This is a genomic window from Dactylosporangium thailandense (genome assembly GCF_059739745.1).
This window is the reverse complement of record NZ_AP029195.1, coordinates 402068-459738: the sequence shown is the minus strand read 5'-3', so window position 1 is coordinate 459738 and position 57671 is coordinate 402068. Positions and strand designations below refer to the sequence as shown.

The window sequence follows — 57671 nt, the reverse complement described above, 5'->3', positions numbered from 1 at the left end:
ATCTGGCGGGGCGGCCCGCGGTGCTCGCGGCCGGTGTCGCCGAGCAGGTCCGCCTCGCCCACCCGGCCGACGTAGTGCTGCCAGGTCAGGGCGCCGCCGAGCGCGACCGAGAGCACGACGGCGGCCGTGACGAGCCACGCCTTCACCACGGTCACATCGGCCGCGGCCGGGAGCGCTTTAGCTGTCCTTGTACCCGTACCGATGGCGCAGCGGCACGGTGACGGCGCCGGTGAGGTACCGGTGCCGCGTCGCCATGCCCGTGGTCCACTCGTCGTCGAGGCGCAGCGCCACCGGCCCGGAGCGCATGCGCATCGGGTTGCCGGAGACCTGGTGGGTGCGCGGGACCACCACCTCGCCCCGCTCGCCGACCGGCAGCGCGGCCGCCGGCACCCCGCTGAGCTCGGTGATCGCGCGCAGGGTGGCCTCGGGCTGGGCGATGAGGTCCTCGTACCGGAAGCGCAGGTAGGACAGGCCCGAGCGGCGCGCGATGCGCTCGGTCGCGAGGTTCCAGGCGGACCAGTACAGCGCCGTGAACCCGGGGTGCATGCGCGGCATCTGCGCGCCGTTCGGGGCGTCGGGGTCGTGGCGGTGCCGCTGCCACGAGTAGGCGACGGCGCGCGGGTCCCGCACGATGTGGGCCACGCGCACGTCCAGCGCGGGCGACTGCAGCAGCGCGGTGAGGTACGACGGGAACTTCGAGGAGTCGACGACCACCCGGGCCCCGCTGACGGCCACGATCGCGCGGTAGAGGCGCTCGAGGGTCTCGTAGTACCACAGCAGGCGGTCGGCGTCCGGCGGGCTGGCCGGCTTCAGCAGCAGGCCGGGCAGGTGGCGGGTGCGGAACCGGCGCGACGCGGCGTCGAGGGCCTGGGCGGTCGCGTCGTCGGGCATCCCGCCGAACGTCTCGCCGAGCACGTCGACCCAGAACTCGCAGGAGCGCAGGGGCGTGCCGCAGGAGCACCGCCGGTTCTGCAGCAGCCCGCGCTCCCAGAGGAACTTGAGCTCGCCGACGCCGACCAGTCCGGGGACCTGGTCGAGCAGGCTCTCGGCGAGCGTACTGCCGCTGCGCCCCCATCCGGCCAGGTAGAGCACGCGGGTCGTCGGGCTCGGGTCGCTGCGCACCTTGACCCAACGGCCGACTTGTCCGCTTAGTTACGCATATCGCCAGGTACGACCGGGTGACGCGACCGAGGACACATGTGTTCTGTCGCGTCCGGCGTAGAAGTCGGCCATCGGCGGGCGGATGATCGGAACTCCCGTCGATGTGAGGAGCGGCCCATGCCGGACGACACGCTCACCCGGTCGGTCGTCTTCGCCGTCGTGCTCGTGGCGCTCCTGGTCGGTCATGCGGTCGGCGATCACGTCGCCCAGACCGACCATCAGGCCGGGCGCAAGGCGGAGCGCAGCGCGGCCGGCTGGCGTGCCCTGGCCGGCCATCTGCTCAACTACCACCTCGTGGTCACCGCGGTGCTGCTGCTGACGGCGTTCGCGCTGCGGCTGCCGCTGTCCCCCCTCGGGATGGCCGCCGGCCTGACCTTCTCGGTGCTCACCCACGGCTGGCTGGACCGGCGCTGGCCGGTCCGCGCGCTGCTGCGGTCCACCCGCTCGGCCGGGTTCGCGGAGGCGACGACGCCGGTGTGCGGGATGTACGTCGCCGACCAGGCCCTGCATCAGCTCGCCCTGCTGGTGACGGCGCTGATGATCGCGGCGCTGTGACGCGAAGAGCCGGGCGCTTCGCGCCGCGACTCTTCGGATTTTTCGCCCGTCAGGTCATATGCCGGTTCTTCACCGATTCCCGAACGCCTGCAGCGATCCGGTGCGCCCGCGCGTGACATGGACATGCCCGAGCCGCCCTTCAGCGAGTTCTACGGCGCGCACTTCCAGCGCATCGCCGTGCAGCTCTACGCCTATCTCGGCGATCACGCCGAGGCCCAGGACCTCACCCAGGAGGCGTTCTGCCGGGCGCTGGAGCAGTGGCCGCGGATTCAGCGGTACGCCGACCCGGCCGGCTGGGTGCGCCGCGTGGCCTGGAACCTGGCCACGAGCCGGCTGCGACGGCTGCGCACCGCGATCGGGTTCCTCGCCCGCCAGCGCGAGCAGCACGTCGACGGCCCGACCCCGGACCGCGTCGCGCTCGTCGCGGCCCTGCGCGAGGTGCCCGCGGCCCAGCGGCGCGCGCTCGTGCTGCACCACCTCGGCGGGCTCGGCGTGGCCGAGATCGCCGAGCAGGAGGGTGTCGCCGAGGGCACCGTGCGCTCCTGGCTCACCCGCGGCCGGGCCCGGCTCGCCGCCCAGCTGACCCCGGAGGCCCGGCATGCCTGACACCCTGGTCGAGGACGAGTTCGCACGGTTCGCCGAGGCGTTCACCGGGACGTTCCGGCCGGTGCCGGCCGAGGCGATGCCCCGGTGGCGGCGCACCCGGCGGCGCGGGGCGCTGTGGCTGGCCGGCCTCGGCGCGGCCCTGGTCGCGGCCCTGTCGCTCAACGCACTGCAGCCCGCGGCCCGGCCCGCCCCGGCACTGTTCACCGATCGGGTGGTCCGGCTGGAGGGCGCCCGGGGCGAGATGGCGGCCGGGTTCGCCGACCGCTCCAACGGCTGGGTCACGTTCAACGACTGCCGGGCCGGCGGCGACTGCGAGCACTTCCTGGGCCGCACCACCGACGGCGGCCTGACCTGGCGCCGGGTCGCGCTGCCGGAGCTGCCGGCGCAGGGCCGGCTGGTCGCGCGCCCCGGACCGGCCTCCGCGCTCATCGGGGTCACCGGGTCGCCCACCACCGTATGGGAGACGAACGACGGCGGCCTGACGTGGCGGAGCATCGTCACCGACGGCACGTCGGCGATCGTCGTGCCGCCCTCCCGCGAGATCAGCGGCTCATGGAAGGTCACCCACGACGGGCTCGAGTCGCACGCGTTCCACTCCCCCGACCGCGGCTCGACCTGGCGCGGGCTCGAGCCCGCGGTCGGCGCCGAGGCCGAGGTGCGGGTGTCGGCGGACGATCGGGACGCCTGGGCGATCGCCGCGCGGCCGACACGGGCCTGGCGGCTGACACCGGAGGGCACCGAGGCCGAGCCGGAGCTCCCGGCCGGGGCCGACCCGTCCATGATCAGCGCGGTCGGCGGGGGCGGGCTGCTGATGCTCGTGCCGGGGCGGGGCGTGGGCGTCTGGCGCGGCGGCGCCTTCACCCCGCTGCCCGCACCGCTGCACGAGGCCGCGCTGCCGATGGTCCTGAGCGACGGAGTGATCACGCTCTCCATGCCCGACGGCACCCTGATCGTCGGCGGGGAGCACGAGCAGTGGGTGCGCTACACCCATCCGTGACGGGAAGCACAGTTGAACACGTTCAGGAGGGGGTCTACCGTCTAGTTGAACACGTTCAGATAGACGGAGGTCAGGAATGGAATACCTGAAGCTCGTCACCTACCTGCTGTACCTCGCGGTCAGCATCGTGCTCACGGTGTGGGTCGCCCGCACGCTGCTCAAGAACGGCCAGGTGTTCCTCGACGACGCGTTCGCCGACGAGCGCCTGGCCACATCGGTCAACCACCTGCTCGTGGTCGGCTTCTACCTGCTCAACCTCGGCTACGTGGCGGTCGCACTGAAGATCAGCGAGCCGATCACGGACGAGAGCGGGGCGGTGGAGGCCCTCGCGATGAAGCTGGGCACGGTCCTGCTGGTGCTCGGCGCGGTGCACTTCTTCAACCTGTTCGTGCTCAGCCGCTTCCGCCGGCGCCGGCTGCTGGAGCAGTCCGCGCCGCCGGTCGAGCCGACCCGCACCATCGCGCCGCCCGCCTCGCCGATGCACATGCAGATGCCGCTCGTGCCGCCCTTCCCGCCGCCGCCGGGCCCCCGCCCGGACCCCGGCGAGATGCCGCCGCCGCGATGATCACCCGGCTCACCGTCCTCTACGACGAGGGCTGCCGGCTCTGCCGCACGGCGAGGACCTGGCTCGGCGGCCGGGCCCAGATCGTCCCGCTCGAGTTCGTCGCGGCGGGATCGCAGGAGGCGCGCCGCCGGTATCCGGCGCTCGATCCGGACGAGACCCTCGCCGACATCACCGTGGTCGCCGACGACGGCGGCGTGTACGTCGGGGATGCGGCCTGGCTCGTCTGCCTCTGGGCGCTGGACGGCTATCGGGGGCTGGCGGCGCGCCTCTCCCAGCCCCACCTGCGGCCGATCGCGCGCCGGGTGGCGCAGTCGGCCGGGAACCTGCGCGGATATCGTCAGGACTGTGGTGAAACCTGCGACACCTGACACGCCGGAGACGGGCCGCGGCGAACAGACCAAGCGGCTCATCGTGGACACGGCGGTACGGCTGTTCCGCGACCAGGGGTACGACAAGACCACCATGCGGGGCATCGCGCAGGCCGCCGGCGTCTCGGTCGGCAACGCCTACTACTACTTCCCCTCCAAGGATCACCTGGTGCAGCAGTTCTACGCCACGGTCCAGGAGGACACCGCGGCCGCCGTCGCCGAGGCCCTGGCCGAGCCGGGCCCCTTCGACGAGCGGCTGCGGGTGGCGCTGACCGGCATGCTGGAGACGATGACGCCGTACCACGCGTTCGCCGGCAAGTTCATCAAGACCGCCGTCGAGCCCGGCTCGCCGCTGAGCCCGTTCAGCGCCGAGTCGCAGCCGGCCCGGGAGCGCTCGATCGCGGTGCTGCGCCAGGTCGTCGAGGGCGCCACCACGAAGATCGACGCGGAGCTGAAGCCGGACCTGCCCGAGCTACTGTGGCTCGGGCAGATGGGCATCACCCTCTACTGGGTCCACGACACGTCACCCGATCAGGCGAAGACCCGCCTGCTCATCGAGCGCGCGGTGCCGCTCATCGACCGGCTCGTCACGCTGGCCCGGATGCCCGGCCTGAAGTCGGTGACCAGGGAGGCGCTGAGGATGTACCGGCTGTTGAAGTAGCGCTGCACGTAGTCGTACGGTAACCAGTTGTTCAACGGCGGCGTTCGCCGATCCCCGAATCCCGGGGTAGCGTCGGCTCCCATGGCGACCTTGCAGGGCACCCGCACGGCCGCCGACCACGACGCGGTTATCGCCGAGATCGAGCAGGCCGAGGGCTACATCGCATCGATCTGCTTCAAGACCGGGCCACCCGCGGCGGTCGGTGTCGAACTCGAGTTCACCGTTCACCAACGCGAGGATCCGGCCGCCGCGCTGGACCCCGCCCGGCTCTGCCAGGCCCTCGGCGATCACGCACCGCCGACCCTGCGGGCCGACTCCCCGGCGCTCCCGCTGCGCAGCGGCGGCAGCGTCACCCTCGAGCCCGGCGGCCAGGTGGAGATCTCCAGCCTGCCGCACGCCTCCCTGATCGAGCTCCACACGGCCGTCAGCGCCGATATCGAGCAGCTCACCGCCCTGCTGGACCGGGTCGGCCTGGTCCTGGGCGACACCGGCGCCGATCCGCACCGCCCGCCGCGGCGGATCGTCTCCACCCCCCGGTACGACGCGATGGAGGCGGCCTTCGACCGTCGCGGCATGTCCGGAAAAATCATGATGTGCTCGACGGCGGGCCTGCAGGTCTGCCTCGACCCGGGCCCCGCGCACGAGCTGCCCGACCGCTGGGCCGCGGTCCACGCGCTCGGCCCCCCGCTCCTGGCCCTGTTCGCGAACTCGGCGCGCTTCGCGGGCACGGAGACCGGCTGGGCCTCGGCGCGGCAGCGGGCCTGGCGGGGCATCGACCCGTCCCGGACCCGGGCCGTGGCCACCGACGGGCAGCCGTCGGCCGGCTGGGCCCGATACGCGCTGGCCGCGAAGCTGCTGTGCGTCCGGCGGCCCGGCGGGGCCTGGGACACCCCGGCCGGGGTGACGTTCGCGGACTGGATCCGCGGCGCACTGGATACGAGGCCGACGTACGCCGACCTCGACTACCACCTCAGCACCCTCTTCCCGCCGGTGCGCCCGCGCGGGTACCTGGAGATCCGCTACCTCGACACCCAGCCCGGGCGCGCCTGGTTCGCGCCCGCGGCGCTGCTGCACGCCCTGCTCGCCGACCCGGCCACCGTCTCGCGGGTCCTGGAGCTGTGCGCGCCGGCCGCCGGGCGCTGGGTGGAGGCGGCCCGCGACGGGATGGCCGACCCGGTGCTCGCCCGGGCCGCCCGAGCCGTGCGCGAGCTCGCCCTGGCACGGCTGGACCTGCCGCCGCACCTGACCGAAGACGTGCTCGAAGGGAGTACACGCAATGGCTGACCTGCGCGATCGCGTCGCCCGGGAGCTCGAGCGGACCCGGGCCCGTTCCGCCGGGCTGACCGAGGCGGTCGACGACGGCGACCTGGTGCGCCAGCACTCGCCGCTCATGTCGCCGCTGGTCTGGGACCTGGCGCACATCGGCAACCAGGAGGAGCTGTGGCTGGTGCGCGACGTCGGCGGCCGGGAGCCGGTGCGGGCCGACATCGACCACCTCTACGACGCCTTCAGGCACGCCCGCAAGGACCGGCCCGCGCTGCCGCTGCTGGGGCCGAAGGAGGCGCGGGCCTACGTGGCGACCGTGCGCGACAAGGCGCTCGACGTGCTTGAGCGCGTACACCTGGAAGGAAGACGGCTGACCGAGGACGCCTTCGCCTTCGGGATGATCGTGCAGCACGAGCAGCAGCACGACGAGACCATGCTCGCCACCCACCAGCTGCGCGCCGGCGACCCCGTGCTGTCCGCGCCGCCCCCGCCGGAGTCCACTGTGGACGTGCGCGGCGAGGTGCTGGTGCCGGGCGGGCCGTTCACCATGGGCACCTCGACCGAGGCGTGGGCGCTGGACAACGAGCGGCCCGCGCACACCGTCGACGTGCCCGCGTTCTGGATCGACCGGGCGCCGGTGACGAACGGGCAGTACGCCGCCTTCCTGGACGAGACCGCGGCGAATCCCCCGCTGCACTGGAGCCGCGACCCGGGCGGCTGGCTGGCGACCGGCTTCGGGCGGACCGCGCCGATCGTCCCCGGCGCGCCGGTCGTGCACGTGTCCTTCCCCGAGGCGCGGGCCTACGCGGCGTGGGCGGGCCGGCGGCTGCCGACCGAGGCCGAGTGGGAGAAGGCGGCGCGGTGGGACCCGGCGACCGGGCGTTCGCGGCGGTACCCCTGGGGCGACGAGGATCCCGGCCCGCAGCACGCGAACCTGGGCCAGCGGCACCTCGCCCCGGCGCCGGTGGGCGCCTATCCCGCGGGCGCCTCGCCGCTGGGCGTGCACCAGCTCATCGGCGACGTGTGGGAGTGGGTCGACAGCGACTTCGCCGCCTACCCGGGCTTCACCGCGTTCCCCTACCGCGAGTACTCGGAGGTGTTCTTCGGCCCCGAGTACAAGGTGCTGCGCGGCGGCTCGTTCGGCACCGACGCCGCCGCGTGCCGGGGCACGTTCCGCAACTGGGACTACCCGATCCGCCGGCAGATCTTCAGCGGCTTCCGTACGGCCCGCGACGCCACGCCCTCGGAGCTCGCCTAGTGTGCCGGCACCTGGCCTACCTCGGGCCGCCGATCCCGCTGGCGGATCTGCTGTTCGCCCCGCCGCACTCCCTGGCCCGCCAGTCGTGGGCGCCCCTGGACATGCGCGGCGGCGGCACCATCAACGCCGACGGGTTCGGCGTCGGCTGGTGGCAGGGCTCCGCCTTCGTGCGGTACCGCCGCGACACTCCACTGTGGAGCGATGTCGGGCTGCCCGCGCTGGCCGCCGCGACCAGCTCCACGGCGGTGCTCGCGGCGGTCCGCTCGGCGACGGTCGGCATGCCGGTCATCGAGACGGCCGCCGCGCCGTTCGCCGAGGGCCGCTGGCTGTTCTCGCACAACGGCCGGGTGGCCGGCTGGCCGGACAGCGTGACGGCCCTCGCCGCCGGGTTGCCGGTCCGCGACCTGATCACCCTGGACGCCCCGACCGACAGCGCCCTGGTGTGGGCCCTGGTCCGGGCCCGCCTGCGGGACGGCGCCGCCCTGGACACGGCCCTGGCCGGGGTCGTCGCCGAGGTGTCGGCGGCCGCCCCCGGCTCCCGCCTCAACCTCCTGCTCACCGACGGCGAGACCATCGCCGCCACGACCGCCGGGCACTCCCTGTCGTATCTGTCCACCGCGGAGGGGGCCGTGCTCGTCGCCTCCGAACCCCTCTCCCCCGACCCCGCCTGGACTGCCGTCCCCGACCTGTCCCTGCTCGTCGCGGCCCCGCCGGCCGTGACGATCATCGCGCTGGAAGGTGCTCTCACGTGACGCTGCCGGACGCTGACCTCGAAGTCCACCTGACCGACGCCGACCTCGCCGCGGGCCTGCGGGAGGATGCCCGCCGCGGGCTCACCGCGAACCCGAAGTGGCTGCCCCCGAAGTACTTCTACGACGCCCGCGGCAGCGAGCTGTTCGAGGAGATCACGCGGCTGCCGGAGTACTACCCGACGCGCGCCGAACGCGAGATCCTGACCGCCCGCGCGGGGACGATCGCCCGGCTCACCGGGGCCAAGACGCTCATCGAGCTCGGCTCCGGCTCGTCGGAGAAGACCCGCCTGCTGCTCGACGCCCTGCGCGAGCACGGCACGCTCGGCTCGTTCACCCCGCTGGACGTCTCCGGCGCGGCGCTGCGCCACGCGCTGGGCGACCTGCGCCGCGAGTACCCGGACCTGCACCTGCACGGGATCGTCGCCGACTTCGTGCACCACCTGGAGGTCCTGCCCGAGGCCGGCACCCGGCTGGTCGCGTTCCTGGGCGGCACGATCGGCAACTTCACGCCGGCCGAGCGGGCCCCGTTCCTGGCCGCCCTGCGCGGGCGCCTGGCCGCGGGCGAGTTCCTGCTGCTCGGCGCCGACCTGGTGAAGGAGCCGGCGGTGCTGGTCCCGGCCTACGACGACGCCGCGGGCGTGACGGCCGAGTTCAACCGCAACGTCCTGCACGTGCTCAACCGCGAGCTGGGCGCGGACTTCGAGCCGGACGCGTTCGCCCACGTCGCCGCGTGGGACGAGCAGCGGGAGTGGATCGAGATGCGCCTGCGGGCGCTCGCGCCCATGCGCGTGCGGCTCGACGCCCTCGACCTGGAGATCGCCTTCGCGGCCGGCGAGGAGCTGCGCACCGAGGTGTCGGCCAAGTTCCGCCGCGAGGGCCTGACCGGGGAGCTGGCGGCCGCGGGGTTCACGGTCCGCGACTGGTGGACGGACCGGGCGGGCCGCTTCGCCCTGACCCTCGCCGCGGCCGTCTAGCCGGGGCGACCGACCCGGCATGTCCTACCGGCATGTCCTATCTGCCGGAGTCACTGACGGCGACCGGATGCCGCGGTTTCAGCGCCGCGTCAGGGGTCTGGGCCAGGGTATGCAGCGGCGGATCCCGCCCCTCCACCGCCGGCACCGTCCGGCATTCGAGAACCGAGAGGATGAACACAATGCGCAACCAATGGGCCGGCCCGACCCGTTGACGGGGACCCTGTGCACAGCCGGCTCCGCGCGGGTCAGCGGGCCTCAGCCGCCCGCAGCCGGAGCCGCTTCGCGGCCGCCGCGGCGTTGCGGCGCTGGCGCTCGGCATCGGCCGCCAGCGCCGCGGCGCCGCTCTCGGTCAGCCGGTAGTAGCGCCGGTGCCGCCCGTCGACGACCTCCGAGCCCTCCGGGGCGACGAGGCCCTCGGCGGTGAGGCGGTCGAGGGCGGCGTAGAGCGTGCCGGCCGGAAGCACCACCCGGCCTCCGGAGAGCTCGGTGACCTCCTGGATCACGGCGTAGCCGTGCATGGGCCGCACCGCGAGGGCGGTCAGGATCAGGAAGGTCGGCTCCCGCATCGGGGTCATGCCGATCTTTATACGGCCTTTTGCCCCGATCAGGTCGCCCGGTGCCGGGCCCTCGCGACGGTCGGGCCCGGCAGCTCACGAATGCGCGGGCCGGGCTGGCGCGGAATGTGACCGGTCGGCTCCGCCGCGTGCGCGCCCCGCCGGTCGTCCGCCGCGTGGGCGCCCCGCCGGTCGTCCGCCGCGTGGGCGCCCCGCCGCTCGTCCACCGGCGCGTACGCGGGCTCGGTGCCGAAGACCGCGCGGGCGTAGACCGGCTCGGCCGACGGGTAGCTCGCGTGCACCGTGGCGTACGCGGCCGGCGGGTGCATCTGGTAGGAGCCGGTGCCGCCGAGCTGGCGGGTCGCCGGGTGCGGCCGCATCCCCGGGCGGGGACCCGGACGGGTGACGGCGAAGCGGACGGTGCCGATCGCGCCCCGCACCAGCAGCACGACCGGGGCCAGCAGGACGAACGCGTTGATGTAGACGAACCCGCCGAACATCATCACCTCGGCCGCCCACGCCGCCATCGCGGTGCCGAGGATGAGGCAGACCACGCGGTACAGCGCCGTGTTGCCCGGCAGGAAGGCCGCCCCGAACACGGCGAGACCGCCGATGAGGTACGCCAGGAGCATCAGCTCCCCGCGGGTGCCGCCGAACTGCAACAGGGTCTCGCCCACCGAAGCTCCTCCATGACCATCTCGCAACCGACCTGCAACCACGGTAGGCGAGCACCCGTGCGCGCACTGTCATGTGATCGGCCGGGGCGCCTGCCGGATGAGGGGACGGCCGGGTTGCGGCCCGTCGGAAATCTGTCCGGCGACACACACCGGCGAGGGGTGTGCGTCGCGGGGAGATCCTTCGGGTACACAATGGTGCATGACCGCCGCGCCCCCCGTCGTCGCCAACCGTTACCGCATTCTCGAGCCGCTGGGTGTCGGTGGCATGGGGCGGGTGTGGCGAGCCCGGGACGAGACCCTCCATCGCGACGTCGCGGTCAAACAGATCGTCCTGCCTCCCGAACTGCTCGACAGCGCCCGGGACGTGGCCATGGAGCGCACGCTGCGCGAGGCGCGGGCGGCGGCGCGGCTGAGCCATCCCAACGTGGTGCGGGTCTACGACGTGCTGGCGGCCGAGGGGCAGCCGTGGCTCGTCATGGAATACGTGCGGTCGCGCTCGCTCGACCAGGTCATGCGCGAGGACGGGCCGCTGCCGGTGCGCCGGGTCGCCGAGATCGGCCTCGCCGTGCTCGACGCGCTGCGCGCCGCCCACCGGGCCGGGGTCGACCACCGCGACATCAAGCCCGGCAACGTGCTGCTGGCCGAGGACGGCCGCGTGGTGCTCACCGACTTCGGCATCGCCCGCGTCGAGGGCGAGGGCCACGTGACGCGCACCGGCCTCGTGCTCGGCTCGCCCGAGTTCATCGCGCCCGAGCGCGCCCGCGAGGGCATCGCCGGCCCGGCGAGCGACCTGTGGTCGCTGGGCGCCACCCTGTACGCCGCCGTCGAGGGCCGCTCCCCGTTCGGCCGCGGCTCCGCGATGGAGACGCTGACCGCGCTCGCGTCCGAGGAGGCCGACCCGCCCCAGCGTGCGGGCGCCCTCGCCCCGGTGCTGCGCGCCCTGCTGCGCAAGGACCCGAAGGCCCGCGCGGACTTCGCCCAGACCGACGAGCTGCTGCGGCGGGCGCTGCTGCGGCCCGAGGAGGCGAAGAAGAAGCGCTCGTGGCTCAGCGGCTGGGGCCGCACCGAGGCCCAGGCGCCCGCGGTGCCCGCCCAGCGCACGCCGCCGAGCCGCCCCGAGCGCCTCGTCCGCCCGATCCCCTCGTCCGCCTCCGCCGCGGCGGCCGCGGCGGCCGCCGCCTCTGCCGCCGCCCCCGCCGCACCGCCGACCACGCCCGTGGCGCGCGGGAACGCGGCCGTGCCGGCGCCGGTGGAAGAGGCACCCTCCGGCAAGTCCGGCGTGATCGAGGGCCCGGTCTTCGGCGCGGCCACCGCGGACGAGCTCGACCCGGACCTCGAGGCCCCGGCCGCCGAGCCGGACATCCAGCCGGACACCCAGCCGGACGTCGAGCCCGAGGCCAAGACCTGGGTGCCGGTGCAGCGCGAGACCGAAGCCGAGCCCGAGCCGGAGCCGGAGCCCGAACCCGAGCCGGAGCCCGAGCCGGTCGCGGAGGCCGAGCCGGTCGCGGAGGCCGAGCCGGTCGCGGAGGCCGAGCCGGAACCGGAGCCCGAACCCGAGCCGGAGCCGGAGACCAAGGCGGAGGAGCGGCGGATTCCCATCGGGGCGTTCGCGTCCTCGGCGCCCACGGTGCGCCAGCAGTCCGAGCAGCCGACGCGCGTCGAGCCGGCCGCGCCCCGGGCCGCCGGGGCGGCCGCCGTCGTGCCGCCGCCGCCCGGCTCCGGATCGCCGACGCGGCGCACCGGCCTGCTCGTCGGCGGCGTCGCCGCGGCGCTCGTGGTGGCGCTGCTGGTCTGGCTGGCCGTGAAGACCGACGACAGCGCCCCGGACACCCAGGGCACCGGGGCCACCCAGACCACCGGGGCGGCGGCCGCGCCCGTCCCCAGCGCGCCGGGCCCCTCGGCGGGCGAGAGCGGCGGTCAGGGCAGCTCCGCGCCCGCGGGGAGCACCGGGAACCCGACCACCCCGACGGCGGAGCCGCCGGCCGGGACGGCCTCGGGCAAGCTCCCGCCGCTGCCGCCGGGCTGGGTGGACTACCACGACCCGACGGGCTTCTCGGTGTACGTCCCGCAGGGCTGGGGCAAGTCCGTTGACGGCACGATGGTCTACTTCCGCGGGAACAACCGCACGCTCGGCATCGACCAGACCGGCAAGCCCAACATGGACCCCGTCGCCGACTGGACGCAGCAGGAGAAGTCCCGCGGCGGCAGCTACTACAAGAACTACTCGCGGGTCGGCATCAGGCCGGTGGACAACTACTTCGTGGTCGCCGCCGACTGGGAGTTCATCTACGGCAACAAGCAGCACGTGAACAACCGCGGCGTGGTGACGTCGGACCACCAGGCCTACGGCATCTGGTGGGCGACCGCCGACAGCGACTGGGCCAACGCCCGCGGCGACCTGGACATCGTGTTCGCGAGCTTCCGGCCCCGGCCGTGAGCGCCTGGGCCGGCGGCGAGGGCGACCTGCTCCGGCTCCCGTCCGGGCGCGTGATCCGCGGGCGCGGGCTGCGGCACGGGCCGCCGGCCGCCGCGCCCGGCTTCGGCCTGTACCTGCTGGGCCGGCAGCCGCCCCCGGTCGCCTGGGACGCGACCTGGGTGCGCTGGCCCGACTTCCGGCTGCCGTCGGACCGGGCGGCGGCCGCGGCGGCGTTCGCCGAGGCGCTGCGCCGGTCGGAGCACGAGCGGGTCGAGGTGGCCTGCGGCGGCGGGCGGGGGCGCACGGGCACGGCCCTGGCCTGCATCGCGATCCTCGACGGGGTGCCGGCGGACGAGGCCGTCGCCTACGTCCGCCGGCACTACCATCCCCGCGCGGTGGAGACGCCGTGGCAGAAGCGCTACGTGCGGGCGTTCAGTTCGCGGCCTTGAGCAGGGCCGCCATGGTGTCGGGGCCGAACGCGTCCCCGGCGAAGGCGACGACCCGGTCCAGCGGCATGTTGGCCATGAGCGTGAACATCGCCGGGTCCGTCACGGTCTGCGCCATCGCGCCGCCGCCCGCCGCGGCCACCGCCGCGAACGTCTCGGTCAGGGCCGCGGCCCCGCGCGGGTCGGCGAACCACTCGCCGATCGTGGAGGAGGCCGTGAGCGTGCGCCGCTCGTCGTCGCCGGCCACGGCGACGACGGCCGAGGCCCGCAGGTCGCGCGACGAGGCGCCGACGGCCACCGTGTACTCCCCCGCCTCCACGACCCACCGCCCCAGCTCGACGTCCCAGTAGGCCAGGTCGGCGAGCTCGACGCGGAGCACGACCTCGGCCGCGTCGCCGGCCGCCACGGGCACGGAGGCGAACGCCTTGAGCTCGCGCGGCGCGCGGCGCACGCGGGAGGCGCCGAGGGAGCAGTACACCTGCACGACCTCGCGCCCGTCGCGCGTTCCGGTGTTGGCGACCGTCACGCGCACCTCGAGGCCGCCGTCCACGGTGGACACCGAGAGCCCGGAGTAGCCGAACGTCGTGTACGACAGCCCGAACCCGAACGGGTAGGCGACGTCCTGCTCGCGGGCGTCGAAGCCGCGGTACCCCACGTGCACCCCCTCCCCGTAGCGCACGTGCCCCTGCTCGCCCGGGAAGTCCAGGTAGGCCGGGTGGTCGGCGAGCCGTAGCGGGATGGTCTCGGCGAGGCGCCCCGACGGGTTGACCACGCCGAAGAGCACGTCCGCGATCGCCGCCCCGCCGGCCTGGCCGAGCAGCCAGCCCTCCACGAGCGCGGGCACGGCCGCGTCCCACGGCGTCGTGCGCAGCACGGCGCCGTTGGAGAGCACCACGACGGTGCGCGGGTTGGCCGCCGCGACCCCCTCGATCAGCGCCAGGTGGGCGGCCGGCAGCTCCAGGCCGGTGCGGTCGGAGCCCTCGGTCTCCTCCTCGGTGCCGGCGAACACGACGGCGACGGACGCCTCGCGGGCCAGCGCCACGGCCGCCTCCACGTCGTCGTAGCCGGGCGCGAAGTGCACGGTGCCGGTCGCGAGGGCCGTGATCGCGTCCAGCGCGTTGTCCAGCCGCGTCGGGTTGATGAGCGAAGAGCCGCCGCCCTGGTACCGCGGGCTGCGCGCCTGCTCCCCGAGCACCGCGATCGCGGGCTCGCCGGCCGCCAGCGGCAGCAGCCCGCCCTCGTTCTTGAGCAGCACGATGCCCCGGCCGGCGACCTCGCGGGCGAGCGCGTGGTGGGCCTCGGCGTCGTAGGTCGCGCCCGGCCGCGCGTTCGCGAGCGCCGCGCGCACGAGGGCCTCGACCCGCCCGGCCGCGCCCGTCAGCGCCCCGGCGGGCAGGGTCCCGTCGTGCACGGCGGCGGTGAGCGCCCGGTCGCCGGCGTCGTCGGGCCCGGGCATGGTCAGGTCCAGGCCCGCGCGGACCGCCTCGACCCGGTCGACGACCGCGCCCCAGTCGGAGACGACCAGGCCCTCGTAGCCCCACTCGCCGCGCAGCACCTCGGTCAGCAGCCAGTGGTGCTGGCTGGCGTAGACGCCGTTGATCCGGTTGTACGAGCACATCACGGTCCACGGCCGGGCCCGCTGGACGACCCGCTGGAAGGCGCGCAGGTACAGCTCCCGCAGCGTGCGCTCGTCCACGTCGGCGCTGATCCGCATGCGGTCGGTCTCCTGGCTGTTGATCGCGAAGTGCTTCAGCGAGGCGCCGACGCCGCGGCTCTGCAGGCCCGCGACCCACTCGGTGGCGAGCACGCCGGTGAGGATCGGGTCCTCGGAGAGGTACTCGAAGTTGCGCCCGCCGAGCGGGGTGCGCTTGAGGTTGATGCCGGGGCGGCACGCCTAGTTCGCGCCCGCCAGCGCACGGTCCTGGACTCGCTCACCGCCCTGGCCGAGCCGGTCGCCGAGCATCCGGAGGCGCTCGCGCACCAGATCATGGCGACGATGGACGGGCTGCAGCTGCAGTGGCTACGCGACCCGGACGGGACCGACCTGGTCGCGATGTGGACGGCGGCGGCGGAGGTCCTGTTCGCCGGGCTGCCGGTGTGACCGGAGCCGCGGGGCGCTCACGCCCGCAGGAGCGCGACGATCACATGGCGGGGCAGGTCGATCAGGCGCGCGTCGAGGTAGCCGGGCCGCCCGATCAGCTCCGCCGCACGCCGCTGGGCGGCCGTCCTGGTCGAGCCGGGATCGGCCCGCATCAGCGCGTCGCGCAGCACGTTGCCGACCCGGCCGTGCACGTGCGTGAGCAGGTGGCCGGCGACGCCCTCGGCCGGGCGCAGCACCGCCTCCACGGTCGCCTGCCTCGGGCCGGGCGTGCTGCGGCGCAGGCGCAGGTCCCACTTGGCCCCGACCAGCTCGCGCAGGGCGGCCTGAGCGGCCTCGTCGCGCAGGTCGGGGTGGTTGTTCGCGACGAGCAGCGTGACCCGCGGGACGTTGAGCGCGAGCAGCACCCGGGCCAGCCACGGGCCGGGGTCGCCGGCGAGGTCCACGGTGAGCTCGTCGGCCTTGAGCGGGCCGCCGCCGAGGATGCGGGCCGGGCCCCGGGCGGCCGCGCCCTCGAGGGACTGCTCGCCGTGGGTGTAGATGTTGGCCGAGCCGGCGAGCTTGTCGAGGCGGCGGTCGAGGACCTGCCAGGTGTGCGGGGTCGGGCGGCAGACGTAGAGGTCGCTGGCGCTGCCGACGGCCTGGGCGCCGTGGTACCGGTTGAACCCGGGCAGCATCGCCTCGATCGCGAGGTCGAGGTCGAGCACGGCCCGCTGGACCTTGAGGCCGAGGGCGGGGGTGAGGGGGCTGAAGCCGTACGCCATCACGAGGCGCCCGTTCGTGCGGTCCCGCAGCGCCTGCGCGCCGCGGCCGAGGAAGAGCTGCACCCCCTCGGGCGTGTAGGGCGGGTCGGTGAAGATGACGTCCGCGGTGCCCACGAGCGCGGGCGGGAGCCCGAAGCGCAGGTCGGCCTGGTAACAGGCGATCCCCGCGCCCTGCCCGTCGATGTAGGCCAGCAGCCGCTCGTCGACGTCGACGACGACGATCTCGGTGTCGGGCAGGGCCTGGCGGGCCGCGAGCGAGGTGAGGTCGTGGTCGCCGACGCACACCAGGCGGGCGCCGGCCAGGTCGTAGGTCTCGGCCAGCCAGCGCGCGCGGCGGCGGGCCGTCTCCTCGGTGGCGGAGACGTGGTCGAGGGCCTGGTCGGCCCGGGGCGCGCCGGCGATCAGGGCGCCCATGCCCGCGACCTCGGGCACGTCGCGCAGGCCGGCGAGGTCGAAGCGCTCGACGTACGACTCCCGGATCGACGGCTCCAGGATCACCCGTTCGTGGTCCTCGCGCAGGTCCGGGCCGGCCGCGCGCAGGAGCGCCTCGACGGTGCGGCGCGGGACGGCGTGGTCGCGGACGAGGTCCTCGAGGGTCGCCGGCGCGACCGTGAGCGCCTGGATCAGCTCCCGCAGACGGCGCCCCGCGATCCCGGATGCCGAGACGAGGGCGGCCACCGCGTCGATCGGCTCGGGCTCCACCGGGGCACCCTACCATCGCGAATCTCTGGGGTTGACAGTTAAAAGTTAACCGGGAGTAGCGGTTGGGGCCGCCTGAGATCTACAGAGCGCAAGATTTCTTGGATGTTTCGAGCCCCCAAGTACAGGGTGGGGGCGAGGGTGCCGGTAGGGCATCGACCCTTGTCCAACTCTTCGAATGTGTGTGATCGTCCTCGCATCGCTGCAAGTCGATGTCGACGGCGGGCCTCCGTACGGCGCGCACACCGGCCCTCAGACGCTTCGACGTGCGCGTGACCTCCATTGGTTCCGGCCCCTCCCGTCACACATTCCCCGGTGGGTTCGGGTCGTTGCTGAAAGAAGGCACCCTTGAAGCTCTCCCCACGGTTCGCTACAGCGGCCGGAGTGTTCGCGGTCGGGCTGGTCACAGCCGGCACGGCCGCGGCCGTACAAGCCACGAACGCCTCTGCCTCCACGGACGCCGTCGAGGTGTCCAACGCCGTCGCCGCCCAGTCGGTCGACTCGTTCGTCAAGAGCAAGCCGAGCGCGATCCAGCCGAGCGCCGACGACGCCTACGTGCAGAAGTCGGTCACGGCCTCGGGCAACGCCAAGTACATCGCGTACGAACGGACCTACAAGGGCCTGAAGGTGACGGGCGGTGACTTCGTCGTCGTCACGGACAAGTCCGGCGCGACGCAGTACACCTCGGTCTCCCAGACCAAGGCGATCGGCAACCTCTCGACGACCCCGTCGATCACCTCGGCGGCCGCCGAGTCCGTCGCCAAGGCCCAGCTCAAGACGGTCAACAACGTCGAGGGCACCAACCTCGTCGTGTACACGCTCGACGGGGCGGCCAAGCTCGCGTACGAGACCACGGTGTCCGGCACCGGCGCCGAGGGTGCCAGCCGCCTCACCGTCGACGTCGACGCGGCGACCGGCGCGGTGCTCAACACCACCGAGCACGTCATGGCGGGCACCGGCACCGGCTGGATCAACGGCTCGGTGACGATCAACACCACGCAGTCGGGCAGCACGTACAGCATGAAGGACCCGACCTACACCAACGTCTCCTGCCAGGACGCGGCGAACAACACCACGTTCTCGGGCAGCGACGACGTCTGGGGCAACGGGACCGGCACCAACCGCGAGACCGGCTGCGTCGACGCCCTGTACGTCGCGCAGAAGGAACTCTCGATGCTGTCCACGTGGCTGGGCCGCAACGGCTTCAACGGCTCGGGCGGCGGCTGGCCGATCCGCGTCGGCCTGAACGACCAGAACGCCTACTACGACGGCACCCAGATCCAGATCGGCAAGAACACCGCCGGCCAGTGGATCGCCTCCGCCGACGTCGTGGGTCACGAGGCCGGGCACGGCATCGACGACACCACCCCGGGTGGCATCTCCAAGAGCGGCACCCAGGAGTTCGTCGCGGACACGTTCGGCGCGGCCACCGAGTGGTTCGCGAACAACCCGAACGACCCGCCGGACTACCTGGTCGGCGAGGAGGTCAACCTGGTCGGCAGCGGCCCGATCCGCAACATGTACAACCCGTCGGCCGTCGGCGACTCGAACTGCTACTCCAGCAGCACGCCCGGCTCGGAGGTCCACGCGGCCGCCGGCCCCGGCAACCACTGGTTCTACCTGATGGCCCAGGGCTCCGCCGGTAACGGCCAGCCCGCCAGCCCGACCTGCAACGGCTCGACCGTCAGCAACCCGCTGGGCATCCAGAACGCCATCAAGGTCATGTACAACGCGATGCTGATGAAGACCTCGTCGTCGTCGTACCTGAAGTACCGCACCTGGACGCTGACCGCGGCCAAGAACCTCTTCCCGGGCAGCTGCACCCAGTTCAACACGGTCAAGGCCGCGTGGGACGCGGTGTCCGTGCCGGCGCAGTCGGGCGACCCGACCTGCACCGGTGGCACCACCCCGCCGCCCACCACGAGCAGCCCGACCGGCGGCCCGACCACCACGCCGCCGACCGGCACCTGCTCCGGCCAGAAGCTGCTCAACCCCGGCTTCGAGTCCGGCGCGACGTCGTGGACCGGCACCACCGGCAGCATCGGCCAGTGGGCCAGCTCGGGCCAGGCCGCCCACGGCGGCACGTACAGCTCCTGGCTGGACGGTTACGGCTCGACCCACACCGAGGCGATCCAGCAGTCGGTGACCGTCCCGTCCGGATGTACGGCGACCCTGTCGTTCTACGTCCACATCGACTCGGCCGAGACGACCACCACGACCCAGTACGACAAGCTGACCATCTCGGCCGGCTCGACGACCCTGGGCACGCTGTCGAACCTCAACAAGGCCTCCGGGTACCAGCTGAAGAGCTACACCTTCACCGGTACCGGCGCGGCGGTCGCCATCAAGTTCAGCGGCACCGAGGACTCCTCGCTGCAGACCTCGTTCGTCATTGACGACACGGCCGTCACGCTGGGCTAGCACCTGCTCGTCGGAGGGCCCGGGCCGCGCGTCGCCCGGGCCCTTCCGCTGTCCGCAACGTGTGTCTACAGCGTGATGGCGATGCCGATCACCGGCGGCCGCTTGAGGCGCAGCACCCCGGTGAGGAAGTTGCCGGCCCGGGACAGGAAGTACTTGCGCGCGATGTACCGCCGCGCCCGCGCCGTGCCCGCCTCGTCGAGCAGCCGCGCGGTCCCGGCCGCGGTCGGCGCGCCCTCCTTGACCGTCCCGCGGACGTTGCACGGGGTGAGTTCGACCCGCCCGTCGTTGCGGATGCGCTTGACCTTCCACGCGTCGAGGTTGGAGATGACGAACACCTCGCCGTCGTGCACCGCGTGCCACACCGGCGTCGCGACGGGGGTGCCGTTCTTGCGGTACGTGGTCAGGCGGACGTACCCGGCCCGCTCAATCGCCTGCGCTGCGTCGGCATTCATGGTGTAAGTGTGCCGTCCGTTCGGCCGGACTTGGCGCGCCGGGCTCGCTGCCGCGGTGTCCGGCCCCGTACGCTCGTCGCGTCCCAGGCAGGCGATGACGGAGGGGGTCCGGGCCATCCTCCAGTTCCGCATTCTCGGGCCGCTCGAGGTCGACAGCGCCGCCGGGCCGGTCGACACCGGCACGCCGAAGCAGCGCGCCGTGCTGGCCATGCTCGCCACCCAGCCCGGCCGGATCGTCTCCGTGCAGCGGCTCATCGACGAGCTGTGGGCCGACGAGCCGCCGGAGCGGGCGATCGCGTCGCTGCAGGCCTACGTCTCCCGCCTGCGCCGCGCGCTTGAGCCCGGCCGCACCGCCCGGGACCGCTCGGCGGTGCTGGTCAGCCGGGCACCCGGCTACGTGCTGCAGGTCCCGCCCGAGTCCGTCGACGCCGCCCGGTTCGCCGCCGCCGTCGAGCAGGGCGGCGACCCCGCCGTCGTGGTGAAGACGCTGACCGGGGCGCTGGAGCTGTGGCGGGGCGACCCGCTGCCGGAGCTCGGCGAGTCGTCGCTGGCCCGGGCCGAGCGGGGCCGGCTGCAGGAGCTGCGGCTGACCGCGATCGAACGGCACTCGGAGGCCCTGCTCGCCCTCGGCCGCGCCTCCGAGGTGGTGTACCGCACCGAGACCGCCCTCGCCGAGGCCCCCTACCGCGAACGGCTCTGGGGACAGCTCATGCTCGCGCTGTACCGCAGCGGGCGGCAGGCCGACGCGATGGCCGCCTTCACCCGGGCGCGCCAGGGGCTGGCCGAGGAGCTGGGCATCGAGCCGGGCCCGGCCCTGCAGCAGCTCGCGCAGGAGATCCTGCGCCAGGCCCCGAACCTGGACCCCCCGGCCCCGGCGCCGATCGCGCCCGCCGAGCCTGTCGCGGCTCCCGTTCCCGACATTCCCGACCCGAAAAGCGAACCGGAGAGCAGCGCCGGCGAGCTCGTCGGGCGCGACGCCGAGCTGCGCACCGTCGACCGGCTCCTCGCCGAGGCCGCCGCGGGTCACGGCCGGCTCCTGCTCGTCTCCGGCAGCCCCGGCATCGGCAAGTCGGCCCTGCTGCGCGAGCTCGCCGCCCGCGCACCGGGACTCGTCGGCTCCGGCACCGGCGTCGACGGCGAGGCGCCGCCGGTGTTCGTGCCCTGGGCCCAGATCCTGCGCGGCATCGCGTCCGGCCGGCGCGCGGCGACGGCCCTGGCCGAGGCCTTCGCGCCCTACGGCAACCTCCCCGCCGTCCTCGACCCGACCCTCGGCGACGTGCTGCCCATGCCCGCCGCCGAGCGGATCGCCGACCCGGAGATGGCGCGCTCCCGGCTGCTGCAGGGCATCGTCGACGGCCTCAGCCGGCTCGCCGGGTCCGGGCCGCTCGTCATCGTGCTCGACGACGCGCACTGGCTCGACGCGCCGTCGACCGTGCTGCTCACCATGTTCGCCAAGGCGCTGCGCGGGGCCAAGGTGCTGCTCGCCGTCGGGTACCGCGAGGCCGAGCTCGCCCCCGGCGCGCCCCTGGCCGGCGTGCTCGCCGAGCTCGTCGCCGACCCGGCCGCGGTCCGGATGCCGCTGGACGGCCTCGGCCCGGACGGCATCGCCGCGCTCGCGCGCTCGGTCACCGGCGGCGAGGTGCCCGCCGAGACGGTGGCGATGCTGGCCGACCGCACCGGCGGCAACCCGTTCTTCGTCGTCGAGCTGCTGCGCGTGCTCGTCGCCGAGCACACCCTGTCGCCCGAGCATGTGCCGGTCCGGGTCCAGGAGGTGGTCCGCCGCCGCCTCGCCAAGCTCCCCGGGCAGGTCAACGCGGTGCTCGCGGTCGCCGCCGTGCTCGGGCGCGAGGTGGCCGTGCCGGTGCTGCGCGACGTCGTGCAGCTCGACGAGCTGGCGCTGTTCGACACCCTCGACACGGCCGTGGTCGCCGGGCTGCTGACCGCCACCGACGACCCCGGCCTGCTGCGCTTCTCCCACGATCTCGTGCGCCAGACCGCGTACCAGGACCAGGGCCCGCTGCGCCGCGCCCGGCTGCACGCCCGGGCCGCCCAGGCGCTGCGCGACACCGGGCTCGGCACCGCCGCCCAGCTCGCCGGGCACCTGCGCGCCGCGCTGCCGGTGCTCTCGCCCTTCGACGTGGTGCCCGCCCTGGCCTCGGCCGCCCGCGAGGCCTACGAGCGCACCGCCCACGAGCAGGCCGACGAGCTGCTCGGCGAGGGCCTGGAGCTGCTGCACCGCGTCCCCGCGGGCGAGCGCCGCGACGTCGCCGAGCTCGACCTGCGCATCCGGCTCGCGTACATGCGCCAGGCCAGCGACGGCTACCTGGCGCCGCTCGCCGCCGAGCAGTACGCCGCGATGGAGCCGCTGCTGCTGCGCCTGCGCGGCCGGCCGGTGCTCGACGTGCTGCCGGCGCTGTGGGGGTACGCCTCCTTCCACACCGCCGCCGGGGACGTGGGGCGGGCCGTGTCGGTCGCCCGCAGCCCAGCGCACGGGCCCGGCGACCCGTGGGCCGCGGTCGTCGCCGAGGTCCACGAGGGCCACGCCGCGCTCACCGTGCCGGACCTGCCGAAGGCGCACGGGCACTTCGAGACCGCGCTCGCCGCGCTGCCCGGCGGGGAGCTGCCGGTGTTCCCGATCGTGAACTGGGACCCGGTGATCGGCGCCCTCGCCCCGGCCGCGATCGCGTGCGGGCTGCTCGGCGACGACGCCTCGGCCCAGGCCCACCTGCGGGCCGCCCGGGCGCGGGCGGGGCGGGTCGGCGAGCTGTTCCTGGACATGTACGTCGCGCACTTCACCGCGGTCGTGGCCGCCGACCGCGACGATCCCGGGGCCGCCGCGGCCGCCGCCCGCGACACCCTCGGGCTGGCGGAGCGGGGCGGGCACCGGGAGTACCGAAGCCTTGCCGCGCTCGTGCTGGGCTGGGCGGAGGTGCGCACCGGCGACCCGGCCGGGCTCGCGCGCATGGCCGCCGCGCGGGCGGACCTCGGCGACGCGATGCGCCGCTTCGGGCGCCTCGAGGGCCTCTACGCCGACGCGCTGCTCGCCCTCGACCGGCGCGAGGAGGCCGCCGCGGTCGCGGCCGCCGCGCTGGAGGCCGGCCTGCCGGGGCAGAGCGCCTTCGCCGAGCCGGACCTGCTGCGCCTGCGCTCCCTGGCGACCGGCGACCCGTCATGGGCCGCCGAGGCGGTGCGGCGGGCCGGGGAGCTGCACCACGCGCACGCGCTGGCCCGCGCTCAGCTCAGCGTGCGCTCGTAGCAGACGGAGAGCTCGGAGCCCTCGTACACGCCGAAGAGCGGGATCTGGCGGTACCCCTCCCGCTCGTAGAACCGCCGCGCGTCGGGCTGCTCGGTGCCGGTCTCCAGGCGCAGCAGCGGCCAGCCCCGGGCGGCCGCGCGCTCCTCCAGCGCGCGCAGCAGCGCCGTGGCGACGCCGGTGCCGCGTGCGTGCGGGGTGACGTACATCCGCTTGATCTCGGCGCTGTGCTCGTCCAGCTGCCGCAGCGCACCGCAGCCCACGGGCTCCCGGTCGTCCAGCGCGACGAGGAAGACGTCGACGTCGTCCGCGCTCGGGGCCTCGCCGGGTTCGTGGTCCTCGCCGCCGTAGCGCTCGTCCAGCTCCGCCACCTGCGCGGCGCGGAGCCGGACGCCGGCCGGGTCATCCCACGGTCGCTCCTCGATGATCACGGGTGGAGCCTAATCTCCACCCCCGGCTCCACCCGTGGGTGGCGGCTTTCGGGCACGGCGATCAATACCGTTCTCGCCATGAACACGACCACGCTGCTCATCGCCGCCGCCGTCATCGTCCTGCTCCTGGTCCGCCGCTGCATCGGGGAGCCGCTCGAGGCCCGCCGGCTGATCCTCCCGCCGGTGCTGCTGATCATCCTCGGCGGGTACAGCCTCGCGCAGATCGACTTCGCGACCGCGGCCCGGCACCCGGTCCTCGACGGCGCGGTGCTCGGCCTCGGCGCGCTCGTCGCGGTCGCGGGCGGGATCGTGCGCGGCCTCACCGTGAAGGTCTTCGTGCAGCAGGGACACGTGTGGTACCGCTACACGCTCGTCACCATCGCGGTGTGGCTCGGCCTCGTGGTGCTGCGGCTCGGGCAGACGTTCGCCGGCCGCGCGCTCGGCGCCGACCAGGCGGTGCTGAGCGCCGGGCTGCTGCTCGTGCTCGGCCTGAGCTTCCTCGGCGAGGCCGCGATCGTCGGGCGGCGCGCGATCGCCACCGGCGCCCCGTTCGCCCCGAAGGGCGCCCGGCGCGTCGCCCGCAACGGCGGCGTCATCGGCGGGAACTGAGCGTGACGGCGATGGCGCAGACTGGTGCGGTGCTCGAGTTCGTGACCGAACGCCGCATCGCGCGGTACCGCCAACTGCGCTCGCTGATCATCCTGCTCATCGTGACCGTCGCCATGGTGCAGGACGACCCCCGGCCCGGGCTCTCCGGCCGGGGCCTCGCCCTGTCGGCCGGGATCGCGATCGGGGCGGCGGCGTGGATCGCGATGACGCTGCGCCTCGGGGGCCAGCGCCTGCAGCCGTACGCCATCGTGGTGTGCATGGCCACGGGCGTCGAGCTGACGCTGGCCCGTCCCGGCGGCTACGGCGCCGTGTTCTCCCTGGCCGCCGTGACGATCGCGTGCGCGTCGCTGCCGCTGGCCCGCGCCGCCGTGCTGACCGGCATCGGCGCCGTGCTGCTGGCCGCCGCCCACGCGATCGCCGGCTCCCCGCTCGAGTCGATCGTCATCTGGGCCGGCGCGATGCTGCTGCTGCTCCTGCTGGGCACGATCCGCCGCGAGCGCGAGGCCCGCGCGGCGCAGAACGAGCTGCTGGCCGACGAGCAGGCCAAGGCGGTCGCCCTGGCCGAACGCGCCCGGCTGGCCCGCGAGATCCACGACGTGCTGGCGCACTCGCTCTCGGCCCTGTCCCTGCAGCTGGAGACGGCGGCGGCCCTGCTGGAGCGGGACCGCGCGGCGGAGGCCGCGGTGATCGTCGACCGCGCGGGCCGCCTGGCGCGCGACGGCCTGACGGAGACCCGGCGCGCGGTGAGCGCGCTGCGCGGCGACCCGGTCCCGCTGCCGGAGCTGCTGCGCGAGCTCACCGCCGAGTCCGGCTTCACGCTGGTCGGCGAGGCCCGGGAGCTGAGCGCGGAGACGGGGCTGGCGTTGTACCGCAGCGCGCAGGAGGCCCTCACGAACGTCCGCAAACACGCGCCGGGCAGCTCCGTGCAGGTGCGGCTGGAGTACCGCGCGTCCGACGTCCGGCTCACCGTGCGCAACCACGGCCCCGCGGGCCCGCCGGCGACGGGCCTGTCGCCGGGCTACGGCCTGACGGGCCTGCGCGAGCGCGCCGAGCTGGCGGGCGGCACCTTCGAGGCCGGGCCGTCCGGCGACGGCTGGCTGGTGGATGTGAGGATGCCCGGGTGAGCATCCGCGTTGTCGTGGCCGACGATCAGACGGCCGTCCGGGAGGGCCTGGCCCTGATGCTGAGCCTCCTGGACGACGTGGAGGTCGTCGGCGAGGCCGCGGACGGCGAGGCGGCCCTGGACCTGGTGGCCGAGCACGGCCCCGACGTCGTCCTGATGGACCTGCGCATGCCCCGGATGGACGGCGTGGCGGCGACGGGCCAGATCCGCGCCCGGTTCCCGCAGACGCGCGTGGTGGTCCTGACGACGTTCGCCGACGACGACCACATCCTGTCGGCCCTGCAGGCGGGCGCCCTGGGCTACCTGACGAAGGACGCCGGCCGGGTCCAGATCGCGCAGGCGGTCCGCGCGGCTGCTGCGGGCCAGTCGGTCCTCGATCCTCAGGTCCAGCAGCGCCTCCTGGCCGCGGCCGTGCAGGGCTCGCCGGCCCCCGCTCCCGCCGACGACGGCCTGACGACCCGCGAGCGCGAGGTCCTGAGCCTGATCGCGACCGGCCTGTCGAACCGGGAGATCGCCGAACGCCTGTACGTGACGGAGGTGACCGTGAAGTCGCACATCAACCGCCTCTTCGCCAAGATCGGCGTCCGCGACCGGGCCCAGGCGGTCCGCTACGCTTACGAGCGCGGCCTGGCCTCGTAGCGTCACACTGCGTGACGACTCCATGATCCAATTTTTTCGGATCGGGTAAAATAGGGTTTGAAAGAGGAGCCGCGCCCGCCCGCCTCTCCTGTGTTTCCTGTGTCCTGCTCCTGTCCTTCTCCTGTTCGCGCTTCCGGCGAGGTGGAGTTGCGACGCCCGCTCAAAAGTGGTTGGCGCGGTGTCGTGCCGAGGGCGGCGCCAGGCGCGCTGACCGGCCGATGCGTCGCGCCGGTTGGGTTGCGCGGCAGGACCAGCCCGGAGCTGGACGCACGGTGGCCCGCGGCTGCTGAGCATGCCCGCTCCGACGGGTCCACGTCGTGCCGGCCCGCCACGGCCCGCACCGTCCGGCCAGCCAGTCCGCCGCCACTGCCCTGACCACTGACGTTGACCGGCTTGGGATCGCCGGCTCGGTAGGGCCCCTCGGCTCGTGGAAGATCGCGAACAGTATCTGCGATATCAGCAGGATCGGACGGTGCAGGCGGCGATCGGGGCTTGCCTTGATCGCCAGGGCAGTCGGGTCGGCGTGCGGTTGCCTCGGTCTCTGACCGCGCCGACCGTCGCCGCGTGGAATCGCGAAGTTCGAACTGCGTGACGATGCCGCCGAACTGGCCGGGATCGGTCTGGCGATCAGTGAGCGCGGCGCTCGCGACGGTGAGGAGGTCGTTGTCGACCTGGATGCCGTCGCGGTCGCGGCAGCGTTGCGGGCCGCGCGATAGGTCAGGCCGCGGCAGCGAGAGGGCGTCCACCCCAGCGGATGCCCTTCTCACTGCGGATGCGGGCGCGTTCGCGGCGTTGTGCGACCAGGACGTCGGGGTGGCTGGCGCAGGTAGGCGTGGATGGCCTTGGTCGTGGCCGGTTGGCTGGCGCGGTTGGAGCCGGCGACGGCGAACATGCGCAGGCGTCCGAAGTGGGCCTCGATCACAGCTCGACCTTGCGCCGGGCCGCCCACTGGCGGATCGCCGCGCCGCGGTGGGCGGAAAGATTGAGCGCGGCCAGAGTGTTCGTGGCGGACGTGCGGCGGCGTCCGCAGCAACTGCTGGCCCTCCCGGTCAGGCAGCCGCCGCACCCGCACAGGTTCTGCCACCCGACAGCCTGACCGCGACAACGCCGCCCGGCTTGCAGGCCGGGCGGCATGTCATCCAACACCGCGAACGTTTGTGGTCAGGGCACTACCCCGGCAAACTCCTCCACGTCGACGTCAAGAAGATCGGCCGCCGCGTCCATGGCCGTCACAGCCTCGAACGCCGCCGATCCCGCACCGGCACCCGGATCGGCTACGAATACGTCCACGCCGCGATCGACCGACCACACCCGCTTCGCCTCATTTACGCCGAACCTGCGCCGGGCCGCTGCTAACTTTGCGCAGCTCGGCATCGCCCGCAATCGCGACGCCTGGCCACCCTCGCCGACCTGGGCCACGAATCCACGCCTGCCGGTCAGACGCCCCAAGGGCGTCAAGCTCACCGAGCGGATCGCCGCCGCCGCGCACCACCTGATCACGCGGCCTACGATGCGTCGTGCACATTCCGGGGTATCTGAAGGGATTCCGGCCGCCGCTGCCGACCTCGCCGCTGGTCGACGCCACGAGTTGGATCGACGACGAACTGTTCTGGCCGGCGTGAGCATGGCCCGCTCGGAGCGCCTAGTGCCGATCGGCGGCAGGACCATGCACCTGGTCGTGTGCAACCTGCCGGACGACGCCGGCATCGATTGGCTGCCCGACGCCGAGGTGCGTGCCACGGTAGAAGACGGCGGATACCACACGGGCCGGGGCCTCGCCGGATCGTGGCCAGCACGTGCGTAAACCCACCACCGCCGGCGGCCGATCAGGCCTTCGCGACCAGCCGCTCGAGCGCGGCGCCGGCCGGGCCTCCCTCGGCGAACCGGAAGCCCGCCCCCGCCCACAGGTTGACCCGCTCGGCGTCCCCGGCCTGCGCGGCGGCCCGCCGCAGCGGGGTCGTGAGGTAGTGGACGGCGGGGTACCCCGACGGCGCCGACTCGTGGTGCCGCTCGACGAACCCGTTGCGCAGCGCCCGCGCCGGCCGCCCGCTGAACGCCCGCGTGAGCACAGTGTCCACAGTGGACCACATCCCGGTCCCGACGAGCCCGCCGTCGTCCGGCTCGGGGGCGGCCAGCACGGACTCGTCGCCCGCCGCGGCCAGCCCGGCGCGCTGCGCCGCCTCGGCCAGGGCCGCCTTGTGCACCGCCGAGGCGCCGCTCTCGTCCGTGCGCAGCAGCGCGGTGCCCACCATCACGGCCTCCGCCCCCGCCTCCAGCGCCGCCGTCACGTCGTCCGCCGTGCCCACCCCGCCCGCCGCGATCACCGGCAGGCCGGCCACGCCGAGCACCGCGCGGACCAGGTCCGGCAGCGGCACGTCGCGCGGGAGCACCGCCGGCGTGAAGGTGCCCGAGTGCGCGCCGGCGTCCGAGGACTGCACGATCAGGCCGTCGACGCCCAGCTCGGCGGCGGCGCGGGCCTCCACCGTGGACGTCACGGTCTGCAGGACCACGGTGCCGGCCCGGCGCAGGGCGGCCACCGTCGCGGGCTCGGGCAGCGCGAACGTGAAGGAGACCACGGGCACCGGGCGGGCCAGCAGCAGGTCGATCTTGGCCGGCCAGTCGTCGTCGTGCTCCACGATCGCCGCGTCGGCCAGGTTCAGGCCGTAGGCGTCCGCCTCCGGCTGCAGGCTCCGGGCATACGCCCGGAATTCGGACGGATCCACCGGAACCGGGTTCGGGGCGAAGACGTTCACGCCGAAGCGGCCCTCCACCCGGTCCAGCTGGGCGGCCAGGTCGGCCGCCGTCCGGTAGCCCGCGGCCAGGAAGCCCAGGGAGCCGGCACGGGCGGCCGCCGTCACCAGATCCGGGGTCGTCGGGCCACCGGCCATGGGAGCGGCCAGCACGGGAAGGGACACACCGAGCAGGGACGTCATGTACCGATCATCCCTCACGGCGCGCGGTCAGCCCTGGTTCAGCGCGTCCTGGACCGATGTCTCGCGCCTGCCCAGGAAGACCGGGTCGCGGCCGGACAGGACGTCCCACGCGGCCTTGTCCGCCGCGCCGTACTCGCGCACCGAAGCCTGCGTCCACGGCACCCGGAACCGCCGCATCGTCGTGTCGCCCACGCCCGAGGCGTCGACGCCCAGGTGGCGGCACAGGGCGATCGCGCGCTCCAGGTGGAACGCCTGCGTGACGATGATCATCTTGTCGACGCCGAAGACTCGCCTGGCCCGTGCGCAGGAGTCGTACGTGTCGAAGCCCGCATGATCCTCGATGATCCGCCCCGCGGGGACGCCGTGGGCGTTGAGCCACAGCCACATGTTGCCCGGCTCGTCGTAGCCCCAGTCCATGTGGTCGCCGGAGACCAGGATCGCCTGGACCTTGCCGGCCGCGTACAGCTGCCGGGCCAGCTCCAGCCGCGCCTCCAGGAACGGCGACGGCGACCCGTCGTCGTACACCTGCGCCCCCAGCACCATGACCACGGGCGCCGGCGGCACCGAGGCGACGTCGAAGACGTGCCCCCACGCCTGCAGCCGCAGCCACATGCCGCTCTCGGCCGTGATGAGGCCGCCGACGATCGCCGCCGCGACCCCCAGCCGCACCGCCCGGTGAAGCCAGGCCCGCCACTTCACGCGCATCGGCAGATTCTCGGTCCCGGCGCGTCAAGCCGGCATGAAGTGGGCATCCGCCCGCTCCATCGCGGCGGCCAGCTCGGCCTCGGTGATGAGCTCCTCGTGCGTGCCGGGGGCGCCGCACGCGAAGGCGCCCGAGACCGCACCGGCCAGCGCGCACTCCGGCAGGGGCCGGCCCTGCAGCCAGCGGCTCATGAAGGCGGTGCTGTAGGCGTCGCCGGCGCCGTTGGAGTCGACGACCGGGCGCTCCGGGCGGGCCGCCGGGAAGCGCAGGACGGACGGCCCCGACCACTCGGCGAGCACCCGGGAGCCCGACTCGCCCTCGGTGGCGACCACGACCGAGGCCCGGCCCTCGGCGAGGATGCGGCGCATGACGTCGTCGATCCGGTCCGGTACCGCGGCCGAGGAGAGGAACACCAGATCCGCCTCGCTCGCCATCGGCCACGCCCAGTCCGCCTCGCCGTCCCAGGCGTGGATGTCCGTCGAGGTCGAGATGCCGAGCTCACGGGCGGCGGCCCAGACGGCGGGCGTGCGCTGGGTGGCCACGTGCACGTGCGCGGCGCGCTCGACGAGGGGCAGGTAGAAGTCCTCCGGGAAGAGGTACCCGTCCGGGTGACGCCCGTCGAAGAACGAGAACCGGCGACCGGCCGCGTCGACGAGGTTCACGCTGCGCGGGGTGCCGTTCGGCGCCGTGACCGACACGAAGTCGAGGCCCGCGGCGGCGTAGCGGGCCCGGATGAGGGCGCCCTGCTCGTCGTCGCCGAGCAGGTCGGCGAAGCGCGTGCGCAGCCCCAGCGCGTGGAATCCGAGCGCCACGCCGTTGCCCGAATGGGCGACATAGTCGCGGATCGGCGGCACCGGCAGGTTGTCGCTGGCGGGGAGGGCGAGCTCGGGCACGCGGACGATCGTGTCCACCCCGGCTCCTCCGAGCACCAGCACGTCGAAGTCCACCACCGGGGCAGCATAGACGGCGGGAATGGACATCGAGGGGCATGATAGGGGCATGGCCGGCGCGGGGGACGACGGGAACGGCCGGGAGTCGGCGCGGCCGCTGGTGTCGATCCTCGTCGCGCTGTTCACCGGCGCGGGCATCGCGCTGCAGCAGCTGTCGACGGGGCAGCCGGCGTCGTTCGCGCGCTGGGCGATGCTCATCGGCGGCTCGATCATCGGCGGCCTCGGCGGCCTGTTCGCCGCGGGCCTGTTCGAGTCGCTGCTGCACTGGTCCGGCGACGTCCTGCAGAAGCTGCGCACGCTGCTGCGGCCGCGGGTGCTCGCCTTCGTCGGCGGGCTGTGCCTCACCGCGCTGGCGGCCGGCTACGTCGTGCCGCCCGCGATCGACTTCACGCGGCGCTGGTGGCGCGGGTGCGAGCGGCCCGCCGCGGTGCGGGTGCTGACCTCGCCGGAGCAGCTGGATGCCGTACGCGGGCTCGCCGACGCCTACGAGTCGGCCACGGCCGCGGCGAACCACGGGTGCCCGACCGCCGAGCTGTACGTGTACGCGGCCCGCCCCGACGACGCCCGCGAGGCCGTCGGCAGCGGCTGGAGCAACGACGCGCTGCGGCAGATCGGCCCGCGGCCCGACGTGTGGCTGCCCGACTCCACCGCCGACGTCGACGCGGCCCGGGACGCGGCCGCGCGCTTCGCGGTGCCGGTGCCGATCGCCGAGCAGCGGGTCATCGCCGCCTCCCCGGTGGTGCTCGGCGTGCCCGCGGCCGCGCTGCCCGACGACCTCGCCCAGCGGCGCGAGGAGCTGAGCTGGAAGCAGCTGTGGGGCGAGGTCGAGCGGCGCGACTGGGACGTGCTGCGGCCCGACCCGGGGGTCTCGGGCGCGGGGGCGCTGGCCACGACGGTGCTGTACGACAAGACGCACGCCGACGCCCCGGCCGCCCGCGCGATCGAGCAGCGCATCGAGCGCTCCCTGGACGCTGGCGGCTTCCCGCTCGGCGACAGCACCGAGCTGCTGTGCCGCAAGCGTGCCGGCGACCCGCACAAGGCCGCGGTGCTCACCACCGAGCAGGCGCTGGTCCGGTTCAACCAGGGCCTCGGCTGCGGCCTCGACGAGGGGCCGCCCGACGCCGAGCAGACCCTCGTCGCCTTCTACCCCGGCGACACGGTCGGCGCCGACCACCCGATCGTGCGCCTCGGCTGGGACACCACCGCGGCCCCGGCCACGGCCGCGGTCAAGGACCTCGAGGGCTGGCTGGGCCGCGACGAGGGCAAGCGGGCCCTGGTCCGCGCGGCGCTGCGGCCGCCGCCCCTGTTCGACGTCGCCGATCCGCTCACGGAACGCTTCGGCGCGCACGCCGGGGTCGTCTTCGAGCGCCGCCCCCCGTCACCCGACACCGTCCGGACGACGCGGCAACGGTACTCCCAGGCAAGGCGCCCCGGCCGCATCCTGCTCGCCCTGGACGTCTCGGGTTCGATGCAGACCCTGGCCGACGGCCGCCGGACGCGCTTGCAGGTGGCCTCGGCCGGCGTCGGGCGCGCCCTGGAGCTGATGAGCGGCCGCGACGAGTTCGGGCTGCGGGTGTTCCCGGCCGACGGGCGGGGCACCGGCGCCCGCGACATCGTGCCGCTGGGCCGGGCCGACGTCGCGGTCTCGGGTGTACCGCGGGCCAAGGCCGCCGCCGACGGTCTCGCCCAGGTCCGGCCGGCGGGCGGCACCCCGCTGCTGCAGACGATCGGGGACGGCGTGGACACCGCGGCGAAGGGCCTCGACGAGCAGATCGCGGGCCTGGTCGTGCTGACCGACGGCAACGACACCAGCGGCCTGGACCCGGGCAGCGTGGACGCCGTCGTGCGCGGCAAGGGCGTGCGCGTGTTCGTGATCGCGATCGGCGAGGCGAGCTGCGGCGCGTTCGGCCTGAAGGACATCACCGCACACTCCGGCGGCGCCTGCTACGACGCCGCGACCGGCTCGATCGGCGACATCCTGCGGGACCTGTTCGGCCTGCTCTGGGGAGGCGAGCCTGCCGATGGCGGCTGAAGAATCCACAGTGGACATCAAGCGGAAGCCCTTCGGGAAGCCGGACTGGCTCACGTGGCCGAAGCGGCGGCCCCGGGCCGAGCTCGTCGCGGCCGGGATCGTCGCGGGGGTCGTGGTCACGCTGCTCGTGAACGCGTTCGTCGTGCCGTGGTTCGGCGACGACGGCGCGGCCGAGGACGGGGAGCTCGTCATCCTCAGCGGGCGCGACGACGGGTACGGCAACCAGCGCCAGGCCCTCGTCGACCAGTGGAACGCGCTGCACCCGCGCAACCCGGCCCGCATCGAGGAGCTCGCCGCGGTCGCCGACGCCCAGCGCAGCGAGATGGTCGCCCGGGCGCAGGGCGGCGGCCGGGGCGACGCCGACATCTACGACCTCGACGTGACCTGGACGGCGGAGTTCGCCTCGCAGGGGTACATCCGCGAGCTCGGCGCGGACACCACCGGCTTCCTGCCGGCCCCGCTGGCGACGTGCCGCTACGACGGGAAGCTGTGGGCGCTGCCGTTCAACACCGACGCCGGGCTGCTGTACTACCGCGACGACTACGTGGGCACCCCGCCGACGAGCTGGCCCCAGCTGGTCGCCGCGGCCCAGTCGGTGCTCACCGGCTTCGGCGCGCTGTCCGGCGACGCCTCCCGCCCGGGCGCCGGCTACGCCGGCCAGCTCGCCGACTACGAGGGGCTGACGGTCAACGCGCTGGAGGCGATCTGGGGCGCGGGCGGCGACGTGGTGGACGGCGACGGCGCCGTCGTCATCGACTCCAAGGAGGCGCAGGACGGGCTGACCCGGCTCGCGTCCGGGCTGAGCAGGTCCTCGCCGCAGGTGATCCTGCCCGAGTCGGCGACCTTCGACGAGCAGGCCGCGACCCAGGCCTTCGCCGAGGGCAAGGTGCTGTTCATGCGCAACTGGCCGGTCGCGCACCGGACCCTGGACCCGCCGGCGGACCTGGCCGCCGCGCCCGGCCCGTCCTCGTCGCCGGGGGCGGCCCCGCCGGCCCCGCCCGCGCCCGACACCCGCCCGGCCCTGGCGTTCGGGGTGACCCGGCTGCCCGGGCCGAGCGCGCTGGGCGGGCAGAACCTCGCGGTCTCGGCCCACAGCCGCCGCCCGAACGCGGCCCGGCAGCTCATCGAGTTCCTCACCAGCGAGCGCAGCCAGCAGATCCTGTTCGAGCGGGGCGGGTTCGCGGCCACCCGCGAGATCGTGTACCGCGACGCGCAGGTGGTGCGGCGCTACCGGTACGCCCCGACGCTGCTCGAGGCGATCCGCTCGGCCCGCACCCGCCCGGTGACCCCGCACTACGCGCAGTTCTCGGAGACGTTCCGGGCGATCGTCCGCGAGGCGCTCGCCGACGGCGGAAGGCTCCCCGCCGACGCGAAGCCGAGGCTGGAGGCGGCGCTGAAGGGCTACAAGCGCTGAGTGCCGGCGTCGGGCGCGGCGACGACCCCGGCGATCGCCCACAGGCTCTCGGTGCCGGGCTCGAAGTAGCCGTCGTGCCCGTCCACGCCCCCGACCGGGATCGCGGTGGCGCCGAAGCCGGCCTCGTAGGGGGGCGCGCCGTGCCCGGCCCCGGCGATCCGCACGCCCGGGATGCGGCGGGTCCAGTCGTTCGCGGCGGTCCCGGCCCACACGTGCGCGGAGGTGTGCAGGTCCGCGGCCCGGGTGACGCCCAGGCCGGGGCTGCCCAGCGCGACGATGTCGGTGACCCGGTGGTCGAGCCCGTGCGCGGCCAGCCCGGCGACGGTCGAGCCGTAGCTGTGCCCGACGACGACGATGCGCTCCCCCGGCAGCCGGCTCACGAACTCGCGCAGCGCCGCGGCGCCGGCCGAGGCCAGGTCCTCGCGGGCCGCGTCGAGGCCGACGCCGTGCGGCGGGTGGTAGCCGAGCCAGGCCACGACGGCGACCCGGGATTCGCCGCGGGCCGCGATCGCGTCGAGGAGCTGCCGCGCCTGCCAGGCGGGGGCCCGGCGCTGGACGCCGCCGAGCCCGCGGTCGAAGTTCGCCGCGGTCGTGTCCACGCCGGGGATGAGGACCACGACGGTGCGGGCCGTGCTCAGCTCGCCCACGATCTCCAGGGCGCGCCCGTCGGCGAGCCGGACGTCGGCCATCGGCAGCGGCGCCGGGGTGGCGGGGGCGCGGGTGGGGCCGAAGACGGTGAGGGCGGCGGCGAGGACGGGGAGCAGCAGCAGCGTTCTCATGCCGCAGAAGCTAGGAATCAGGTGTACCCCGGATCGTCATACCGGGGAGCGGTCATGCGACTCCCTCCGGGGTACTGCCGAAACCTCGGGGGTACTGAAGAACGCCATCGGGTCGTGGGTGCCGTTGTGCACGGGCGCCGCGAGCCGCAGGCGCCGCTTCACGCCGGCGAGGTGGTCGTGCAGGTCGGGGTCGCCGTGCCGGGACGCGGTGAGGTGCCCGATCCCCCGCTCCCGCAGCCAGCGCAGCAGCACCGCGCCCTCGCTGTTCGGCCACGGGCGGCGGCCGTGGTAGACGTCGTGCACGGCCACGGCGACGCCGGGCTTGAGGCGCTGGAAGATCCCGGCGGTGTACCAGCGGGCGAACCCGGCCGTGTGCAGGGCGTCGACGAACACGAAGCCGGGATCGGCGGGCAGCTCGGCGGCGCGGACGTCGCCGCGCACGAACCGCCAGCGGGTGCGGGTCAGCTCGTCGGGCAGGCTGCGGCGGGCGTGGTCGATTCGGTCGTAGGTGTGCAGCACGCCGTCGCCGTTGTCGCGCAGGGCGCGCAGCAGCCAGGAGGTCGACCAGCCGTGGTACGAGCCGATCTCGACCACGGTGTGCGGGCGCAGCGCGCGGACGGTGAGGTAGCTGATCTCGGCCTCGATGTCGTCCAGCTTCGGGCGCATCGGGGCCTGAGCCAGCAGTTCCCGTTGTTCCTCGCGGGCGGCGCGCAGGGCGTCGGCGTGCTCGCGGTACCAGGCGATGATGGTCTCGACGGAGTACATGCCGCGCAAGGTAGGGGCGCGGGACCGGCCCGGTCGTCCCTCCGCGGAGCCACGCGCAGGGGCTACCCGGGTACTACTCCCCCGCGGTGACGACCCCGGACTCGTAGGCGAAGACGACCGCCTGGGCCCGGTCGCGCAGGTCGAGCTTCTGCAGCACGCGGCTCACGTGGGTCTTCACGGTCTGCTCGGCGACGACGAGGGTCTCGGCGATCTCGGCGTTGGACCGGCCGCGGGCGATCAGCCGCAGCACCTCGACCTCGCGCGGGGTGAGCTCGCGCAGCCTGGCCGGGGTGTGGTTGACGGCCCTCGGGCGGGCCGCGAACTCCTCGATGAGCTTGCGGGTCACCGAGGGCGCGAGCAGGCCGTCGCCGGCCGCGACGACCCGGACCGCGTTGACGAGCTCGGCGGCGGGGGCGTCCTTGAGCAGGAAGCCGGACGCGCCGGCGCGCAGCGCCTCGAACACGTAGTCGTCGAGGTCGAACGTGGTGAGCATGAGCACCCGGGGCCGGTGCAGGCCGGGGCCGACGTCGAGGATGCGGCGGGTGGCCTGCAGGCCGTCGAGGACCGGCATGCGGATGTCCATGAGCACCACGTCGGGCGCCCGCTCGCGGGCCAGGGTCACGCCCTGCTCGCCGTCGGGGGCGTCGCCGACGACGGTGAAGTCGGGCTGGGCGGCCAGCAGCGCGGCGAAGCCCTGGCGGACCATCGCCTGGTCGTCGACGATGAGGATCTTGATCATGCGTCTCCCAGGGGCAGCGTGGCGACGACTTCGTAGCCGCCGTCGGCGGCCGGTCCGGCGCGCAGGGTCCCGCCGATGGCGGCGGCGCGTTCCTGCATGCCGATGAGCCCGTGGCCGCCCTTGCCCTCCGGGGCCGGCGGGGCGCCGGTGGGCTCGTTGCGCACGAAGACCCGCAGCTCGGCCTTGTCGCGGAAGATGACGATGGCGACGGGGGCGCCGGCCGCGTGGCGGCGGGCGTTGGACAGCGCCTCCTGCACGATGCGGTAGGCGGCCAGCCCGACGCCGGGCGGGACCTCGATGCCGGGGGCGGGCGAGTACTCGACCTGGACCCCGGCCGCACGGGCCTGCCGGACCAGGCCGCCGAGCTCGTCCAGGGCCGGCTGGGGCTCGGTGAGCGGGACGGAGTCGTCGCGCAGCACGCCGAGCAGGCGCCGCATCTCGGTGAGGGCCTCTCGCGAGGTACCGGCGATGGCTTGCAGCTCTTCGGCCACGGCCGGGGGCACGCCCTCGATGCGGTAGACCGCGGTCTCGGCCCGCACCGCGATGAGCGACATGTGGTGCGCGACGATGTCGTGCATCTCGCGGGCGATCCGGTTGCGCTCCTCGGCGACGGTCGAGCGGGTCTGGGCGATCTCGGTGCGCTCGGCCTCGGCGGCGAGCTCGCGCTGGACCTCGCGGCGGCGGCGGATCTGGTCGCCGACGACGAGCAGGGCGAGCACGAGCAGCAGCAGGCCGGCGACGTTGGCGGGCTGGACGTAGCCGAGCACGAGCAGCCAGGCACTGACGCCGACCCAGATGACGATGTTGCGGGAGTGCCGGATCGCGACGACGGTGAGGATGAGCGGGAAGCTCAGGATCTGCACGGGCTGGAAGGGCCACGGGGTGCCCTGGTCGATGTGCAGGCTCAGGCTGGTGTAGATCGCCGAGACGAACGCGATCCGCCAGGCCAGCAGCGGGCGGGTGGCGACCAGCGCGATCGGGGCGCCGATGAGCGCCGAGCAGAGGATGATCTGGCCCCAGTGGGCGTTGCCCTCGCGGCGGACGTTGCCCAGGTAGTACTCGTAGGCGAGCAGGCCCGCGAGCAGCCCGGCGATGACGCCGATCAGCGGCAGCGCGCGGCCGAGCCGGGTTCTGGGGTGGACCGCGGGATCCCGGGCGGCGATGAGCCCCCACAGGCCGCGCGCGATCCACCCCACGGTCGTCATGCTATGCCAGCTGCGGTACCACCTCGTCAAGGGCCTGGTCGACCGTCTTCACCGTGATCGCCTTCTGCTGGATCAGCAGCAGCTCCTTGTCGAGGTTGGCGGGCGTGACAGCGTAGGTCGGGTCCTCGGCGGTCGCGCTCACCTCGTGGTACACCAGGACCAGCCACGACTTGTCCCGGATCGCCTGGTCGATCCACTGGCCGACCTGGGCCGGGGTCGTGGTGTCCAGGATGTTCTGCACCTTGATGTTGTAGACGTCGGTGCTGTCCTTGGTGTTGTACCCCTCGTCGGTGGAGCGGTGCGAGCGGTAGTACTTCTTGGCCGTGCTGAGCACCGTGGCGTTGTACTCGCCGTACGGGGTCGCGAAGTTCTTGGCCACCCCGCTGCCGTACCACGAGCGCAGGTCCGCCTGGCTGTTCTTGAGCTCGGCGTCCACCTGCGCGGCCGTGAGCGTCGGCAGGTGCGGGTGGGTCACGGTGTGCGAGGCGATCTCGATCCCGTGGTTGGCCAGGTCGCCCATCTGGGCCTTGGTCATGTAGTCCGGGTAGTCGATGGTGCTCGTGAGCAGGTAGTACGTGGCCGGCATGTGGTACTTGTCCAGCAGCGGCACGCCGGCGGTGTACTGCGACTTCCAGCCGTCGTCGAACGTGAGGCTGACGAGCGCCCGGTTGAGCTGCGCCGGGGTGTACTCCCCGAGGCTGAAGTCGTCCGTGGTGATCCAGCCGACCTTCGCGATCACCTGGAATACGGTGATCTTGGTGGCGCCGGCGGGGACGGTGTACTGCGCGCTGACCTTCGTCCACGCCGAGGAGGCCGGGGCGGCGGCGAGGTACGCGTACTGCTCCGAGCCGTCGGCCATGGTGACCTCGACGTCGATCTCGCTGTCCACATTGGACTGGTACCAGTTGGAGTACTGGTAGGTCTTGCCGGGCGTGACGCTGACCGCGGCCGGGCTCCACTTGGAGTCGCCGCTGGTGTACTTCGTGATCTGCGTCTTCACGCTGCGGCTGCCGGTGTGCCCGGTGGTGAGGTAGCTGAACGTGGTCGTGTTCGTGCCCCACGTCGAGCTGCTCCAGCCCGAGGGCGCGCTGCCGTTGGCGGTCTCGACGCCCGGGTTGGCGATGAGGTTGCCCGGGGAGGTCGGCGGCGGCGTGGTGGTCGTGTTGTTGACGGTGACGGTCACCTTGGACGTGGCCGCGGTGGCGCTGGAGGCCGTGCGGGCGGTGGCGGTGACGGTGTGCACGCCGTTGGCGGCCTTCTTCGTGTCCCAGCTCGCGGTGAACGGGGCCGCGGTGTCCTCGGCGCCCAGGTCGGTGCCGTCGACGGAGAACTTCACGCCGACCACGTCGGTGCTGGCGGTCGCGGCGATCTGCTGGGTGCCGGAGACGGTGGCGCCGGCGGCGGGCGCGGTCAGCTGGACCGAGGCCGGGGGCGGCGTCGGGTCGGAGGCGCCGGACTCGGCGAGGAAGTACAGGTCGGTCTGGAGGCTGCCCTTCTTGGCCAGCACGTGGTACACCGACGCCTTCACCGCGTCGGCGGGCGTCGTGAACTCGACCGAGAGCTGCTTCCACGCGGCGGAGACGGGCGCGTCGGCGAGCCACACGAACGTCTGCTTGCCGGCCGCGTTGGTGTAGACGACCTCGAGCGTGGTCAGCACGCTGCCGATGTACCAGTCCGAGACGACGTACTTGGTGCCCGGCTTGACGGTGACGGGCGCCGCCATCCACTTCGCGTCGCCGGACGTGCGCGAGGTCATGGTGACGGCGAGGCTCTTCTGGCCGTCCTTGCCGCCGTCCTTCCAGGCCGAGGTGGCCTGGTTGGTGCCCCACTTGTCGAAGGTCCAGCTCGCCGGCCCGGAGCCGGAGGCGGTCTCGGCCGAGGGGTTGCCGATGAGGTTGGCGCCGACCGCGTACGCCGTGACGCTCGGCAGCAGCGCGGAGACGACGGCCGCGAGAACCGTGCCGATGAGTAGTCTGTACAGCCGCACGTGTCGGTACCCCAATTCGTCACTGAGAGCAACTTCGGACGGGGTATAAGACCAATCGTCCCCATATCGCGTCAACGCAACGTGAGGACGCCGTCACGACAGTTCGCCAAGAGAAGGCCCTGACCTGGACCTCGTCGCAGATTAGCCCTCAGATTCGTGCACGTTCGGATTAACTCCGACGCGCCGGAGGTGAAACTGTGCGTCACCCGAACGGGGTGACCTGCCCGTTCCCGGGGCCGGGTACGCCGGGTGACCGGCCCCGGGAAGGTGAGCTAGAGCCGCCGCTCCACCGGCAGCCGCGAGCGGGTCAGCAGGCCGCCCGCGGCCATCGCGATCAGCGGCACGACCACGAGCGTGACGGCCAGGCTCGGCCAGGGCCACGTGAACGGCACCGGCGGGGCGGACGGCCACCGGGCCGCGCCCGTGCGGTTGAGGGCCGCGAGCACCGCCGCGCCCGCGCCGAGCCCGCCGGCCGCGCCGAGCAGCGAGCCCAGCCCTGCGATGAGGCCGGCGCGGCTCAGGGCCAGCCGCCGGCGCACGCCCGGGGAGGCGCCGACGGCCCCGAGCGTCGCGTGGTCGGGCCGGCTGTCCACCGCGGACAGGCCCGTGGCGATGCCGGCCGCGCCGAGCGTGACGATGCCCGCCGCGACCGCGAGCAGCAGCAGGGTCAGGGTCGCGTCGGAGCCGCGGGGCGTCATGATCTGGCCGTCGTACCCGTGCCCGAGGTGGGCCAGGCGCTCCGAGAACGCGTCGGACTCGGCCGTGGTCGGGGGCCGGGTGGTGGCCGCGACGATGCCGACGACGGCGCTGCCGAGCCCGGCCCTGGCCACCGCCCGCGGTGAGATCGCGACGAACTCCAGCGAGCGGGCCGTCGGCGCGTAGAAGCCGGGCACCTCCAGCGGCTCGGCGCCCGGCGCCGACGCGATGAGGTGCGCCTTGCCCTGGTACACGCGCATCGGGTCGCCCACGACGACCCCGCCGGCGGCGAGGACCTCGCGGGCCCGCTCCAGGTCCGGGCCGGTGATCCCGCCGATGGGGGCGAGGGCGGCGCCGTCGTCGACGATGTGCAGGGCATCGGAGTCGCCGACGATCACGTGCTGCAGGTCGTCGCAGCGCGGGTCGGCCACCGCGGCGCGCTGCTGCTCGGGGGTCAAGGCGCCCGGGTCGTACGGGCACCGGTTCTCCGGCGGCCGGATCGCCTGCAGGTCGCAGCGTCCCCGGCCCGGGTCGGCGCAGGTCACCGCGCGGATCTCGGTCACCTCGCGGACCGGCAGCGGCGCGACGGCATCGCGGAGCCGGTCGGTCGGCAGCTGGGCCGGGCGCCCGTCGTTCCCCGGCCGCTGGATGACGGTGGCGGTGCCGACCGGCAGGGTCGGCACGTACATCGCCGCCGTCCTCGCCTCGACGCTGGTCTGGTACGCCGCCAGCGCGGTGCTGCCGATGACCGCGGCCATGACCGCGGAGACGGCGGGCGCGGCGGACGCGCGGTTGCGGGCCGCGTCGCGCACCGCGATCCGCACGGCCGGCGGCAGCCCGCCGCCGAGCCGGGCGATGGCGCCGAGGATGGCGGGCGTGGACAGCACCAGCCCGAGCTCGGCGATGACCAGCCCGGCGAGGACGGCCTCGGCCAGGGCACCGGCGACCCCCCACGCCGCGATCCCGGCGCCCGCGGCGAGCCCGGCCAGCCCGGCGAGGGCCAGGCGGCGCCCGGTGCGGGCGCGCGGCCGGCGGCCGGTGAGCGCGGCGAGCACGTCGGTGCGCCCGGCCGTGATGGCGGGGGCGAGCGCGGCGGCGACGCCGGTCAGCACGGCCAGGACCGCGACCCCGACCAGCTGCCCCGGCGGGACGCGCAGGCCGCCAGGGCGGGCGTGCAACAGGTACTGCGCCAGCACCGGCCGCGCGGCCAGGGCGCCCGCGACGCCGATGGCGATGCCGGCGACGGCCGCGGCCGCGCCGAGCACGAGCCCGTCGGCGAGCACGATCCGGCGCAGGTGCCCGGGGCTGCCGCCGCTCGCGGCGACGAGCCCGAGCTCGCGGCGCCGGCGCCGGGCCCCGACGGCGAACGCGGGCCCGGCCAGGAGCACCACCTCGAGCGTCGCCATGCCGAGCACGAGCACGGCCAGCTGGAAGGTGCGGTCGCCGCGCGCCATCTCGTCGGGCAGGACGGCGAGCATGCCCTCGCGCTCGGGGCCGAGGAGCACGGCGCGGGAGCGGGCGACGATCCCGTGCTCGTTGAGCGTGCGGACCTGGTCCCACGTGAGCGGGGCGGGGGCGTCGACGTACCAGATGCCGTCGCCGCCCATCGGCAGCGCGCCCGGGCGCATGACGATCCCGCCGTTGAGGTCGCCGGGGCGCTCGAACCGTCCGACGACCGTGAACCTGCGCTTGTCGTCGGGCAGCGTGAACGTCCCGCCCAGGCGGGTGCCGAGGCGGTCCATGGCGGCGGCGTCGAGCGCGGCCTCCGCGTCGGTCGCGGGCGCCCGGCCGTCGAGCAGCTCCAGGTGCCCGGCCCAGCGCGGGTCGGCGAGGTCGAGCAGGTGGACCGGCAGGCCCGCCCGGCCGGCCGCGGTGGTGACCGCGATCCGGTGGTGCTCGTCGGTGTGCACCAGGCTGCTGCCCGGCGGCAGGGCGGACTGGAGGGCCCGCTCGACCTCGGCGGCCGCGACGCCGTGCACGAACTGGGCGTCGTCGCGCACGGGGCGGTACTGCTCGCCGGAGCGCCCCTGCTGGATCGGCCCGTCGAAGGCCCACTGCACGGTCGCGTCGAACCGGCCGAGGTCGCGGTCGGCCTGCTCGGCCGGGGTGAGCGTGAACTGGTCCAGGGTGGCGGCGACGAAGGACAGGGCGAGCACCGGCAGCATGATGAGCCCGACGATGAGCGCCGTGCGGCCCTTGGCCCGCGCCGCCTCCCGCCTGGCAATGCGCAATGCGATCACGAGGTCGCGCCGTTCAGGAGGTGCTCGGGCTGGGCCAAGGGCCCCGACGCGTCGACGATCCGGCCGTCTCGCAGGAACACCACGCGGTCGGCCCACGCCGCGTGCCGCGCCTCGTGGGTCACCAGCACGCCGGCCGCGCCACCGTCCACTTTGGAACGCATGAGCCGCAGCACCGCCTCGCCGGTCAGCGAGTCCAGCGCGCCGGTCGGCTCGTCGGCGAGGATGAGCCGCCGCTGCCCGACGAGCGCCCGCGCGATCGCGACCCGCTGCTGCTGGCCGCCGGAGAGCTCGTCGGGGAACCGTCCCGCGCAGTCGGCGAGCTCCACGTCGGCCAGCGCGGCCAGCGCGGCCCGCCGGGCCCGGCGGGGCGAGGTTCCGTCCAGCTCGAGCGGGAGGGCCACGTTCTCGGCGGCGGTCAGGGCGGGCAGGAGGTTGAGGTCCTGGAAGACGTACCCCACCGAGCGTCTCCGCATCGCGGCCAGTTCCCGCTTGCGCATCCCCTCGAGCCGCCGCCCCTCGACGGCCACCCCGCCGGCGTCGGGCCGGTCGAGCCCGCCGGCGAGGTTGAGCAGCGTGGACTTGCCCGAGCCGGACGGCCCCATGACGGCGACGAGCTCGCCCGCGGCGACGGCGAGCGAGACCCCGCGCAGCGCGTGGACGGCCGTCTCCCCGTGCCCGTGGGTGCGGCACACGTCGAAGAGCTCAAGCACGCTCATCGACGACCTCCAGCTGTACGGCCTGTTCGGCGACGTTCTGCTGCGGTCTTCTCCGGACCAGGCTCGACTCGCAGTGGTCGAGCCAGCGCAGCTCGGCCTCGGCCTGGAACACCATAGCGTCCAGCACCAGCCGCCACGGCAGATCCCCGGGCCGCTCGGCGCCGCGCTTGAGCCGCGTGTACTCCTGCATCGCCCGCATCGTCGCCGTCCGCTGCGCCTGCACGATCGCCTGGACGTCCACACCGGGCGTGGTGATCGCGAGCGCCAGCTTCACCGCGAGCTCGTCGCGCGGCCGGTCCTTGGCCTGCACCGGCGTGACGAACCAGGCCCGCACCTCGGCGCGGCCGTGCTCGGTGATCTCGTACGGCCGCTGCCCGTCATTCTCGGGAAGCGGCCGCACGAGGTGATCCCGCTCGAGCCGGGCGAGGGTCGTGTAGACCTGCCCGATGTTGAGCGGCCAGGTGCCCCCCGTCGACTCCTCGAACGTGCTGCGGAGCTGGTATCCGTGCATCGGTCCCCGCTCGAGCAGGGCGAGGAGCCCGTACCTGATCGACATGCATACGGAGTATGCATACTCGGTATGTGCCGGTCAAGCACGCGGCACTTCGCACCCCGGGAAATGCGTGCACCATGTGCGCGGCCACCGGTCACGGACGGACGGGCGACCGCCGCGACACAGAACCGCCGGCCCAGCCTGGCCGCGATCACCACTGTTCATCCAGCGACAGAGGCCGGCCGGACACCATCCACCGAACCAGTTGCCGGCGCGAGCAAAGCGGACGCAAAAGCCGGCCACCGACCGCCGAATCAGATTTTTCGCCCTACAGGCGAAAAATCCGATATGTCGCGGCGCGGAGCGCCCGACATATCGCGCCAGCCGTCACGCGACCGCCGGGCCACCGTCGATGCCGAGCTGGCGCCGCCGCGGATAGGGCCGGACCACAGCGCCTGCGGACTCGAGCTCCAGGATCATCCCGAGCACGCGCCCGTCCAGGTCCTCGTCGGCGGGCAGCGTCACCAGGCGCTCGTGCCGCCAGGGCTCCGGAAGCCCCCCGCCCTCCAGCGCCGCCTGCACAAGGGCCGCCGTCGAGCGGGTCATGGTGCGGGTGGTGTTCACGCCCGGGGGCGTGGGCGAGTACACGGGCCAGTAGGCGTGCCGGTCCCCCGAGCGCGGCCGGCGCGGATGACCAGAGCAGTGGCGCAGAAACGCGTCGAGGTCGAATGCGTTGTGCCGCATGGCCTCGGCGACGAGCACCGCCCAGCTGAAGCCGCCCACCAGGCCCCACGCGGCGCCGTCCAGCTCGCGTTCGCGGGACCAGCGGCGCACGTTGGTCAGCAGCGTGCGGAACGCGGCCGGGTCGAGGCCCTCCAGCAGTGCGTCGGCGTCGTGCACGGCCAGGACCGCTCGACGGCCGGGCTCGTCGAGGGAACCGTCGAGCGGCAGGCGGTGTACGTCGGCGGTCGTGACGTGCTGCACGTCGACGCTCACCCCGGCCACCGTCGCGCGGACCACGGGGACGATCGTGCCGGCCAAGCGGGCGCCGGGCAGCGACTCGGCCAGCTCGGCCAGGGCGGAGCCACCCGAAGGAGACGCCCACACCAGGTCCAGGTCGGTGGTCGCGGTGGCGATGCCCAGGCGGACCGAGCCGATCACGTGGACACGGGAGCCGGGGCGCACCGCGGCGCACGCGTCCGTGACGATGGACAGGGCGGCGTCGTGGCCGGTGGACAGGGGCACGGTGTGCTGGACCGTGAACGGCGTGTCGGCGCCGCGGCTGATCAGGTCCACCGCGTTGATCGTGAACTCCAGGGGCTGCCAGTCGCGGCGCAGGGCGGCGTACAACGGCTCGATCGAGGCGCCCGTCAGCTTGGCGATGGTCATATGGGGAGTGAACGCGTGCGGCGACGTGCAGCCCGGGAAGCGGGCGGCCAAGGCACTCTGGAGGCGGCGCAGGGCGTCCGAGGGCGACGGAGCGACCCAGACGGTGGTCGAGCCCCGGTGGTCGAAGCGGCGGACCTCGGCCAGGCGCACACGGATCGGGCCGGTGCCGGCCACCACCTCGGCGACCACCGCCGCGGCGGCCTCGAAGTCGGCCTGGGGCACGAAGCCGTAGACGAGGTTGATGTGGGGCATCCAGCGGCGGTACGCCGGGTCGTGCCGCGAACGCACCGCCTGGATCTGCGGCCACACGTGCTCGGGTGGGCGCACCACGAGGGCCGAGGTGTGGACGCCGGGCGAGTCGACGGTCGGCTGGGCCGGTTGCAGGAGTGCGGTGACGCCGAAGTGGTCGGAGACGTACAGGTCGCCGGCGAACGGGCGGTCGCCGAAGCGCTCGGCCACGACCGGGGTGAGGCTGCCGCGCACGAGGATGCGGTCCAGGCGCGCGGCGCGGCCGGTGCGGGAGGCCAGGGCCGCGAGCGGGTTCACCGCGGGGTCGAAGGTGAAGCCGGCGTCGTGGGGGTGCACGGCGCGCCAGGCGTCGACGTAGCCGGGAACCGCGGGGGCGGCCTCGTCGCCGGCGTTGAGGTCGGTGAGCACCACCGCGGCGTCGAGGTCGCCGCGGCCGAGGCGCTCGGCGATGACCCGCAGCTGGTGCTCGCGCCGCTGCTCGGCCCCCTCGGTGTGGTCGCTCGTGAGGTGGGCGGCCACGAAGCCGGTCGTGCGGCCGTTGAGCACGGTGTGGCCGAGGACCAGCCGCTTGTACGCCGAGAGCCGGTGCACCTCCAGGGTCAGCGGCCACCGGGCGATGAGCGTGGTGCCGTAGCCGATCTCGGCGTCGGGGCCGGCCGAGACGCAGTAGCGCTCGCGCACCCACGGCGCCGCGAGCAGCGCGGCCCACAGGTCGTGGGTGACCTCGTGCAGCGCGACGACGTCGGCGCCGAGGCCCTCGAGCAGGTCCACGCAGGCGGGGACGCGCCGCTCGGGATAGGTCATCTCGCGGTCGTACGCGTCCGAGAGCACATTGAACGTGGCCACCTGCACCGCGTCGGCGTGCACGGGCGCGGCCGGGCCGGCCGGCACCCACTGGCCGGCCACGGGATCGAAGCGCAGGCAGGCGGCCGAGTCGAAGGCCGAGATCGCGCGCCTCGGGGCCTTGGCGGCAACCGCGGGAGCGTCGGCGGTAAAGGAAGCCAGGTCGGCCGCCGGGGTGGTGCCGGAGCCGAACACGAGGTCGACGCGGGTCTGGCGGTCCCACACGGTGGTCGAGCCGGCTTTGACCCACTGCACCCGGTGCCACGGCACGTCCCCGCCGCCGACGAACGCGAGCAGCGGTGTCTCCCGGATGCCGGCCCCGCGCTCCTCGTAGCCGACGGAGAAGCGCGCCGCGTCGAGGGCGGCGTCGTACCGAATCCGGGAGACGACATCCTGCACCGGCCTCATGCCGCGAGCCTAGGTCGCGGCATGAGGCCGGGGCGAACGATTTCCCGCGGGTACGCCGCCGCTACTTGTAGGTGATGTCCGAGGACTTGAAGTTGCAGTGGCCGTCGCCCATCCCGTCGCCGAGATACTTCGGCTCGCTGCCCTTCGCCACGCCCGTGTACTCGGCGCAGATGTGGATGCCGGACGAGCTCTGCACCGTCACCCGCGTCAGCGTGGCGGTGTCGCCCCAGTTCGTGTTGATGCCCACCACGTACTTCGCCTTGTTCAGCAGCACGTTGTCCACCGTCACGTGGCGCTCGTAGTGGTTCGTGCAGTTGCCGCAGCCCCGGTAGAGCTTGCCGATGTCGCTGGCGTAGAAGCCGCTGATGTGCACGGTGCCGTTGCCGTTGTGCTGGAACACCTTGTCGCTGGCGGACCTGGCGCCGCCGCCGATGACGTAGGAGTCGCCGCCGCTGGTGCCCAGGAACGTAGCGGCGTCCTCGCCCACGTCCTCCCACCAGACGTTCTGGATGGTGCAGCGGCCGAGGCAGTGCACGCCGTCGCCGGCCGGGGAGCCGATGATGACGTTCTTGAGCGTGGCGCCGTCGGACAGCTCGAACATCGGGTCCTGGGACTCGCTCTGGCTACCGTCGCCGATGCAGCAGTAGCGCTTCATCCCGCCGTCGAGCGAGCTGGTCACCTTGATGGTGCCGCTCACCGACACCGAGCCGGTCGAGCTGGGCCACGAGCCGGTCGGGGTGCTCCCCCCGCCGCCACCCGACGTCGGGGTCGGGGTCGGGGTCGGCGTCGGGGACTTGGTGGGCGTGGGGCCCGTGGTGGTCGGCGTCGGGCCGGCCGTGTCGCTGACCGCGATGTCGTCGAACGAGGCCGCGGAGTACACGGTCTGCACGCCGATGCGGCCGCTGGAGGCGACCGAGCTCGAGCCGGAGCCGACCGAGGTCCCGTCGACCGCGCCGGAGATGGTGCTGCCGGAGACGGTGAGCGACAGGGTGTACCAGGTGTTGCTCACCGTGCGCGAGACCTGCCCGAGCACGGTGACCGAGCCGCTGCTGACCGCCTGCAGCTGCACGCTGCCGGGCAGCAGCGCGAGCCGGTAGAAGGTCGTGGAGCTGGTGGCCCGGGCCAGCAGCGCGGCGTGGCCGTTGCTCGCGAGCGAGGTCGGCTTGACGCGGGCGCTGACGGTGTAGTTCGTCCAGCCGGTGTCACCGGCGAACTCCCGGGCGTTCTCGCTGCCCGAGTTGCTCTGGTTCAGCGCCTTGGAGCCGTCGGAGACGACGGCCCAGGTGCCGCCGGACTTCGACCAGCCGCTGAGGTCGCCGTCCTCGAAGTTGTCGCTGAACAGCGTGGCCGCGAACGCGATCTGCGAGAAGATCGCGGCCGAGGCGGTGAACGCGGCGACGCCGGCGGCCACGATGGGCCAGCGGCGCCGCCTGGGGCAGGTGTCCATGCTTCCTCCGTCGAGGGAGACGTGACGCATGGGGGTGTGCGGCGGGACTGGGCGGGTCGGCCGCATGCGTGGGGCTGAGGAAAACGCTTTCCTCAGCCCGTAACCTAGACCGCCGTCGATTCCGCGTCAACCGGCGAGAGGTGCATCCAGGTGAAGACGAGCGGCACGTCCCCGTCGCTGACCAGGTGGTGGTTCTCCCCCGGATCGATGATGAGGATGTCGCCGGCCGTGAACCGGGTGTCGGCGGAGCCGTTGAGCTCCAGCACGCCGGCGCCCTGCACGATGGTGAAGATCTCCGGGACGTCGTGGACGTGCACGTCCGACTCGGGGTGGGTGCGGTGCCCGGGGTCGTCGTAGCGGCTGATCCCGCCGCGCTGGACCGGCCCCCAGCCCCGCCCGATGGCGGCGAGGGTGGCCGGGGTACCGCCGTCGGGCAGGTCGGCGAGTGAAAGTTTCCTCACGGGAGGACTCCGATCTCACGGAAGTGGGCGCGTTCGGCGGCGGCGCGGCGGATCATCGCGGCCGCGTCCGGGATCTCCACGCCGTCCTCGCGCCGGGCGAGGCGGGCGGGGTCGAGCAGTACGGGCGCGTCGGCGGCCAGGATCGCCTCCGCGAGGGCCGTGAACGGTTCCGTCCGCTCCAGCGGCACCAGCAGCGGCGCGCCGTGGTCGCGGTGGTCGAGCAGGTTCTCCAGCAGCCCGATCCGGCCGGGCACAACCTCCCCGTCGAGGCGGTCCTGGGCGTAGCCGACCTCGGCCGTGCCGTCGCGGCCGACGACGGTGATGTCGCCGGGCACGAACTCGGCCGAGCAGAGCGTGACGGCCACGAACACCGCGCGGCCGTCGGGCGCGGTGAGGCGCAGCGTGGCCGTGTCCTCCACCTCGACCGCGGGCCTGACCCGGTACCGATCCAGGCTGAGCGTCCACGGTGGACGGATTCCGGTGATGGCCAGCGCCTGCATGAGGGCGTGCGCGAAGGGGTTCACGAGGGCCCCGTCCCGCCCGCGCCGCCCCGCCCACGAGCTGCGCGCCCAGTAGCTGTCGGGCCGCCACCAGGCCCCGGCGACCGAGGCCGACGTCACCTCGCCGACCCGCTCGGCCAGCAGCGGCAGCGTCGGCGAGCCCAGCGCCTGGAAGCCGATCTGCAGCACCCGGCCGCGGGCCGCCTCGGCGAGCCGCCGGTGGTCGGCCAGGGACAGCACCGGCGGCTTCTCCAGCAGCAGGTCGGCCCCGGCGCCGAGGACGTCGAGGGCGATCGGCAGGTGGGTGTGCGGCGGGGTGCACACGACCACGACCTCCGGCTTGCGCTCGTCCAGCATCCGCCGGTGGTCGGTGTAGTCGTAGCCCGGCTGCACGTCGCAGGTGGCGACGAGCCGGACCCGCTCGCCGAGGGCGTCGATGGCCCGCAGGTGCCAGGCGCCGTGCCCGGCCGCCCCGATGAGCGCGACGGACGTGCTCACCGCAGCCCGGCCAGGGTGCCGAGCACGCCGTGGCGCTGCAGGGCGCCGCTCCACTCGGCCAGCTGCGCGCGCAGCTCGGTGTCGTCGGCGAATCCGGGCGGGAAGACGGCGTCGAGCGCCAGCAGGTCCGGGGCGGACCGCAGCCGGTCCGCGAGGGGGTCGTCCAGCGGCAGCGGGGTGCCGTCGTCGGCCGACCCGCGCACGAAGCGCATCCAGGCGGCGAGGACGAGCGTGGCGTACAACGGCATGCTCCCCGCCGCCCGCCGGTCCGCGATGGTGCCGAGGAGCCGCTGCGGGAGCTTCTGCGAGCCGTCCATCGCGACCTGCAGAGTGCGGTGGCGCAGGGCGGAGTTGGCGAAGCGCGCGAGGGCGCTCTGCCCGAACCGCTCGACCGTCACCCCCTCCGGCGGGGACAGCGTCGGCGCGATGTCGGTCGCGATGAACCGTTCCACGACGTCCCGCATCCCCGGCAGCCCCAGCGACCGGTCGATCGTGGGCGCGCCGGCCAGCGCGCCGAGGTACGCCAGCGCCGAGTGCACCCCGAGGACCACCCGCAGCTTCAGCCCCTCCCAGGGGCCCACGTCGTCGGTGACGATGGCGCCGGCCAGGTCCCACGCCGGCCGCCCGCCCGGGAAGTCGTCCTCGAGGACCCACGCGTTGAACGGCTCCGCGCCCACCGTCGCCCGGTCCTCCAGGCCCAGGACGTCCCGGGCGGTGGCATAGGTGGCATCGGTACTGGCCGGCACGATGCGGTCCACCATCGTGCTCGGGAACCCGGTGGAGTCCGCGATGGACGGCCCCAGCTCGGCCACGACGAGCTCGCGCAGCCGCCGGCCGTTGCTGGGCAGGTTGTCGCAGCTCACCAGCGCGATCGGCGCCCCCGCGCGGGCTCGCAGCCCCCGGACCAGCAGGTCGAGGACCGCCGAGCCGGGCCGGTACGCCTTCTCGGTCACCGTCAGCGTGACGATCCGCACCGCCGGGTCGGCCAGCAGGCGCTCGACCGCCTCCGGCTCGCTCGCCGCGTGCAGGGCCTGGCTGTGGACCCCGAGCACGCGCGGCGTGACCCGCTCGCCGTCCAGGGTCAGCACGCTGTACAGCAGGTCCTGCTCCAGCAGCGGGTCGAGCACGGCCCGGGAGCGGGGCGCGACCGCGGCGATGCCCCAGTCCCCGCCGCCCTCGGCGATCGCGTCGGCGGTGAAGACCGCCTGGTGGGCCCGGTGGAACGCGCCCAGCCCGAGATGCACGATGCCGGTGCCCGTGGCCTTGGGCAGGTCACCGGCGGTGGCCCGGCTCAGGCGCTCCATACCGGCCCCTGCGGGAACGCGAACCGCTCGACGGACTCGGGCCGCATCCGCACGCTGTAGCCGGGCCGCTCGGGCAGCCGGTAGCGGCCGCCCTCCACCCGGACCGGGTCGGTGAAGTGCTCGTGCAGGTGGTCGACGTACTCCACCATCCGCCCCCGCATCGACCGGCTCACGCGCAGGTAGTCGAAGAACGACAGGTGCTGCACGTACTCGCACAGCCCCACCCCGCCCGCGTGCGGGCACACGGTGACCCCGAACTTGGCCGCCATGAGCAGCTCGGCGAGCACCTCGCCGACGCCGGCGACCCGGCACGCGTCGACCTGCATGATGCCGATCGCGCCGGCCTGCAGCAGCTGCTTGAAGATGACCCGGTTCGCGGCGACCTCGCCGGTGGCGACCTTGCACCGCTCGCCGAGCGCGCGCTGGATCGCCGCGTGGCCGAGCACGTCGTCGGCGTGCGTGGGCTCCTCGATCCAGTACGGGTCGAAGGCGACCAGCCGCTCCATGTTGGCGATGGCCTCCTCGACGTCCCAGACCTGGTTGGCGTCCATCATGAGCAGGGCGCCCGGTCCGATCTCGGCGCGGATGATGCCGGCCCGGCGCACGTCGTCGTCGATGGGCCCGCCGACCTTCATCTTCACCGCGGTCCAGCCGTCCTTGACCGCGGCCCGGGTGAGCGCGCGGACCTTCTCGTCGTCGTAGCCCAGCCAGCCGACGGAGGTGGTGTACGACGGGTAGCCGTGCTCGCGCACGTGGGCGAGCCGGTCCGCGTAGCCGTCGAGCCCGGCGTCGAGGATGGCGGCGGCCTCGGCCGGGGTGAGCGCGTCGGCGATGTGCCGGAAGTCCACGGCCGCGACCAGCTCGGCCGTGGGCAGCTCGGCCAGCAGCCGCCACATCGGCCGGTCCGCGAGGCGGGCACGCAGGTCCCACACGGCGTTGAGGATCGCGCCGGCGGCCATGGCCACGACCCCCTTCTCGGGGCCGAGCCAGCGCACCTGCACGTCGGCGGTGAGGGTGCGGGCGCCCGCGGCCGTGCACAGCTCCTCGACGGTGTGCCCGACGACGTGGTGGCGCAGGGCCTCGACGGCGGCGCAGGTGATCTCGTTGCCGCGGCCGTTGGTGAAGGTCAGCCCGAAGCCCTGGGCGCCGCCGGCCGTCTCGACGACGACGTAGGTGGCCGAGTAGTCGCCGCGGTTGATGGCGTCGGAGCCGTCCCCGGCGGCCGCGGTCGGGAACCGCACGTCGTGCACGGTCAGGCCGATGATCTCGGTCACGCCGACTCTCCACTTCGGACGGTGCGCTGGTAGACGCGCTTGGGCAGGTGGTAGGCGAGGTCGGCGATGGTCTCGGCGGCCTCGTCGAGCGGGAGGCGGTGCTCGGCGACGAGCCGGGCGAGAAAGCCGGCGTCGACGCGGCGTGCCACGTCGTGGCGCACCGGGATGGAGCAGAACGCGCGCGTGTCGTCGACGAAGCCGGCGGTGTTGTAGAAGCCCGCGGTCTCGGTGACGGCCTCGCGGTAGCGGCGCAGGCCCTCGGGGCTGTCCAGGAACCACCACGGGGCGCCGAGGAACACGGCCGGGTAGCCGCCGGCGAGCGGGGCGAGCTCGCGGGTGAAGACGGTCTCGTCGAGCGTGTAGAGCACGATACGGAAACGCGGGTCGTTGCCGAGCTCGTCCAGCAGCGGGCGCAGCGACCGCACGTACTCGGTCGGGCTCGGGATGTCGCCGCCGACGTCGCGGCCGTGCCGGGCGTGCAGGGCCGCGTTGTGGTTGCGCACGGCGCCCGGGTGCAGCTGCATGACCAGGCCGTCCTCGACCGACATGCGGGCGAACTCGACCAGCATGTGGGCCCGGAACCGCTCGGCGTCCCCGGCCTCGGCCCGGTCGCGCAGCGCCCGGTCGAACAGCGCGGCGGCCTCGTCGCGGGGCAGGGCGAGCGTGGCGGCGCTCGGGTGCCCGTGGTCGCTGGAGGTCGCCCCGGCGGCGATGAACGCCTGGCGGCGCTCGCGCAGGCGGTCGAGGAACCCGGCGAAGGTGCCCGCGCCGAGCTGCTCGACCCGCTCGGCCCAGCCGGGCCAGTCGAGGTCGACCAGGTCGTCGGGGCGGAACGTGGTGATGACCCGCCCGCCCGGCCCGCCCCAGCCGTCGGCCGCCAGCTTGGCGTGGGCACCGAGGTCCGACAGCGGCGACTCGGTGGTGGCCAGCTGCTCGAGGTTGAAGCGCTCGAACAGCGCCCGGGGGCGGAACCGCGGGTCGGCCAGGCGTTGCGCGACGGCGTCGTACACCTCGTCGGCGGTCTGCGCGTTGAGCGGCGAGGCGACCCCGAAGACCTCGGCGAGCACGCGCTCGGTCCACAGCCGCGAGGGGGTGCCCCGGAACAGGTGCCAGTTGGCGGCCAGCCGCCGCCAGATCGTGCGCCCGTCGGTCTCCACCGGGGTGCCGTCCAGCGACGGCACGCCGAGCTCGGCGGGGGGAATGCCCTGGCTGGCCAGCATCCGCGTGACGTAGTGGTCCGGCACCACGATGAGCCGGGCCGGGTCCGGGAACGGCTTGTCGTCGGCGAGGATCGCCGGGTCGACGTGGCCGTGCGGGCTGATCAGCGGCAGGTCCTTGGCGTGCCGGTAGAGCTCGCGCGCGATCGCGCGGACTCCGGGCTCGGCGGGTAGCAGTTGATCCTCATGCATGGGCGATACCAGCCTTGAGCTCGGCGGTGCGGACGGGCCGACCGGTGGTGATGGACTCGTTGGCGGCGAGCCCGACGAGCAGGGCGCGGGCCCCGTCGGCCGCGTCGGCGCCGCGGCCCAGCGGGTCGGGGGGCGCGGCCGGATCGAGCAGCTGCGCGAGCATGCGCACGTCGGCGCCGCCGTGGCCCTCCCGGCGATGGCCCTCGACGGCGATGTCCACGGGCGGGCCGAAGAAGGGCCGCAGGCGGAGACTGGCGGTGCCGGGCTCGCGGTGTCCCTTGAGCGAGTCGGCCGCCTCCACCGAGACGTGGTCGGTCTCGGTCACGTCGAGTTCGAGCCGTCCGCGGCTGCCGTTGAAGGCGATGCGGTACCCCTCCCAGGGCGCGTAGGCCGTCAGGTGATACGTCAGGGTCGCCCCGCGAGCGTAACGCACCAGCACGGCCAGATCGTCCTCGATGGTCACGCCGGGCGCGAAGACGTCCTGGTCGCGGTGGTAGCCGTCGGCCCGGACGGCCGTCTCGCCGTAGAGCGCCGTGAGGTCGGGATCGCTCATGTCGATCGCGAACTTCCCGGCGCCGTGGCCGGCTCCGTCGGTACCGTAGAAAAACAGGCGACCGTCGGCGTAGACGCTGGCGGGGTCGTCGGCCAGCCACCAGTTGACCAGGTCGAAGTGGTGCCCGGCCTTGTGCACGAGCAGCCCGCCGGAGTCGGCCTTGTCGCGGTGCCAGCGCCGGAAGTAGTCGGCGCCGTGGCGCACGTCGAGCAGCCACTCGAAGTGCACCGACCCGACCTCGCCGATCTCGCCCGCCGCGAGGATGCGCTTCACCGCCTCGTGCAGCGGGTTGTAGCGGTAGTTGAAGGTGACCCGGACCCGGCGGCCGGTGCGGCGCACGGCATCCATGATCCGCGCGCAGCGCCGCGCGTCGATGGTCATCGGCTTCTCGGTGAGCACGTCGCATCCGGCCTCGAGCGCCGCGACGATGTACTCGTCGTGGTAGCGGTCCACGGTGCACACGATCACCACGTCGACGCGCTCGCGCTCGATCATCTCGGTGAACTCGCTCGCGCGGTACGCCGGGACCGGCGCGGGGAGCCGGTCGTTGTGCACGGCGATGCGGACCGGGTTCGGGTCGGCCAGCGCGACGAGCTCGCAGGTGTCGCGGTGCTCCTCGGTGAGCGCCCGGACGAACATGGCGGCGCGCGACCCGGTGCCGACGATCGCGTAGCGGGATTTCAAGGAGCCTCCTGAGGCGAAAGGCTGCAAAGGTTTGCAGCAAACTATGCGCAAGAGGCGCTCGCCCGGTCAATACCGTCGATGTGATCGCATTGAGGGGCGTTGACACGGGAGCAAACGTTTGCATAATTGGCACCACTGCGGTGACCCAGGTCACCCCTCCCCCGGACGGTCAGCACCCCGGCCGCCCCGGGACGGGCCACCGCTGCCGCCGCCCCGAGAGGACTCCACGTGCCCGCCACGATCCGAGATGTCGCCCGCGCCTCCGGCGTCCATGTCTCCACCGTGTCGCGCACGTTCTCGGCGCCGCACCTCGTCAATCCCGACACCCGCAGCCGGGTGCTGTCCACCGCGGAGAGCCTCGGCTACCGCCCCAACCGGGCGGCCCGCGCCCTGATCACCGGCCGGACGCACAACATCGGCCTGATCGTCGCGGACATCGCCAACCCGTTCTTCCCCCCGCTCATCAAAGCCGCGGAGTCCCAGTCGCGCCAGCGCGACTATCACCTCTTCGTCGCCGACACCAACGAGGACCCCGTGGCCGAGGAGCAACTCGTCCACGCCCTCGCCAAGCAGGTCGACGGCGTGCTGCTGTGCAGCCCGCGCATGAGCAACGACCTGATCGAGAAGCTCCGCAAGGAGGTGCCCCTGGTCGTGGTGAACCGGCCCGTCGAGGGGCTTCCCGCGGTCGTGATGGACGTCGCCGACGGCGCCCGGACCGCGATCGAACACCTGGCGGGCCTCGGGCACCGCGCCATCGCCCTGCTGGGCGGGCCGCGGGGCTCGTGGACCAACCGGGAGATCCGCCGCAGCGCGACCGCGGCGGCCAAGGCCGCCGGGGCCACGCTCACGGCCCTGGGCCCCTACCAGCCCACGGAGGCGGCCGGATCGGCCGCCTGCGAGGCGGTGCTGGCCACCGGGGCGACCGCCGTGCTGGCCTACAACGACCTCATGGCGATCGGCCTGCTCGAGGCCCTGCACGACCGCGGGGTGCGCGTGCCGGAGGAGCTCAGCGTCGTCGGCATCGACGACATCATGCTCAGCCGGCTGGTGCGCCCGAAGCTCACCACCGTGGCGACCCCGACCGCGGCCGCCGGCCGGGCGGCCGTGGACCTGCTGCTGCACCACGACGAAGAACACCGCTCCACCGCACTCGTCACGCTCCAGACCCAACTGGTCATCCGCGAATCGACCGGCCCCGCTCCGGTCTGAACCCCACTCGCGGCCGATGCCTAGGAGTGAAACTTTCATGTCCGGAACCTCTCGCCGCCGGCTGCTCGCGGTAGCCGCCGCGGCCGCCCTGCTCGTGCCCCTCGCCGCCTGCGGTGACGACGCCGGGTCATCCCCCTCGGCGGACTCCACCGAGCCGGTCGAGCTGAGCTTCTTCTGGTGGGGCGGCGACGCGCGCGCCAAGCTCACCGAGGACGCGCTGAAGCTGTACACCGCGAAGCACCCGAACGTCACGTTCAAGACGACGTGGCAGGCCAACCAGGGCTACTTCGACAAGCTGGCCACGCTCACGGCCGGCAACGCCGCGCCCGACATCTTCCAGATCGACGACAACTACCTGACCGAGTACGCGTCGAGGAACGTCACGCTGGATCTCAGCTCGTACCAGAAGTCCGGCAAGCTGGACACGTCGAAGTTCCCCGAGAGCCTCTGGAAGTACGGCGAGGTCGACGGCAAGCTCGCCGGCGTCGCGTTCGGCGAGAACACCCAGGGTCTCGTGTTCAATAAGACCAAGCTGCAGGCGGCGAACCAGCCGCTGCCGACCAGCGGCATGTCGTGGGAGCAGTTCATCACCTGGGCCCAGGCGGCCGGGGCGGCCACGAAGACGGCCGGCACGCAGGACCCCAGCGCGGACTACAAGGCGTTCTGGGTGTGGCTGCGCCAGCAGGGCAAGGACCTGTACAAGGGCAAGGAGCTCGGCTTCACCGCCCAGGACGTGACCGCCTGGTTCGACCTGTGGAAGGGCGCCCGGGACAAGGGCGCGACGCCGCCGCCGGACGTGATCCGGGAGGGCAACGCGACCGACATCACCAAGCAGCTCGTGGTCACCGGGAAAGCCCTTACCTCGTGGGTGTGGGTGAACCAGCTGCCGGAGCTGCAGAAGAACACCAAGGACGAGCTCGGCGTCGTGTCCTACCCCGGTGACCCGAAGGCCCAGTGGGCGCGCGCGTCGATGTACTTCTCGGTGTACCGCGGCAGCTCCAAGAAGGACGTGGCCGTCGACGTCATCAACTTCCTGGCCAACGACCCCGAGGCCGGCAAGGTCCTCGGCACCGACCGCGGCCTGCCGTCCAACCTGGACGTGCGCACCACCGTCGAGAGCGCCGTCACCGACAAGGCGATGAAGACCTCCATCGACGTGGAGAACCAGCTCGGCAAGTCCTTCGGCCCGTCGCCGCAGGTGCCGCTCAAGGGGCACAGCACGCTGCGCTCGGAGCTGATCAAGGCCGCCGAGTCGGTGCAGACCGGCAAGGCGTCCTCCGCCCAGGCCGCCGAGGCGTTCATCACGGCCGTGAAGACGGCCATCTCCAAGTAGGGAATCCCTTCCAGTGGCGCTCACGACCACGCAACGGCCAGCGCGACACTCCGTCCGGGTCCCCCAGGGATCCGGGCGGGGGGTCCGCCGCGAGGGCCGGGCCGGTTACGTCTTCCTCTCCCCCTGGCTCCTCGGCTTCGGGGCGTTCACGCTCCTGCCGATGCTGGGCTCGCTGGTGCTGAGCTTCACCGACTACGACATCCTCTCGGACTTCTCGGAGCTGCACTTCGTCGGCCTCGACAACTACCGGCGGATGTTCACCGCGGACCCCGCGTTCTGGCACTCGGTCACGGTGACGGTGCTGTTCGGGATCATCTCGGTCCCGCTCAAGCTCGCGGCCGCGTTCGCCGTGGCCCTGCTGCTCAACCGCGGCATGCGCGGCGTCGGGTTCTTCCGGGGCCTGTTCTACCTGCCGTCGCTGCTCGGCGGCAGCGTGGCGCTGGGCTTCGTGTGGTACTCGATGTTCAACCGCGACGGCTCGTTCAACCAACTGCTGGGGCTCTTCGGCGTGCACGGCCCGGGCTGGGTGAACGACCCCGACTGGGCGCTGGGCACCCTGATCCTGCTGGCGGTCTGGCAGTTCGGCGCGCCGATGGTCATCTTCCTGGCCGGCCTCAAGCAGGTGCCGGTCGAGCTCTACGAGGCCGCGTCGGTCGACGGCGCCGGGGCCTGGCGGAAGTTCTGGTCGGTGACGATGCCCATGATGTCGCCGG

The 57671-nt window shown here is 73.9% G+C and carries 51 protein-coding genes (2 of these 51 running past the window's edge); 23 read left to right on the top strand and 28 right to left on the bottom strand.

Annotated elements, in window-relative coordinates; translation table 11 throughout:
* A protein-coding gene (locus AC6JBM_RS01910; protein WP_497981876.1) for an LCP family protein crosses the window boundary here: on the bottom strand, positions 1-146 show its beginning. Its footprint begins 958 nt before the window's first position; only the first 146 of its 1104 coding nucleotides appear in the window; the start codon lies at positions 144-146; its stop codon lies beyond the left edge, outside the window.
* 31 nt (positions 147-177) lie between these two features.
* Positions 178-1122 carry a sulfotransferase gene (locus AC6JBM_RS01905; RefSeq protein WP_497981875.1) on the bottom strand — a complete coding sequence of 315 codons (945 nt, stop codon included), beginning with the start codon at positions 1120-1122 and terminating at the stop codon, positions 178-180.
* 156 nt (positions 1123-1278) lie between these two features.
* Here AC6JBM_RS01905 and AC6JBM_RS01900 point away from each other — a divergent pair, with 156 nt between their 5' ends.
* From AC6JBM_RS01900 to egtD, 10 genes are all read left to right on the top strand, one after another.
* Positions 1279-1716: a DUF3307 domain-containing protein gene (locus tag AC6JBM_RS01900; protein WP_497981874.1), complete on the top strand. Its 438-nt coding sequence runs from the start codon at positions 1279-1281 to the stop codon at positions 1714-1716.
* Between the two features lie 117 nt (positions 1717-1833).
* Positions 1834-2322, top strand: coding sequence for an RNA polymerase sigma factor (locus tag AC6JBM_RS01895; RefSeq protein ID WP_497981873.1), 489 nt, complete (start codon positions 1834-1836; stop codon positions 2320-2322).
* Complete coding sequence (locus AC6JBM_RS01890; protein WP_497981872.1) at positions 2315-3319, top strand: WD40/YVTN/BNR-like repeat-containing protein; 1005 nt, start codon at positions 2315-2317, stop codon at positions 3317-3319. Before AC6JBM_RS01895 ends, AC6JBM_RS01890 begins: the two co-directional genes overlap by 8 nt.
* A gap of 76 nt (positions 3320-3395) precedes the next feature.
* Entirely contained in the window at positions 3396-3884 is a 489-nt protein-coding gene (locus AC6JBM_RS01885; protein ID WP_497981871.1) for a hypothetical protein, read from the top strand.
* Positions 3881-4252 carry a thiol-disulfide oxidoreductase DCC family protein gene (locus AC6JBM_RS01880; protein ID WP_497981870.1) on the top strand — a complete coding sequence of 124 codons (372 nt, stop codon included), beginning with the start codon at positions 3881-3883 and terminating at the stop codon, positions 4250-4252. Before AC6JBM_RS01885 ends, AC6JBM_RS01880 begins: the two co-directional genes overlap by 4 nt.
* A complete protein-coding gene (locus AC6JBM_RS01875) occupies positions 4230-4913 on the top strand; it encodes a TetR/AcrR family transcriptional regulator (RefSeq protein ID WP_497981869.1) in 684 nt (227 codons plus the stop codon). Before AC6JBM_RS01880 ends, AC6JBM_RS01875 begins: the two co-directional genes overlap by 23 nt.
* Positions 4914-4994: 81 nt before the next feature.
* On the top strand, positions 4995-6197 hold the full coding sequence (egtA, locus tag AC6JBM_RS01870) for an ergothioneine biosynthesis glutamate--cysteine ligase EgtA (RefSeq protein ID WP_497981868.1): 1203 nt from the start codon (positions 4995-4997) through the stop codon (positions 6195-6197).
* Positions 6190-7437: an ergothioneine biosynthesis protein EgtB gene (gene egtB, locus AC6JBM_RS01865; protein WP_497981867.1), complete on the top strand. Its 1248-nt coding sequence runs from the start codon at positions 6190-6192 to the stop codon at positions 7435-7437. Before egtA ends, egtB begins: the two co-directional genes overlap by 8 nt.
* On the top strand, positions 7437-8189 hold the full coding sequence (egtC, locus tag AC6JBM_RS01860) for an ergothioneine biosynthesis protein EgtC (RefSeq protein ID WP_497981866.1): 753 nt from the start codon (positions 7437-7439) through the stop codon (positions 8187-8189). The genes egtB and egtC overlap by 1 nt, the downstream gene beginning before the upstream one ends.
* A 2-nt stretch (positions 8190-8191) precedes the next feature.
* Complete coding sequence (egtD, locus tag AC6JBM_RS01855) at positions 8192-9163, top strand: L-histidine N(alpha)-methyltransferase (RefSeq protein WP_497986401.1); 972 nt, start codon at positions 8192-8194, stop codon at positions 9161-9163.
* 245 nt (positions 9164-9408) lie between these two features.
* On the opposite strand, the gene AC6JBM_RS01850 is transcribed toward egtD, so the two are convergent.
* The gene (locus tag AC6JBM_RS01850; protein WP_350616748.1) at positions 9409-9738 is read right to left on the bottom strand and encodes a PadR family transcriptional regulator; all 330 of its coding nucleotides are present in this window, start codon (positions 9736-9738) and stop codon (positions 9409-9411) included.
* Between the two features lie 29 nt (positions 9739-9767).
* Positions 9768-10394 carry a hypothetical protein gene (locus AC6JBM_RS01845; protein WP_497981865.1) on the bottom strand — a complete coding sequence of 209 codons (627 nt, stop codon included), beginning with the start codon at positions 10392-10394 and terminating at the stop codon, positions 9768-9770.
* Positions 10395-10593: 199 nt separating this feature from the next.
* On the opposite strand from AC6JBM_RS01845, the gene AC6JBM_RS01840 reads away from it, so the two are divergent.
* Together AC6JBM_RS01840 and AC6JBM_RS01835 are read left to right on the top strand one after the other, a co-directional pair.
* Positions 10594-12831, top strand: a complete 2238-nt coding sequence (locus AC6JBM_RS01840; protein ID WP_497981864.1) for a serine/threonine-protein kinase — start codon at positions 10594-10596, stop codon at positions 12829-12831.
* On the top strand, positions 12828-13259 hold the full coding sequence (locus AC6JBM_RS01835) for a protein-tyrosine phosphatase family protein (RefSeq protein ID WP_497981863.1): 432 nt from the start codon (positions 12828-12830) through the stop codon (positions 13257-13259). Before AC6JBM_RS01840 ends, AC6JBM_RS01835 begins: the two co-directional genes overlap by 4 nt.
* Here the strand turns inward: AC6JBM_RS01835 and AC6JBM_RS01830 are convergent.
* Positions 13243-15135 carry a glycoside hydrolase family 3 C-terminal domain-containing protein gene (locus tag AC6JBM_RS01830; protein WP_497986400.1) on the bottom strand — a complete coding sequence of 631 codons (1893 nt, stop codon included), beginning with the start codon at positions 15133-15135 and terminating at the stop codon, positions 13243-13245. The two genes, AC6JBM_RS01835 and AC6JBM_RS01830, sit on opposite strands and share 17 nt — an antisense overlap.
* A gap of 239 nt (positions 15136-15374) precedes the next feature.
* A complete protein-coding gene (locus tag AC6JBM_RS01825; RefSeq protein ID WP_497981862.1) occupies positions 15375-16820 on the bottom strand; it encodes a bis-aminopropyl spermidine synthase family protein in 1446 nt (481 codons plus the stop codon).
* 345 nt (positions 16821-17165) lie between these two features.
* Here AC6JBM_RS01825 and AC6JBM_RS01820 point away from each other — a divergent pair, with 345 nt between their 5' ends.
* Entirely contained in the window at positions 17166-19238 is a 2073-nt protein-coding gene (locus tag AC6JBM_RS01820) for a M4 family metallopeptidase (RefSeq protein ID WP_497981861.1), read from the top strand.
* A gap of 65 nt (positions 19239-19303) precedes the next feature.
* Here the strand turns inward: AC6JBM_RS01820 and AC6JBM_RS01815 are convergent, their stop codons facing one another.
* Positions 19304-19690 (bottom strand): PPOX class F420-dependent oxidoreductase, encoded by a 387-nt coding sequence (locus tag AC6JBM_RS01815; RefSeq protein WP_497981860.1) that lies wholly within the window; start codon positions 19688-19690, stop codon positions 19304-19306.
* Positions 19691-19784: 94 nt separating this feature from the next.
* Between AC6JBM_RS01815 and AC6JBM_RS01810 the strand changes: the two genes are divergently transcribed.
* Positions 19785-22946 (top strand): ATP-binding protein, encoded by a 3162-nt coding sequence (locus AC6JBM_RS01810; protein ID WP_497981859.1) that lies wholly within the window; start codon positions 19785-19787, stop codon positions 22944-22946.
* Here AC6JBM_RS01810 and AC6JBM_RS01805 read toward each other — a convergent pair.
* Positions 22925-23374 carry a GNAT family N-acetyltransferase gene (locus tag AC6JBM_RS01805; protein ID WP_497981858.1) on the bottom strand — a complete coding sequence of 150 codons (450 nt, stop codon included), beginning with the start codon at positions 23372-23374 and terminating at the stop codon, positions 22925-22927. The two genes, AC6JBM_RS01810 and AC6JBM_RS01805, sit on opposite strands and share 22 nt — an antisense overlap.
* A gap of 78 nt (positions 23375-23452) precedes the next feature.
* Between AC6JBM_RS01805 and AC6JBM_RS01800 the strand changes: the two genes are divergently transcribed.
* Genes AC6JBM_RS01800 through AC6JBM_RS01790 form a run of 3 tightly spaced genes read left to right on the top strand, consistent with a single transcriptional unit; the run spans position 23453 to position 25745 of the window.
* Positions 23453-23983, top strand: coding sequence for a hypothetical protein (locus AC6JBM_RS01800; protein WP_497981857.1), 531 nt, complete (start codon positions 23453-23455; stop codon positions 23981-23983).
* Between the two features lie 11 nt (positions 23984-23994).
* Positions 23995-25107, top strand: a complete 1113-nt coding sequence (locus tag AC6JBM_RS01795; RefSeq protein ID WP_497981856.1) for a sensor histidine kinase — start codon at positions 23995-23997, stop codon at positions 25105-25107.
* Positions 25104-25745, top strand: a complete 642-nt coding sequence (locus AC6JBM_RS01790) for a response regulator (protein ID WP_497981855.1) — start codon at positions 25104-25106, stop codon at positions 25743-25745. The genes AC6JBM_RS01795 and AC6JBM_RS01790 overlap by 4 nt, the downstream gene beginning before the upstream one ends.
* 2 nt (positions 25746-25747) lie before the next feature.
* On the opposite strand, the gene AC6JBM_RS01785 is transcribed toward AC6JBM_RS01790, so the two are convergent.
* Entirely contained in the window at positions 25748-26491 is a 744-nt protein-coding gene (locus AC6JBM_RS01785; protein WP_497981854.1) for a hypothetical protein, read from the bottom strand.
* Between the two features lie 386 nt (positions 26492-26877).
* Here AC6JBM_RS01785 and AC6JBM_RS01780 point away from each other — a divergent pair, with 386 nt between their 5' ends.
* Entirely contained in the window at positions 26878-27549 is a 672-nt protein-coding gene (locus AC6JBM_RS01780) for a hypothetical protein (RefSeq protein WP_497981853.1), read from the top strand.
* A 22-nt stretch (positions 27550-27571) separates the two neighbouring features.
* Here AC6JBM_RS01780 and AC6JBM_RS01775 read toward each other — a convergent pair whose 3' ends face one another.
* From AC6JBM_RS01775 to AC6JBM_RS01765, 3 genes are read right to left on the bottom strand one after another with little or no spacing between them, the layout of a single operon-like run.
* On the bottom strand, positions 27572-28678 hold the full coding sequence (locus AC6JBM_RS01775) for a nitronate monooxygenase (protein WP_497981852.1): 1107 nt from the start codon (positions 28676-28678) through the stop codon (positions 27572-27574).
* A 27-nt stretch (positions 28679-28705) separates the two neighbouring features.
* A complete protein-coding gene (locus AC6JBM_RS01770) occupies positions 28706-29383 on the bottom strand; it encodes a SanA/YdcF family protein (RefSeq protein WP_497981851.1) in 678 nt (225 codons plus the stop codon).
* A 24-nt stretch (positions 29384-29407) separates the two neighbouring features.
* A complete protein-coding gene (locus tag AC6JBM_RS01765; RefSeq protein WP_497981850.1) occupies positions 29408-30361 on the bottom strand; it encodes a carbohydrate kinase family protein in 954 nt (317 codons plus the stop codon).
* A 19-nt stretch (positions 30362-30380) separates the two neighbouring features.
* Between AC6JBM_RS01765 and AC6JBM_RS01760 the strand changes: the two genes are divergently transcribed.
* Both AC6JBM_RS01760 and AC6JBM_RS01755 read left to right on the top strand, forming a co-directional pair.
* Positions 30381-32363: a vWA domain-containing protein gene (locus AC6JBM_RS01760; protein ID WP_497981849.1), complete on the top strand. Its 1983-nt coding sequence runs from the start codon at positions 30381-30383 to the stop codon at positions 32361-32363.
* 10 nt (positions 32364-32373) lie between these two features.
* Entirely contained in the window at positions 32374-33777 is a 1404-nt protein-coding gene (locus AC6JBM_RS01755) for an extracellular solute-binding protein (RefSeq protein ID WP_497981848.1), read from the top strand.
* Here AC6JBM_RS01755 and AC6JBM_RS01750 read toward each other — a convergent pair.
* From AC6JBM_RS01750 to AC6JBM_RS01675, 16 genes are all read right to left on the bottom strand, one after another.
* On the bottom strand, positions 33765-34556 hold the full coding sequence (locus AC6JBM_RS01750) for an alpha/beta hydrolase (RefSeq protein ID WP_497981847.1): 792 nt from the start codon (positions 34554-34556) through the stop codon (positions 33765-33767). The two genes, AC6JBM_RS01755 and AC6JBM_RS01750, sit on opposite strands and share 13 nt — an antisense overlap.
* Before the next feature lie 36 nt (positions 34557-34592).
* Positions 34593-35321: a class I SAM-dependent methyltransferase gene (locus AC6JBM_RS01745; RefSeq protein WP_497981846.1), complete on the bottom strand. Its 729-nt coding sequence runs from the start codon at positions 35319-35321 to the stop codon at positions 34593-34595.
* A gap of 73 nt (positions 35322-35394) precedes the next feature.
* Positions 35395-36060 carry a response regulator gene (locus AC6JBM_RS01740; RefSeq protein ID WP_497981845.1) on the bottom strand — a complete coding sequence of 222 codons (666 nt, stop codon included), beginning with the start codon at positions 36058-36060 and terminating at the stop codon, positions 35395-35397.
* Positions 36057-37256 (bottom strand): sensor histidine kinase, encoded by a 1200-nt coding sequence (locus AC6JBM_RS01735; RefSeq protein ID WP_497981844.1) that lies wholly within the window; start codon positions 37254-37256, stop codon positions 36057-36059. The genes AC6JBM_RS01740 and AC6JBM_RS01735 overlap by 4 nt, the downstream gene beginning before the upstream one ends.
* Positions 37257-37266: 10 nt before the next feature.
* Complete coding sequence (locus AC6JBM_RS01730; RefSeq protein ID WP_497981843.1) at positions 37267-39252, bottom strand: polysaccharide deacetylase family protein; 1986 nt, start codon at positions 39250-39252, stop codon at positions 37267-37269.
* Positions 39253-39524: 272 nt separating this feature from the next.
* Entirely contained in the window at positions 39525-42179 is a 2655-nt protein-coding gene (locus AC6JBM_RS01725; protein WP_497981842.1) for an FtsX-like permease family protein, read from the bottom strand.
* A gap of 5 nt (positions 42180-42184) precedes the next feature.
* Positions 42185-42904: an ABC transporter ATP-binding protein gene (locus AC6JBM_RS01720; RefSeq protein WP_497981841.1), complete on the bottom strand. Its 720-nt coding sequence runs from the start codon at positions 42902-42904 to the stop codon at positions 42185-42187.
* Positions 42891-43460, bottom strand: coding sequence for a PadR family transcriptional regulator (locus tag AC6JBM_RS01715; protein ID WP_497981840.1), 570 nt, complete (start codon positions 43458-43460; stop codon positions 42891-42893). Before AC6JBM_RS01715 ends, AC6JBM_RS01720 begins: the two co-directional genes overlap by 14 nt.
* Before the next feature lie 324 nt (positions 43461-43784).
* On the bottom strand, positions 43785-46286 hold the full coding sequence (locus AC6JBM_RS01710) for an RNA repair domain-containing protein (RefSeq protein ID WP_497981839.1): 2502 nt from the start codon (positions 46284-46286) through the stop codon (positions 43785-43787).
* A gap of 61 nt (positions 46287-46347) precedes the next feature.
* A complete protein-coding gene (locus tag AC6JBM_RS01705; RefSeq protein WP_497981838.1) occupies positions 46348-47733 on the bottom strand; it encodes a pectate lyase in 1386 nt (461 codons plus the stop codon).
* A 104-nt stretch (positions 47734-47837) separates the two neighbouring features.
* On the bottom strand, positions 47838-48194 hold the full coding sequence (locus tag AC6JBM_RS01700; protein ID WP_497981837.1) for a cupin domain-containing protein: 357 nt from the start codon (positions 48192-48194) through the stop codon (positions 47838-47840).
* The gene (locus AC6JBM_RS01695) at positions 48191-49192 is read right to left on the bottom strand and encodes a Gfo/Idh/MocA family protein (protein ID WP_497981836.1); all 1002 of its coding nucleotides are present in this window, start codon (positions 49190-49192) and stop codon (positions 48191-48193) included. The genes AC6JBM_RS01700 and AC6JBM_RS01695 overlap by 4 nt, the downstream gene beginning before the upstream one ends.
* Positions 49189-50496: a mannitol dehydrogenase family protein gene (locus AC6JBM_RS01690; protein ID WP_497981835.1), complete on the bottom strand. Its 1308-nt coding sequence runs from the start codon at positions 50494-50496 to the stop codon at positions 49189-49191. Before AC6JBM_RS01690 ends, AC6JBM_RS01695 begins: the two co-directional genes overlap by 4 nt.
* On the bottom strand, positions 50484-51770 hold the full coding sequence (locus AC6JBM_RS01685) for an enolase C-terminal domain-like protein (protein ID WP_497981834.1): 1287 nt from the start codon (positions 51768-51770) through the stop codon (positions 50484-50486). Before AC6JBM_RS01685 ends, AC6JBM_RS01690 begins: the two co-directional genes overlap by 13 nt.
* Positions 51767-53179: a glucuronate isomerase gene (gene uxaC, locus AC6JBM_RS01680; RefSeq protein WP_497981833.1), complete on the bottom strand. Its 1413-nt coding sequence runs from the start codon at positions 53177-53179 to the stop codon at positions 51767-51769. Before uxaC ends, AC6JBM_RS01685 begins: the two co-directional genes overlap by 4 nt.
* A complete protein-coding gene (locus tag AC6JBM_RS01675; protein ID WP_497981832.1) occupies positions 53172-54416 on the bottom strand; it encodes a Gfo/Idh/MocA family protein in 1245 nt (414 codons plus the stop codon). Before AC6JBM_RS01675 ends, uxaC begins: the two co-directional genes overlap by 8 nt.
* A 228-nt stretch (positions 54417-54644) precedes the next feature.
* Here AC6JBM_RS01675 and AC6JBM_RS01670 point away from each other — a divergent pair, with 228 nt between their 5' ends.
* The 3 genes in view from AC6JBM_RS01670 to AC6JBM_RS01660 are tightly spaced (at most 37 nt apart) and all read left to right on the top strand, a layout consistent with a single transcriptional unit that may run on beyond the window.
* A complete protein-coding gene (locus AC6JBM_RS01670) occupies positions 54645-55625 on the top strand; it encodes a LacI family DNA-binding transcriptional regulator (protein ID WP_350622280.1) in 981 nt (326 codons plus the stop codon).
* A gap of 37 nt (positions 55626-55662) precedes the next feature.
* A complete protein-coding gene (locus tag AC6JBM_RS01665; protein ID WP_497981831.1) occupies positions 55663-56958 on the top strand; it encodes an ABC transporter substrate-binding protein in 1296 nt (431 codons plus the stop codon).
* Between the two features lie 13 nt (positions 56959-56971).
* Positions 56972-57671 carry the 5' portion of a carbohydrate ABC transporter permease gene (locus tag AC6JBM_RS01660; RefSeq protein WP_497981830.1) on the top strand. The gene runs 266 nt beyond the window's last position, so 700 of the gene's 966 nt are visible here — the first part of the coding sequence; the start codon lies at positions 56972-56974; its stop codon lies off the right edge, out of view.

Bases quoted from the DNA above. Each gene is read 5' to 3' on its own strand.
- AC6JBM_RS01815 (WP_497981860.1), bottom strand. From the start codon at position 19,690: ATGAATGCCGACGCAGCGCAGGCGATTGAGCGGGCCGGGTACGTCCGC.
- AC6JBM_RS01665 (WP_497981831.1), top strand. From the start codon at position 55,663: ATGTCCGGAACCTCTCGCCGCCGGCTGCTCGCGGTAGCCGCCGCGGCC.
- AC6JBM_RS01770 (WP_497981851.1), bottom strand. From the start codon at position 29,383: ATGCGCGTGAAGTGGCGGGCCTGGCTTCACCGGGCGGTGCGGCTGGGG.
- AC6JBM_RS01760 (WP_497981849.1), top strand. From the start codon at position 30,381: ATGGCCGGCGCGGGGGACGACGGGAACGGCCGGGAGTCGGCGCGGCCG.
- AC6JBM_RS01850 (WP_350616748.1), bottom strand. From the start codon at position 9,738: ATGACCCCGATGCGGGAGCCGACCTTCCTGATCCTGACCGCCCTCGCG.
- AC6JBM_RS01900 (WP_497981874.1), top strand. From the start codon at position 1,279: ATGCCGGACGACACGCTCACCCGGTCGGTCGTCTTCGCCGTCGTGCTC.
- egtB (WP_497981867.1), top strand. From the start codon at position 6,190: ATGGCTGACCTGCGCGATCGCGTCGCCCGGGAGCTCGAGCGGACCCGG.
- AC6JBM_RS01740 (WP_497981845.1), bottom strand. From the start codon at position 36,060: ATGATCAAGATCCTCATCGTCGACGACCAGGCGATGGTCCGCCAGGGC.
- AC6JBM_RS01795 (WP_497981856.1), top strand. From the start codon at position 23,995: ATGGCGCAGACTGGTGCGGTGCTCGAGTTCGTGACCGAACGCCGCATC.
- AC6JBM_RS01800 (WP_497981857.1), top strand. From the start codon at position 23,453: ATGAACACGACCACGCTGCTCATCGCCGCCGCCGTCATCGTCCTGCTC.
- AC6JBM_RS01885 (WP_497981871.1), top strand. From the start codon at position 3,396: ATGGAATACCTGAAGCTCGTCACCTACCTGCTGTACCTCGCGGTCAGC.
- AC6JBM_RS01705 (WP_497981838.1), bottom strand. From the start codon at position 47,733: ATGGACACCTGCCCCAGGCGGCGCCGCTGGCCCATCGTGGCCGCCGGC.
- AC6JBM_RS01895 (WP_497981873.1), top strand. From the start codon at position 1,834: ATGGACATGCCCGAGCCGCCCTTCAGCGAGTTCTACGGCGCGCACTTC.
- AC6JBM_RS01690 (WP_497981835.1), bottom strand. From the start codon at position 50,496: ATGGAGCGCCTGAGCCGGGCCACCGCCGGTGACCTGCCCAAGGCCACG.
- AC6JBM_RS01745 (WP_497981846.1), bottom strand. From the start codon at position 35,321: ATGTACTCCGTCGAGACCATCATCGCCTGGTACCGCGAGCACGCCGAC.
- AC6JBM_RS01720 (WP_497981841.1), bottom strand. From the start codon at position 42,904: ATGAGCGTGCTTGAGCTCTTCGACGTGTGCCGCACCCACGGGCACGGG.
- egtA (WP_497981868.1), top strand. From the start codon at position 4,995: ATGGCGACCTTGCAGGGCACCCGCACGGCCGCCGACCACGACGCGGTT.
- AC6JBM_RS01710 (WP_497981839.1), bottom strand. From the start codon at position 46,286: ATGAGGCCGGTGCAGGATGTCGTCTCCCGGATTCGGTACGACGCCGCC.
- AC6JBM_RS01780 (WP_497981853.1), top strand. From the start codon at position 26,878: ATGTCATCCAACACCGCGAACGTTTGTGGTCAGGGCACTACCCCGGCA.
- AC6JBM_RS01890 (WP_497981872.1), top strand. From the start codon at position 2,315: ATGCCTGACACCCTGGTCGAGGACGAGTTCGCACGGTTCGCCGAGGCG.
- AC6JBM_RS01880 (WP_497981870.1), top strand. From the start codon at position 3,881: ATGATCACCCGGCTCACCGTCCTCTACGACGAGGGCTGCCGGCTCTGC.
- uxaC (WP_497981833.1), bottom strand. From the start codon at position 53,179: ATGCATGAGGATCAACTGCTACCCGCCGAGCCCGGAGTCCGCGCGATC.
- AC6JBM_RS01765 (WP_497981850.1), bottom strand. From the start codon at position 30,361: ATGTCCATTCCCGCCGTCTATGCTGCCCCGGTGGTGGACTTCGACGTG.
- AC6JBM_RS01715 (WP_497981840.1), bottom strand. From the start codon at position 43,460: ATGTCGATCAGGTACGGGCTCCTCGCCCTGCTCGAGCGGGGACCGATG.
- AC6JBM_RS01775 (WP_497981852.1), bottom strand. From the start codon at position 28,678: ATGACGTCCCTGCTCGGTGTGTCCCTTCCCGTGCTGGCCGCTCCCATG.
- AC6JBM_RS01840 (WP_497981864.1), top strand. From the start codon at position 10,594: ATGACCGCCGCGCCCCCCGTCGTCGCCAACCGTTACCGCATTCTCGAG.
- AC6JBM_RS01750 (WP_497981847.1), bottom strand. From the start codon at position 34,556: ATGAGAACGCTGCTGCTGCTCCCCGTCCTCGCCGCCGCCCTCACCGTC.
- AC6JBM_RS01810 (WP_497981859.1), top strand. From the start codon at position 19,785: ATGACGGAGGGGGTCCGGGCCATCCTCCAGTTCCGCATTCTCGGGCCG.